We start from the raw sequence: 57,671 nt of genomic DNA, 5'->3' as shown, positions 1-57,671 counted from the left end.
AAGTTGCGGATGACGCGATCACGCAGTTCGAAACGCTGGAGGATGCCATGGCGCAGCCGGGCCTTTCGCGCACCCAGCGCTTCGCAGCGGGCGATAAGTGGTGCCACGGCCCGGCATATCCCGGCGAGTTGACGTGCTCCCAGCAGCTTGCCGCGCTGGCTGAAGGCGAGCTTGAGACGACATGGGACCAGTCGGTGCTGATTGCCGACGTTGCTGACAGTTACCTGCGCGATGAGTGCACACGCGAAGACAGCACCACCGGCTGCAATATCCCGGCCTTGATGGACCTGCTCACCTTGTCGCAAGAGGCATGGCGGGATTATGCCGCCGCCCAGTGCGAAGCCGAAGCGCACAGGGGGCGTGGCGGCTGGGGTGGAACTGCCGACCGCAATTTCTGCAGCGCGCGTCTTGCCGCCGTGCGGGCTGACGAAATTGAGGATATGATGCGCTTCTATCGTGCCCAGTTCGGGCCAGAACTAGACTTGGGGGAGGAAACTCAATGACCAACCAACGCCTCGAAACACTCACTGTCCACGCTGGCTGCGAGCCTGATCCCACCACCAAGGCGCGGATCACGCCGATCTACCAGACGGCCAGTTACGTGTTCGACGATGCCGAGCATGCGGCCAAGCTGTTCTCGCTGCAGGAATTCGGCAATATCTACACCCGCATCATGAACCCCACCAATGCCGCGCTGGAAGGCAAGATCGCGGCGCTGGAAGGCGGCGTGGGCGCGCTGGGTGTGGCATCGGGCCATGCGGCGCAGTTCATCGCCTTTCACACGCTGATGGAACCGGGCTGCAACATCGTCGCGGCGAAGAAGCTGTACGGCGGATCGCTCAACCAGATTGGCAACAGCTTCCAGAAATTCGGCTGGGAGGCGCGCTTTGTCGATGCCGATAATCTGGCAGAAGTGGCGGCGGCCATTGATGAGAATACCCGCGTGGTGTTCGTCGAAAGCCTCGCCAATCCCGGCGGCGTGGTGACGGATATCGCCGCGCTGGCCAAGGTCGCGCATGAAGCAGGCGTGCCGCTGATGGTGGACAACACCATGGCCAGCCCCGCCCTGTGCCGCCCGATTGAACATGGCGCCGATATTGTCGTTCATTCGACCACCAAATTCCTCAACGGCCATGGCAATTCGGTCGGCGGTCTGATCGTGGATTCGGGCAAGTTTGACTGGGCCGCCAGCGACAAGTTCCCCTCGCTCACCGCACCCAATCCGTCATACCACGGCGCGGTGCTGACCGATGCGCTGGCGCCGGTTGGCCCCATCGCCTTCATCATCGGGTGCCGGGTGCTGGGCCTGCGCGATCTGGGCCCGGCAATGGCTCCGCAAAACGCCTTCCTGACGCTGACCGGCATGGAGACGCTGGCGCTGCGGATGGAGCGGCATTGCAGCAATGCGCTGGCGCTGGCCACATGGCTGAAGGCGCATCCCAAGGTTGGCTGGGTGTCCTATGCCGGCCTGCCGGACGATCCCTATCACGCATTGGCGCAGCAATATCTGGGCGGCCTCGGCGGCGCGGTGTTCACCTTCGGGCTGAAGGGCGGATTTGAGGCAGGCGTCAAGCTGGTCGAAGGCGTGGAGCTGTTCAGCCACCTGGCCAATATCGGCGACACCCGCAGCCTGATCATCCACCCCGCCTCCACCACCCACAGCCAGCTTTCGGCAGAGGAACTGGTTGCGGCTGGTGCGGGTCCGGACGTGGTGCGTGTGTCCGTGGGGATTGAGCATATCGACGATATCATTGCCGATCTGGATGCCGGACTGGCGAAGGTTTGATCACACCCATGTTCGCAATCAATTTTCGTCATGCTGAACTCGTTTCAGCATCCATCCGGCAAGCTGCGGCAACGCATCGATTTGCGAAATGGACCCTGAAACAAGTTCAGGGTGACAGGGAAGGCAGGGTCTGATGTTCACCAAAATCCTGATCGCCAATCGCGGCGAAATCGCCTGCCGGGTTATCACCACTGCGCGGCGCATGGGGATTGCCACGGTGGCGGTCTATTCCGATGCCGATGCGCGCGCGCCATTTGTGCGCATGGCGGATGAGGCGGTGCATATCGGTCCTGCTCCGGCGGCGGAGAGTTATCTGCTGGCGGACAAGATCATCGCAGCCTGCAAGGCAACTGGCGCACAGGCGGTGCATCCCGGCTATGGCTTCCTGTCCGAACGGGCCAGTTTCGTGGAAGCGCTGGAGGCCGAGGGCATCGCCTTTATCGGTCCGCCGGTGAACGCCATTGCGGCGATGGGTGACAAGATTGAATCCAAGCGGCTCGCCGCCAGGGCGGGCGTGAATACCGTTCCCGGCTCTGACGGTGAAATCTCCGATACGGCACATGCTTTGAAAGAAGCAAACCGTATCGGTTATCCGGTGATGATGAAGGCCAGCGCGGGCGGCGGCGGCAAGGGCATGCGGCTGGCGTGGAATGATACGGACGTGGAGGACGGCTTCGAGGCCACCCAGCGAGAGGGGCTTCACAGCTTTGGCGATGAGCGCGTGTTCATTGAGAAATTCATCGAACACCCGCGTCATATCGAAATTCAGGTGCTGGGCGACAAGCACGGCAATATCGTCCATCTGAATGAGCGTGAATGCTCGATCCAGCGCCGCCACCAGAAGGTGGTGGAGGAAGCCCCCTCCCCCTTCGTGACCCCCGAAATGCGCGCCAAGATGGGCGCACAGGCCATCGCGCTGGCGGCGGCGGTGGGGTATCACTCGGCAGGCACGGTGGAGCTGATCGTCAGCGGCGCAGACCCCACGGGCGAGAGCTTCTACTTCCTGGAAATGAACACCCGCCTGCAGGTGGAACACCCCGTGACAGAGGCGACCACCGGCATCGACCTGGTCGAACAGATGATCCGCGTTGCCGCAGGTGAGGCGCTGCCGTTCACGCAAGCCGATATCGGCATTGACGGACACGCCATCGAAACGCGCGTCTATGCCGAGGACCCCTATCGCGGCTTCCTGCCCAGCACCGGGCGGCTGGTGCGCTACAGACCACCGGCAAAGCCGTGGAGCGGGGGCTTGCGCGGGGTGGACAATGTCCGCGTGGATGACGGCGTGGCCGAAGGCGGCGAGGTCTCCATCCATTACGACCCGATGATCGCCAAGCTGATCACCTGGGGCGAAACCCGCGATCAGGCGGCGGACCTGCAGATCCGCGCGCTCGACGATTTCGAGATCGAGGGGCCGGGCCATAACACCGATTTCCTCTCCGCCCTGATGCAGCATCCGCGCTTTCGCAGCGGGGACCTTTCCACCGGCTTCATTGCCGAGGAATATCCCGATGGCTTCTCCGGCGCTCCGGCAGATGAGGAGCGGTGCCGGGTGATCGCTGCCTGCGCGGCGGGCATGGAATTCACCCGCACGGCCCGCGCCGGGCGCACCACTGGCAAGATCGACGGAGCGCCGCCGCTGCCCGCCGACTGGGCGGTGTTCAACAATGGCCAGCAGTTCCATGTGACGCTGGGTGACGGCCATGCGATCGTCGATGGCCACCGGATCGATGGCACATGTTCATGGGCACCGGGCATGCGCCTGGCCGAAGCCACGGGCAGGACCGAGCGGCTGGGGCTGCAAGTCAGCCGCCAGCGCCATCGCTGGACGATCACCACCCACGGCCGCAGGCATCACACGCGTGTGCTGCCCGCAAGGCTGGCCCCGCTGACGCAGCACATGCTGGAAAAGACACCGCCCGATACATCCCGCCTGCTGATCTGCCCGATGCCCGGCCTGCTGATGAAGCTGCATGTGGAACAAGGCGATGAGGTAGCTGCCGGTCAGCCACTGGCAACGATAGAGGCGATGAAGATGGAGAACATCCTGCGCGCCACCAAGGCCGGCACGATTGCCACCGTCAACGCTGCCGAAGGGGACAGCCTGGCGACTGATTTCGTGATCCTGGAGCTGGCATGAGCATGGACTATCTCGCCTATATCGACATGTTCCTGACCGGCGATGACGATGCTCTGGTGGAGCGCTTCTTCGCCGAAGACTGCGCCATGCATTCGGGCAGCGGCGTGCGCAGCGGCAAGCAGGGGATGCGCGAATTCCTGGCCTGGGCGCATGACGGCGTGCGCGAATGTCCGCGCATCCAGCATTATGTGCAGGACGAAAACACCATCTTTGCCGACATCGACATGGATTTCCACGCCACCAGGCACCGCCCGGACTTCCCCTTTGGCGAGATGTTTCCCGGTGACAGCATCACGGTGAAATTCCTCGCCCGCTACGATCTGGATGATGCGGGCAGGATCACCCGATTGACCACCGCCGCATGGCCGCCCGAACAGGGCGTGACCAGATTGGCTCCGCTGGGCGGACACCCCAGCCAGCTGGCGGCCTATGACGCATACGCCGCCGCCTTTTCGGCGGGCGATCCGGCCCGCTACACGCGTTTCTACACCGATGACGTGGTGCTGGAACTCAGCAGCCTGCCGCCGATCCGCGGCGCGCAGGCCATTGCCGATTTCTACAGCGAGATGTTCAAATCGGTGCGCGAGACGCTGACCATCCATTCGCTCGATGCCGATGATGAGCGGTTGATCGTCGATTGCACCAGCCGCTTCACCGCCGTGCAGGACGCGCCCGATTTCGTGGTCGGGGCGCTGGCCAAGGGCGATTACATCGATGTGCGGGTGATCGTGACCTATGCCCTGCGCGAAGGCCGCATCTGCCATATCGGCGTGCAGCGCGGCGGGGAGCCGGTGACTACCCGCGCCTGAGCAATATCTGCTCTGCCCGCGCCAGATCGGCGGGCGTATCGATATCGATGAGCATGGCAGGATCAACTTGCACATGCTCAAGGTCGATCAGACTCGTCAAGAAGGCTGCTGCGCCGCGATCACCGCATGACTTTTCAAGCTGCGGCAAATGGCATTTGTGGAACAACGCGGGCACTCCGGCATAGGTCGAACCAGACACGGTAGCGCTGGTGCCGGGCTGACACGCCAACTCGCGCAAATGTGCAGCGGTAATCAGCGGCATGTCCGCAAGAAGCACCAGCAGATCTCGATCCGCCTTCTGCGCATGGTTTGCCGCCAGAGCCAGCGATGTGCCAAGGCCCGCTTCCGCGCTGTGATTGACGATCAGGCTCCAGCCCGAAGCCAGTGCAAATTGCGGCGGGTCCTCTCCCACCACAATCACGCCTGCGGCAAGCCCCGCCCCTGCAACCGCATCCAGCACCCATTGCCCGACAGGCTTGCCAGCGCACAACGCATCCAGCTTGCCGCCGCCAAAGCGCGTTGCCCCGCCCGCTGCCAGCACGGCGACCAGCGGAGCCGGTTCAGCCACCGCGCGGTGCATGGTGCGGGTGGATCGCCTCATATTCACCCACCACGGAGGCGAGGATGGACAGCGCCAGCGCCACGGGTTCACGGCTGTGCTGGACAATGCCGATCGGGCTGGCGATGCGCGCCATCTGGCCGGGCGCAACGCCGCTGGCCAGCAGGCGCTCGGCCCGCTCCTCGCGCGCGGTCTGACCGCCCTGCGCGCCGATGAAGAAGGCCGGTGTTTGGAGCGCCCATTGCAGGATCGCCTGCTCCCATTCGTGATCGTGGAACAGCAGGATCACCGCGCACCATCTGTCGATGGCGATGCCGCTGGGGGACTTGCCCAGCGAAAGATCGGAAGATCGGCCCTCGCTCCCGTCCTTGCTGTGGGTTTCGACTGCCAGCCCTGCCGTCCGCGCGAGAAGGGCCAGCGCATCGAGTTCCGGCCCCTCGCCAAACAGCGCCAGCCGCAGCGCCGGGACATAATGACGCTGTGCCAGTGCTCCCATCGGCAAGGCCAGCATCGCTGCCTCCCGCCGGTCAAGCTTTGCCACCACATCGCGGCAGGCCGCATGATCGGGAGCGGGATCGACCAGTATGTCGAGGCCACTGCCGCATGGCAGGCGAAAATCGATCATCGGGGAGCCGGCGCCAAAGCGCATTACCCGGCGCTCCCCGCCCTTGGCGATCTCTGCCGCAAGCTGGTTTTCAAGGCAGCCATCGGCCAGGCTGCCAACAACGCTGCCATCAGCGCGCACAGCCAGCTGCGCGCCAAGGCGGCGCGAGAAACTGCCTTCGATATGGGTTATCGTGCACAGACCAACGCCCTGCGCGCACGCGGCGCGCAGGGCGTCATGGTCGTTTCCCAGCGCAGCCGCGCTCAGCACATTACTCGGGCCATTCTTCCCGTGGCAGGCCCATGATCAGCTGCGGTTCTTCGCCGCGCAATTCCTGGAAGGCCACCATCAGGTTGATGAGAGCGCGCGACTTGGGGCTGCCGCCATATTCCAGGCCCGGCAGTGTTTCAGTACCCAGGAAGATGGCGAAGCTTGGGTTGGCAGCCAGCCGGTCGAGCGCTTCACGCTCCGTACCGCCCGATTGCACCGTCTGCTCGGCAATCTGCACCAGCGCACGGTTGAAGGTCACGAAGCTGAGGAATTCAGACGACGTGCTGACGCCGCCATGACCCTGAATCCAGTAATCGACGTTGGGAATGGTGTAATAGGCCGCCGTCACCGAAGTCGGCAGTGCCAGCATGGAGCCGCCGGAGCCGGGATCGATCAGCGGAGACATGTGCCAGGCGTAGATATCGCCCGCCATCACCGTGCGCGCGGCGGGGAAGGCCACGAAGGCATCGCCATCGGTATGGCCCGCGCCGAAGTAATACAGGTCAATCTCGTCAGCGCCTTCACCGATCTTCATGTGGCTGGAGAAGCTGCGATCGACGTTGGACGCGCCAAACGGACCGCCCTCGGCCTCCATCCGCTTTTCCGAATTCACGTGTGCGATGACTTCGATGCCGTCACCGCTCAGTTCGTTGTTGGAACCCATGTGATCGGGGTGCGAATGGGTGTTGATGATCATCGCCAGCGGCTTGTCGGTGATCTTGCGAACCTCGGTCATGATCGCTTCACCGCTGTTGGGCAGCTTGGTATCGATCAGCACGACATCATTGGCGCGTTCGAACACCACCGTGTTGCCGCCGGCGCCGGCGATCTTGTAGACCTTGCCGGCCACATGCTCGATGCCTTCGATGCCGGGCAGGCCCTGCGCAGTTACACCCACTGCCGTCAGGCCGCTCACCACAATGGCCCCAAGGACCGCAATCCGCTTCATCATCCCACTCCCGCAAAAAAGACTCTGTCAACAAACCAATAGGCACCAGCCGCCATTACCGCAAGCGAGCCAATTGTCGCGGTGTGTCGCGCCGCTTTTTCGGATCGGCGGCGCAGCAGCAGCATCAGGCCCGCAACCACCGCCACGATAGCCAGCTGGCCGATTTCCACGCCCAGATTGAAGGAAAACAGCGACCAAGCCAGCGATGCATCGGGCAGGCCGAACTCGCGCAGCACATAGGCAAAGCCGAAACCGTGGATCAGCCCGAAGGCGAAGGCCAGACCCGCACGCAGGTCCCGGCCATCGCCGCGCAGCAGGTTATCCGCCCCCACCACCACGATGCTGAGCGCGATCAGCGGTTCGATGATCCCGGCCGGGATCATCACGATATCCAGCGCCGCGAGGGACAAAGTCACCGAATGGCCGATGGTGAAGCTGGTGACGATGATCGCCAGCCGCCGCCAGCTGCCGCCCAGCAGGATCAGGCCGATGATGAAGAGTACGTGATCCGGCCCGATCATGATGTGGTGAATGCCGGACGGGACGAAGGTGCCCATCACCGCCAGCACACCGGCGCTCGTTCCGGTAAAATAGGTCTGCGGGTCGCTCCCCCGATCAAACAGCCACTGCTGGCGCAGATCGCCATCTTCATAAACATTGACGAAGGTCTGGTGCAGCGGATCGCGCGGGAACAGATTGGCGTCCACTTCCAGCGCGCCGGGTGACGGGGCGGGAATGGTGAAGCGCAGCCTTATGGCATCGTCGCCCGGCAAGGGTTCTGCCGATTGCCACTCCGGCGCGGGCAATTCTCCGGCGCCGATCGAGATCATGCCGTCAAGAACTGATCCGATTTGGCTGTATTGGCTGGACAACACACCCTGGTCGAGCAATATCGCCACTTCGTCCATTTCAAGTTCATGTCCGATGTCGATCAGATGCACTGTCAAAGTGCCTTCGATTTGCTGTTCTTGCAGATCGAGATCGAGATAGCTGAACGGGACCGGATGGGCCTGGACAGTAAAAGGGAAGAACAGCAGGCCAAACAACATAAGCCAGCGCATGCAAATGCGTTGCACGGGCAGGACAGGTGCGCAATTAAGTTTCATGAACAACGATATACGGTGGATAACATGCATGATGGCCTGTTACCCTTTGTTACAAGGTTGCAATTGGAGCAAGCACTGATCGGCGATAGGCGGGCAGCAGGGATCAAATAAGTGCCATTCGGGGGAATCTTGGGTTTTCAACCAGACATGAAAATGGGCGTGCTGAGCAGTACAGCCATGGCGATTGCACTGCTATCCAGCGGCTGCACCCATGCAGATGTTGCTCCGCCTGCGGCCAGTTTCGCAATTCCCGATCAGTGGGCGCAAAGCGATCCTGCCCCCATCTCCGTCGACATTACCGATTACTGGCTGCTGCTGGACGATCCGCTGCTGACCCAGCTGGTCGAAGCGTCCATCGCCAATAATCTGGACCTGGCGCAAAGCGCCGCACGGCTGGATCAGTCGCGCGCGCGTCTGGTGCAGGCCCGGTCCAGCTTCCTGCCTTCCGTTTCGGGCAGCGGACGGGTCAGCCGCGACCTGGGTGATCTGTCCACCAACCAGTTCGGCTTTTCGCTGGGCGCGGACGCATCGTGGGAACTGGACCTGTTCGGCCAGATCAGCGGCAATGTGAACGCGGCGGAGGCAGACCTGCTGTCCGCCGGATATTCGCTGGCAGACCTGCAGCGGCTGATCGTGGGCCAGGTGGCGATTTCCGCCATCAACGCCCGCTCGATCGCGCAGCAGCTGGAAATTGCCCGCAGCACGCTGGCCTATCAGGAAGACAACCTGCGGATCGCCCGCTGGCGCAATCAGGCGGGGCTGGTGTCCAGCCTGGATGTGGAACAGGCCCGCACCCAGCGCGCCCAGACCGCCGCCACCATTCCTTCGCTGGAAAGCAGCCTGACTTCCACCGCCAATGCCATTTCCACCCTGATCGGGGAGCCGCCGGGACGCGTGCTGACTGCTTTTCAGGCGGTCAAGCCCATTCCCCAGCCGGCGTTGCTGGCGGGCTTTGCGCCCCCCGCTGATGTGCTGCGCCGCCGCCCCGATGTGCGCGGCGCGGAAGCCAATCTGCTGGCCAGCACCGCGCGGATCGGCGTGGCCCGCGCGCAATTGCTGCCGCTGGTTCGGCTGGGCGGCAATATCGGCACCAATTCGCTGGGCATCAGCAACCTTTTCGATGTGCTGACATCCAGCGTGTTTGCCAGCGTCAGCCAGCTGATCTTCGATGGCGGCCGCACACAGGCGCAGATCGACAGTGCAGAGGCTGGCGCGCGCGGCGCATTGGCGGCATGGGAACAATCGATTCTGGGCGCGCTGGAAGATGTCGAAAGCGCCGCCGTTGACCAGCGCAGCGCCGACACCCGCGTCGGCATCATCAATGAAGCGCTGGATGCAGCCAGCAACTCGGCCATACTGGCGCGCAGCCAGTATCAGGCGGGATTGACCGATTTCCAGACCCTGCTTTCGGCAGAGAACCAATTACTTTCCGCCCGTAACCAGCTCGTCTCCGCTCAGGCTGACAGGGCCAGCGCCTTTGTGCGCCTGACCCAGGCGCTTGGCGGCGGATGGAGCGAGCAGGACTTCCCCTTACCTGCCAGTGACAGGACCGAGTGATGAACGACACGCAAGCGCAGGACATCGATGCCTTTCTGGGCGAAGACGCCACCAAACCATTCTACAAGCGGCGGATTGTCTGGATCCCGGCCCTGCTCATCGTTCTGGCGCTGATTGCCTATGCCATCTTTGGCCGCGGCGATCAGCCGGTCGACTATATCACCGAGGAGGTAGAGGCACGCTCGCTTGATCTGGTGGTCACCGCCACCGGCAATCTGCGCCCCACCAACCAGGTGGAAGTCGGCTCCGAAGTATCCGGCCGGATTGATGACGTGCTGGTTGACGTGAATGACATCGTATCGCGCGGTCAGGTGCTGGCGCGGATCAATACCGATGTGATCGACGATCAGATCCTGCAGAGCCGCGCAAACCTCAACGCCTCGCGCGCATCGGTTGAGCAGGCACGCGCCACGCTGGAAGTCGACACCGCCCAGCTGGAGCGTCTGCGCGAAGTCTATCGCCTGTCCGATGGCCGCGTGCCCTCGCAGGCAGAGATGCAATCGGCCGAAGGATCGGTGCGGCGTGACCGGGCCGCGCTCGCTTCGGCAGAAGCCAATGTGGCATCGGCGCAGGCATCGCTGTCCACCGCCCTGACCAACCGCGACCGCGCGGTGATCCGCTCCCCCGTTTCGGGCGTGGTGCTGGTGCGGCAGGTGGAACCGGGCCAGACCGTGGCTGCCAGTTTCAACACGCCCACGCTGTTCATCCTGGCCGAAGACCTCGCCATCATGCAGCTGCGCGTGGACATTGACGAGGCCGATGTTGGCCAGGTCGAGGCGAACCAGTCCGCCACCTTCACCGTCGATGCCTATCCGGGCCGCCAGTTCCCCGCTCAGGTGGAGCGGGTGGACCTCGCATCGGGCAATATCGCCACTACAGCTGAGACAACAAACAGCAATTCGGTGGTCGAATATGAAGCTCGCCTCACGGTGGACAACGCCAGCGGACTGCTGCGTCCGGGCATGACGGCAACCGCCAATATCGCCACGGAAAGCACCGCCAACCAGCTGGCCGTGCCCAATGGCGCGCTGCGTTTCGAGCCACCCAAGCAAGAGGAAGACGGGGGCGTCCAGCTGGGCGGCGGACCCGGCAATGACTTCGGGCTTGAACGCGAAGAGGTCACGGCCAGCATTGGCGCGGGCAGCCAGCAAAATGTCTATGTACTGGGCGATGATGGCAAGCCGCGCGCGATACTGGTCACCACCGGGCTGAGCGACGGACGCTATACCGTGGTCACGTCTGACGAGCTGGAAGCTGGCATGAAGGTGATCACGGCGATCAGGGCCTCTGATCAGTGAGCTCAGGCCCCATCATCGAACTGGAGGGGATAACCAAGACCTTTGGCACGGGCGCGGCTGCATTCCAGGCGCTCAAGGGCGTGAACATGAGCATCCAGCGCGGCGATTTTGTTGCCGTGATGGGGCCATCGGGCTCGGGCAAATCCACCACCATGAACATTCTGGGCTGCCTGGACGTGCCGACTACGGGCAAGTTCCGCTTCCTGGGCACGGAAGTGCAATCGCTCAACAAGGATCAGCGATCATTGTTGCGGCGCCGTTACCTCGGCTTCGTCTTCCAGGGCTTCAACCTGCTGGCGCGCACCACTGCGGTGGAGAATGTGGAGCTGCCGCTGGTCTATCGCGGGGCAAGCAAGTCCGAACGCCACGCCTCTGCCATGCGCGCGCTGGACCGTGTGGGACTGGCGCCTTGGGCACACCATACTCCGGCGGAACTTTCCGGCGGTCAGCAGCAGCGCGTGGCCATTGCCCGTGCGCTGGTGACCGATCCCGAAGTGCTGCTGGCCGATGAGCCGACGGGCAATCTGGATTCCGAACGCTCGATCGAGATCATGGAGTTTCTGGGTGAACTCAACCGCCAGGGCATCACCATATTGATGGTGACGCATGAGCCGGAAATGGCCGATTTTGCCAAGACCATCGTCCACTTCAAGGATGGGCTGGTGGAACGGGTGGAGAATGGCAACCGCGTCCGCCACGGCAAGCATGAAGGCGTGACCGCCTGATGTTCGGCACCACGCTCCTGCTCGCCATGCGCGAGATCCGCCGCCACCTGATGCGCAGCTTCCTGACCACGCTGGGCATCATCATTGGCGTCGCCGCCGTGATCACCATGGTCACGCTGGGTCGCGGCGTAACTGCCGATATCGAGGAACAGATCAGTTCGCTCGGCTCCAATCTCTACATCGTCTTCCCGGTTCAGGGCGAACGCGGCCAGTTCCGCGCCTTTGACGAGGACGACGTCACCGCCGTGCGCGAACAGATCGCCGGGGTGAAGGCCGTGGCAGGGCAGGTCGACCAGAACGTCACCGCCATCCACAACGGACAGGACTGGGAAACCAAGGTCGAAGGCGTCAGCAACGATTTCATGGATGCGCGCGGAATAGACATGGATGATGGCCGCCGGTTCACTCCGGCAGAGGAACAGGCCGGTTCCAACGTCTGCATCATCGGCCCGACGGTGCTGGAGGAGATTTTCATCCCCGGACAGAGTCCGGTGGGTGAGCGCATGCGCCTCAACAATGTCTCGTGTCAGGTGATCGGCGTATTTGCCACGCGCGGCTCAGTCGGCGGCGGCGGCGATGATGACAATTCGGTGTTCATGCCGCTCACCAATGTCCAGCGCCGCTTCACCGGCAACAACAACATCGGTTACATGGTGATATCCTATGACTCCGCCTATGATGGGGACACCATGACCAATTCGCTGATTGACCTGCTGCGGGAGCGGCGGGTGCTGCTGGCGGGTCAGGCCAATGACTTCGATATCGTCGATACGGCCGCCATCAATGAAACGGTTGCCAGCACGGTGGGCACGCTCACCATCATGGTGGCCGCCATTGCCGCCATCAGCCTGGTTGTGGGCGGTGTGGGCATCATGAACATCATGCTGGTTTCGGTGACGGAGCGCACCCGCGAGATCGGCATCCGCCTGGCCATTGGCGCACTGGCGCGCGAGGTGCGCATGCAGTTCCTGACAGAGGCAGTGGTACTGTGCTGCTTTGGCGGCCTGGTGGGTATATTACTCGGCTTCCTGCTGTCCTTCAGCCTGTCCAGCGCGCTGGGTTTCCCCTTCGTGTTCGACCCCTTCATCAACATACTCAGCTTTGTGATCTCGGCACTGATCGGGATCATGTTCGGCTATTTCCCGGCGCGCAGGGCCAGTATGCTCGACCCGATCGAAGCGCTGCGGCACGAATAGAATTCAAGAAACAGCGCAAGTATTGCTGCCAAAAAAGGAAAGGGCCACGCCTTTGCAAAAAGACGCGGCCCGCCGCCTGACTTTACCCCAAGCAAGGAATCAGGCGGTATCTACCATAACCAATTCGCTATCTTGCACCGCAACAATTTGCAAGGTCGCAAGGTCAGCAATTGCCACCCCATCGCGGGCATTGATCACTTCCCCTTCAATTTCGATCTGTCCGCTGGCGGGAACGAGGTAGGCCTTGCGTCCGCCCAGGTCATATTCGATCGTCTCGCCAGCCCTGACATTTGCGCCCAGTACGCGCGCATCGGCATGGATGCGCAGGGCATCGCCATCACCTTCGCGGCCGCTTGCCAGTACCACAAAGCGCCCTGCGCGATCATCCCGGGGGAACTGCCTAGTTCCCCAGCTTGGGGCGTGCCCCTTGCTGTCTGGCAGTATCCACAACTGGAAGCTGTGCGTTTCCTCGTCCTCAAGGTTGTATTCGGCATGGGTGATGCCGGTGCCGGCGCTCATCACCTGCACGTCGCCCGCTTCGGTACGGCCCTCATTGCCCAGCGAATCCTTGTGCGTGATCGCGCCCTTGCGCACGTAGGTGATGATTTCCATGTCGGAATGCGGATGCGGCGGAAAGCCGGACCTTGGGCCAATGATATCGTCATTCCACACCCGCAACCTGCCCCAGTGCATGCGGCGCTGGTCGAAATATTCGGCGAAGGAGAAATGGAAATTGGCATCGAGCCAACCGTGGTTGGCACCGCCAAGCGTTTCGAAACGGCGAATATCGATCATGCCAGTTCTCCATGCTGCGCCGGTAACGGCGGAAGGCTGTGACGTGCCTGTGCGGGACGCAAGGTCCAGCAGGCCCGACGGCGGTTTAAGGGGTGTTGGAAGCCAAATAGGAAGCTTTCCGGGACTGACAAGATAACCCTGTATCGACACGGTACTTCCACCTGCGTGATCAAGGTTCGACCCGCCTTGGTGGGCTGAACCGGGCCTGACTTGACTTGCCGGTGCTATTTGGCAGTCTGCGCGCTTCCTAACGGGGAGCTTGCGACGATGAGGGACCGGCGCGCACATCGTGAAATCGCTGATTCTCCGCCACAAAGCGAGGATGGCCGGATCGACAAGGCGCGAATCGCCCTCGCGCTGCTTGGCCTTGCCGGCGCGGTGGCGATCCTGGCCATGAACATGCAGGGCTGAACATGCAGGGCCGACCTTGCTGTCCTGACATGGCCATCCGGCCCTAACTGCTAAGCGCAAAGCCCTCATATCCGGCAGCGGCAATTTCATCGCACTTTGCCCGGTACGCGCCCACACCGCCGACATAGGGCATGAACACATCGCGCCCATCGCGGGTGCGGCCCTTGTACCAGCTGTCCGCACGCGGGAAGAGCGTGGTCTGCGCCACTTCGTCCACATGGCGCATCCATTCCTGCTCGGCATCGGCATCGGCTTCGATCACCCGCTTGCCGCTGGCGCGCATATCGCAAAGACAGCGCGCTACCCATTCCACATGCTGTTCGATGGAGACGACCACGTTGGACAGCACAGACGGGCTGCCCGGCCCGGTGATGGCAAACATGTTGGGAAAGCCGGACACGGTCAGGCCCAGGAAGGCGCGCGGCCCATTGGCCCATTCCTCGCCAATCTGCTGGCCGCCCCGGCCCCGGATGTCGATCGCCAGGACGGCGCCGACGCAGGCATCGAAGCCGGTGGCCAGCACGATGGCATCGGCGGCATAGCTGGCCTTGTCCGTGATCACCGCATGGGCGGTGATATCGACCACCTTTTCCTCGCGCACATCGACCAGTTCGACATTGTCCCTGTTGAGCGCATCGTAAAAGCCGATTTCGCTGCACAGCCGCCGCGATCCCAGCGGATAGTCCGGGGTCAGCTTGCGCGCATCATCGGGATCGCGCACCGCATCGGCAATCTTGCCGCGCGCGAATTTCGCCGCCAGTTCGTTCGATGTTTCATCAAACAACAGGTCCTCGAAAGCATTGAGAAGTCCGGTGGTGCCGGCATTCCAGGCCTGTTCCAGCCGTTCCTTCAGCGCGGCGGGTGCAAACGTCTTGGCGCTGCCGGGCATGGGCGGGGCGGCGAAGCCCAGCGGTGAATGGCGCGCCACGTCGCGCTTTTCGCGGTAGGTGGCCTTGGCCGCCTCCTGCTCGCCATCTTCGAGCGGTCGGTTATTGGCCGGAACGGCATAGCTGGGCGTGCGCTGGAATACGGTGAGATGGCCGACATATTCGCTCATCGCCGCCACCGCCTGAATGCCCGAGGAGCCGGTGCCGAAATGGCAGACGGTCTTGCCCTTCAGGTCCACGCTATCGTCCCACTTGGCCGTGTGCAGCACCTTGCCTTCGAACTTCTCCAGACCGGGCAGGTCGGGCATTTTCGGTTCGGAAAGCGCGCCGGTGGCCAGGATCAGGAACTGCACGTCAAAGCTGCCGCCGGTGTCCGTCTCCACCTGCCAGCGCGATGTTGCTTCGTCCCAGTGCGCGGCGGTGACGCGGGTGTCGAATGCGATGTCCCGCCGCAGATCGTAGCGGTCGGCAACATGATCGAGGTAGGAGAGGATTTCCCCCTGCGCGGCATAGCGCTCTGTCCATTCCCACTCCTGCTCCAGCTGCGGATCGAAGGAATAGGAATATTCGAGGCTGGGAATATCGCAGCGCGCGCCGGGATAGCGGTTCCAGAACCACGTCCCGCCCACGCCCGATCCGGCCTCCACCACCTGCGCCGAAAAGCCCTCCTGCCGCAATTTGTGCAGCATGTAGAGGCCCGAAAATCCCGCCCCTACGATCAGCGCATCCAGCTTCGCAGAATCAGGCATGGCTGGCTCCCGAAGTGTGGTTGCGCATGAAGGCACCTGCTGCGTCCAGCGCGGCGCGCCCTTCATCCAGCATGAAGGCGAAGCTTTGCCAGACATGCGGCATGTCCGGCCATATCTCCAACTGCACATGCGTGCCCGCCGCCCCGGCCCGGGACGCCACCATCACCGCATCATCGAGCAATATCTCCGCCGAACCGACCTGCACCAGCAGTGGCGGCAGGCCTGACAGATCGGCGTGGGCGGGTGATGCCAGCGGATCGCCGACGGGCGTTCCGGCAAGATACTGGCCTGCCGCGATATGCAGCCCCTTTTCGGTCAGCGCGGGATCGGCCTGAGCCTTGCTCTGCATGCTGCCTCCGCTGCAGGAAAGATCCGCCCACGGGGAAAGCAGATAGGCGGCCGCAGGCATTTCCAGCCCTTCTTCGCGCAGCTTCACCAGCAGCGACAACGCCAGACCGCCGCCCGCGGAATCGCCCGCGATCACGATCCTGTCCGCCTTCATCCCGCTGCTCAGCAGCGCGCGATAGGCCGTCAGCGCATCATCGATGGCGGCGGGAAAAGGGTGTTCGGGCGCCAGCCGGTAATCCAGCGCATAGGTGGGCAGGCCCGCTGCCTGACCGACATTGGCCGCCAGCCCGCGATACCCCTGCGCGCTGCCCGAAACAAAGGCCCCGCCATGCAGATAGAGTAGCGCACCAGCGCGCGCCGGGCCGGTCTTGCAGTGCAGTGCGGCCACGCCGCCCAGCTGCACGTCATTGAAGGAAAAGCCGGCGTCCACCGGCATGGTGGCCAGCAAGGCCTCGAATTCGTCACGCGCCCTGGACAGATCGCCGGAAAAATCCGGTCCGCCCGCTCGCATGCCTGCAATCAGTTCCTGCAAGGCTTCGCTCGCCATGCCTTATCCTCCCCATGTCGCGGGCCTTGCTGGCCCGTCTGGAGAGGATCATACGCGATTGAGCCTGTGTGGGAAGTCTGCCGCGATGGTGGCCGCGATGGTGTTTGTCAGACGGGCAACCCCACGTAGTTTTCCGCAATGCTGGTCTGCGCTGCCACGCTGGTGGCGATGTAGTCCAGCTCTGCCACCTGCATGGCGCGTTCAAAGGGGCCATCGTCGGGAAAACGGTGCATCAGCTTGGTCAGCGACCAGCTGAACCGTTCGCACTTCCACACCCGCGCCAGCGCCGTGTCCGAATAGGCCGCAATGGCATCGGCATCATTGGCCTTGAAGAAGCTGGTCAGCGCAGCGGCGGCATAATGCACGTCGCTGGCGGCAAGGTTCAGGCCCTTGGCGCCCGTTGGCGGCACGATATGCGCCGCATCGCCGCACAGCATCAGCGAACCATGCCGCATCGGCGCAAACACATAGGATCGCAGCGGGGCGATGCTTTTTTCCAGCGCCGGTCCGCGCGTCATATTGGCCGCCGCTTCGGGGCCAAGGCGGATCGCCAGCTCATCCCACAGCCGGTCATCGCTCCAGTTTTCCACCCGCTCCGTCAGCGGCACGTCGATGTAATAGCGGCTGCGCGTGGGGCTGCGCATGCTGGCCAGGGCAAAGCCGCGCTCATGATTGGCATAGATAAGTTCATGGTTGCACGGCGGCACATCGGCCAGGATGCCCAGCCAGCCAAAGGGATAGACCCGCTCATACTCCTGCCCGGCGGATGCGGGGATGGCCTGGCGGGTGGGGCCATAAAAGCCATCACAGCCCACAATGATGCGGCAATCGATACGCTGGGGCGTGTCGCCCTTGTTGTAGGTGACATAGGGCGCATCGCTTTCCACATCGTGCAGCGCGGTATCAGCGGCTTCATAGATCACCTGCAGATCGCGCGCTTCGGCGGCGTCCATCAGGTCCTGGGTCAGCTCAGTCTGGCCATAAACCACCACCTGCTGGCCGGTCAGGGCCTTGATATCGATGCGGATCAGCCGCTCGCCATCGGCCAGGTTGAAGCCATCGTGCGGCAGGCCCTCCGCCTTCAGCCGGGCGTCCAGCCCAAGCCGTTCCATCAACGATACGGTGATGTTTTCCAGCACGCCTGCGCGGATGCGGCTGAGCACATAGTCTGGCGTTCGCCGTTCCAGGATAACGCAGTCCACGCCCTCTGCCCGCAGCAAATGGCCCAGCAAAAGTCCCGCCGGACCCGCCCCGATGATGCAAACCTGTGTTTTCATGTCCTGCCTGATAGCTGCCTGTTCCAGATTGACTGACGATGTGTCCGCCCGCGGCGCCAATGTCCAGCCCGATGCAGGAGGAGCGCCGATCAACCGCCGCGATTGGAGCGGCGCGGCGAAGTCTGGTAATAATTCACGGTCAGCGTGCTGATTCGAACGGGGGAGACATCTGTGGCCAATAGAACAGCGATAATCCTGATTCACGGTATTGGTGAACAGATCCCGATGGAAACACTTTCCGGCTTTGTCGATACTGTGTGGAGCCGCGACATGTCGCTGATTACACCCAGCCGCGTCGATCCCAGAACTGGCAAGCCACGGCAGGAAAACGCCGCGTGGAGCAAACCTGATGAGCGCAATCGCAGTTTCGAACTGCGACTGATCACCACCGAATCGCGCGGATCGGGCCATTCGCAGCGGCGGTTCGACTTTTTCGAATATTACTGGGCGCATCAGGTTACCGGCACCAGCTTCGAGATGGTCAAGGACTGGCTGTTTGGCCTGATGTGGCGCAATCCGTTCACCAATGTGCCGCGCGGCCTGATCCCGGCGTGGCTGTTAATGTGGGTGATCACGCTGGGCTTCGTGGCGATATCGATCCTGGCCGGCATGGCAATCAGCGATACGCCCATCGACCCGCAAATGACCGGCATTGCGGCAATCGACTGGATATTCCGCCTCGCCGCCGGGGTGCAATCCTGGCCGGGGTGGATGACGGCATTCGTCTGGGCAGTCCTGAGCGGGATTGGCGCCTTCATCATCAAGGTCATGATCAGCCATGTCGGCGATGTGGCGCGCTATGTCCGCGCCCAGCCCCGCAACATCGCCATTCGCCAGGCAATCCGCGAGAATGGCGTGCGCCTGCTGGAAGAACTGATGGGTGTGGGAGAGGATGGATCGGCTGGCAAAAGCCGGTACGACAGGATCATCGTGGTTGGCCATTCGCTGGGCACCATCGTGGGCTACGATATCCTGACCCACGCCTTTGGCCGGCACAATGACCGGATCGATCCCGAAAAGCTGAAAGGCTTCCGCCAGCCCCGCCGCGCGCAGATGGAGGAGATGATCCGCAGCGCGCGGGCAGGTGGCAACTTCGATCTCGATGAATTCCGCAAATTGCAGGCGCTGTGCCGCCGCGAGCTCAACGCCTTGGGCAATCCGTGGATCGTCAGCGATTTCGTGACCATGGGATCACCCCTCACCCACGCCGAATTCCTGATGGAAAAAGACCGCGCGGCGGTTTCAAAGGCCAAGGACAAGCGCGTGCTGCCCGCCTGCCCGCCGGTGATGGAATATGACGGCACCACCAAGAAACTGCATTTCACCTATCGCACCGGCAAGGTGAAGGGCGAAGGTGTTACCCACGATCTGGAAGCCCCGCGCGTGCCGCACCACGCCGCGCTGTTCGCCTTCACCCGCTGGACCAATATCTTCTCTCCCCTGCGCGGCGTGGTGGGCGGCGATATCGTTTCCGGGCCTGTGGCGGATATATTCGGGCTGGACGCGGGCGAGACGGAAAAGCCCGTCAGCGGCATCAGGGATATTGCCGTGCTTCCTACCGCTGGCGGTACGCCGCAAGACCGCAAGAAGCGCTGGTTCACGCATTTGCTCTACTGGAACATGGACGCTGCGAAAACCGGGGATGCGGCACACGTCCCCGCCCATATCCAGGCGCTGAGGGATGCGCTGGCGCTGAAGGAGAACTGATCCGGGAACTGGCGGGGAACTGGCGGGGAACTGGCGCACCTCAGGCCAGCATCGCCTCAATCTCGCCCTGCAATTTGCGGCGGAAAGCGCGCGCCAGACCGGCGAAGGGATTTTCCGCGCTGCACGCCTGCTTCACCTCCAGCATATCCTCCACCACGGTCTGCATCAGTTCAGCGGCGAGTTGCTCATCTTCCATGGCGGAGACGCGGTTGAGCCGGTCGATGATCTTCTTGCGCTTGAGCCGCAGGCCATTGAGCACCGTCACCCGCGCCTCTGTCAGGAAGCGGCGGTTGAGGCCCAGAATCTCGATGGTCGCCTCCGCCCGCGGATCGCCGCCGCGCGGTTTGACGGTGGATATGGAGCGCTCGAACTCCCACTCGAACAGGTCTTCAGGATCGGTATCGCACGGATTGAGCAGCAGCGGATGTTCGCCCGCCATATCGGCCTGGAAATCCAGCACCCAGGCATTGTTTTCAACGGGAAAGCGGTTTTTCTTGCCGGTGGTCCTGAGCTTCTTTTCGCGCAGCTCGCGTTCGATATCGGCTTCGGACAGGCCGGCCTGGTGGATCAGCTGACGGCGAGACTGGTTGCAGTGCTGGCAGCTCAGCAGCAGGTTCTCCCACGCCATCGCCAGCCACCAGTAACCGGGATGCTCCACCCCCGCCTTGTCCGCATCGGTGATGCCCTTCTTGGGCCGGTAATGCTCCACATCGCCGTCAAAGCCGCCGCTCGTCAAAATCTCGCAATAGGCGCATTTTCCGTGATGCATGGCGATCAGCACGTCTTTCACCTGGGCGTGGGCATAGACCTCGAACTTCGGCGATTTGGGAAGCTTTCCCTCGGCCGCCAGATAATCGACGATTGCCTGCCGCTCCCTGGCGGCGGGACTTTCCGCATCGCCAAAGTCGAGCACGGCGGGGGTGGGTTCGCGTTCGATCCTGATCACTGCGCGCGCCCCTAATCCGACAGCAGCCCAGACAGGGCCTGCTTCATCATGCGCTTGCGATCACCGTCCCGTACCGGTGCGAGCGGCAGGGTATCGATCTCGGTCCCTTCGGATATCACCGACAGCGCCGCAGCATTGACCTGCTCCTCCATCGTGGTGCCAACCATCATGCGCTTGTCGATCTGCGCAACCAGTGTCTTGCGCTCATCCTCCTCGGCGGCGGTGCGGCCCACTTTCTTGGCGAGGAAATGATAGCGCTCCACCTTGGCGTCGGTTTCCGGATCGGTGGAGCCCAGGCCGAAGAATTCGGACGTGAGGATCTGTTCGGCGCGCATGCCCTGCACATTGGGCAACTCCTCCAGCGTCTCCACCCGGGCGTTGTCCTCATTGCGCTGGAGCACGAACACCTCACCCTGCTGCATGCCGCGCAGGCACAGCGGATCGTGCGTGGTGAGGATGAACTGCACCTTGGGAAAGGCCTCTCGCAACAGGCCGACGATCTGCATTTTCCAGCGCGGGTGGAGGTGCGTTTCGATCTCATCCACCAGCACCACGCCGTGGGCATCCTCCAGATTATCGTAATGGTGGAACAGCTCACGGATGATATCGACTGACAGGGCGACGATGGATTTGTAACCGACGGACATCTTGGAAAGCGGTGTGCTGCCCTGCGGCGTATCGATCAGGATACGCTCCCCGTCGCGCAAGATCTTGGCGTCATCATCCAGCATCAGCACCACTCGCAGCGCGCGCACGGCGGCATCGAATTTCTTCTCGTCATCCAGTTCCAGCAGCCACTGGATGGGATTGGGGATCACCATCATCGGATCGAACAGCGATCGCACCCGCCATGCTGGCGCGCGGTATCGGCGGGAGGTCCTCTTCACGAAGAACCGGCGCGGCCCATAGGCGAGCAATATCTTGGACGGGGCCAGGCTGCCGCCGAAATGGCACTGCTTGCCGCCGCCCTCCAGATAGGCGCCCTGCTCCTGCCCCAGGAAGGAGACGGACACCTGCAACGGGTCCGTGGCCAGCACATCCCAGTTATCGAAATCGGGCCGGTGCTGGAATTCGGACGGGGTGATCGTCTCATCGTCCAGCAGCTTGTCCAGCTCAGCCACTTCGCCCGTGCCCAGCAGCGCCATGGCAATCGCTTCCAGGACGGAGCTTTTGCCCGTGGCGTTCTCGCCCAGGATCAGCATGCACGGAACGCGGCGCAAATCCTGCGTCTGGCTGGGCAGTTCGAATTCGATCCCCGCCAGCGCCTTGAAATTGCTGATGGTGACCTTCTCCAGCGGCAGTTCCGCGGCGGGCAGGTCCTGCTTGCGGACGGTGCGCGAGGGCTTTCTGGGGCGCTTGGCCGGTGCGGGCGGCGGCGGAGCGGTTGAGCCTGTCTGCGCCTCATCTTCAAGGAACGGGCGGAGCAGGTCGTAACGTTCGGACCCCTCCAGCTTTTCCAGCAGCCCCAGCATCACCGGCAGGGTAGAGTTGCCCGGAAGCCATTCGTTCGCCTGCCGCATCAACGCCAGCGTCACCGCCCCGCGATGCGGCAGGATCAGCGAATTGTCGAAGCCGATGAGATAAGAAGCCCAGCCGTGTTCAGCGCCCGTGGGAATGGCTTCGACATGCTCCAGATCCTTGAGCAGGATCGATGCCATGAAGCGCATGGCCTGCTTGCGCGCGGAGACAAGGTCCGCGCGGTTGAGGCCCAGCATTTCAATCGTGGCTGCACCGCGCTTGCCCGCCGCAAAGGCCGTTCCACCGGGAAGGAATTGCAGCTCGTCCGCTATGCCATCGAAGGTAGGGTCCAGCAGCAGGGCATGCTCCATCCGCACCGGGTCCCCGACCATTGATGAGGTGAGCGATCTGCTGTTTTCACCATCGCCGCGCAATTCACGGATCGACGCCCGCAGCCGTCCCCGCTCGCCCATAACCCAGAAACGATTGCCCTTGTGGCGATTACAGGCAGCGCAAACGGGCAGCAGGTTCTCCCACTCATAGGCCAGCCACACATAATGCAGCTGGCTGGTCGCCCCGCTCTCATCGGCGGCCCCGCCCAGCGGGCGGTGATGACCCACGCCCAGGCCCGATGTGCTGGCGGGCGTTTCACAATAGGCGCATATCTCGCCGAAGCCCTCAAACACCGCGCCGGTGATATCGGGATGGTTCAGAAGATCGGTATCGATCCGCATGCGCCGCTGACTGATCATCTTCTGATCTTCCAGCCCGAGATAGCTCATGACCTCATCCAGCGCCGCCCGCACCCGAGTAGAATCGAGCATCTTGGGCCGTTCCATCTGACTGCGGTCGAAAAAGCGCATGGGTGATCCTGCCTCTGGCGTGAATTGCGGTCACCGTGCAGGTTACGCCTCAATCGCGAGGCTGCAAGTTTGAAGTATAGCGCCAGGGCGATTTGTGACGGTTAAGTAAAACCGCGCATTATTTGATTGCCGGGGTGAGAAACGGGCTTTCGCTGCCGACTTCAATCCTTGCCCGTGCTGGTCATCAGCGCGTAGCCCGCTTCGATCACCGCGCCCTCGATTATGCCATCGGCCAGCCGGTAATGCGGCGGGGCGAACACGACTATGGTGGAGCCATGTTCGAACCAGCCCATCTCCTGCCCGCGTGAAAAGGCGAATGCGCCTTGCCACACGCCCGCCACGCTATCGCGCACATTGCGGATGGGATCGAGGAAGGGCAGGCGGATGCTCGCCACCAGTATCGCCGCCACCGGCACCAGCAGCAGCCGGTCGCCAGCGGCAAGGGGGCCAGCCAGCCGCCCGGCCAGCCGCACGCTGATCGGCGCGCGTTCATTGCGGCAATAAAGCCGCTCCACCCGTTTGAGCGCCACCGGGTTCACATTCCACGTATCGCCGGAGATATAACGCACCTGCTCCACCACCAGATCGGCGGGCGCGTGGAAGCGGTGATACATGCCCGCTGTCAGCCGCAGGGTGACGAACTGCCCGCCCTCAAACTCGCTTGCCAGCGCCGCATCGCCCAGCAATTCGGCCAGTTCATAATCGAAGCCCTTGATCTGGTGCGCCTGCCCCGCCGTGACCGTTCCAGTTGCGCCGACGATGGCATCGCACGGGGACGCCAGCACGGCGGGATCGTCCACAAACGCCCGCGCGCCGGGCTTCAGCCTGCGGGTGAAAGCATCGTGCAGGCTGGAAAATCGCGCTTTCTCCGCGTGTGTCAGATCGACGTCACAAAACAATTGCCAAAGGGCGATCGAGGGCAGCCGCACCAGCGGATGTTCGCGCTTGCTGAACCAGCCCATGAAGCGGGTCGCGGCATGGCGCGGGATGCAGTTGGTGAGGAGGAAGTTGAGATCCTCCTGCGCGGTCAGGCGCTTGATGGCGGATCGCAGACTCATGGCGGGCTTCCCGGGCTGAATGTGAAGGAGCATTTGTGAAGATATCTTCGATTGGCTGGGCCTTGCTGGGCAGTGCGGCGGCGCTGGTGACATTGCGCCCCGCCCGCCGCCGCCTCCAGCTCTCCGCCGCCAAGCACAAGGGGCTGGTCGGCCATGTCCGCATGGCCAAGCGCGCGGCGCGGCTGATCCCGCACTATGCCTTTGACGAGGGCAATTTTGCCAACGCCGATGATGCGCCTGCCGATGTGGCGGCACAGCGGCAGGAAGCATTTGCCGCGCTGGCGGACACCTATCGCGCTCGCTTCCCAAAATCTGCCGAGATGAGCGCACAGGCGGCGCACAGCATCCCCGATGTGGACTTCACCAGCACTTACCGCGTGCCATTCCAGTTCAGCGCGCTGGTGCGGCGGCATCTGTCTTCCGGATCGTTCTATCAGGCATCGTCCGGCGTGAAGCTGACCGATCTGGACGGCAATGCGTTTTACGACCTGACCGGCTCCTATGGCGTCAATCTGCTGGGCGTGGATGCGTACCGCGATCTGGTGGCGCAGGGGATTGCCAGCACCGCCGATCTTGGCCCGACCCTGTCCGGCCTGCACCCGCTGGTGCTGGATAATGTGGCGCGGCTGAAGGAAATTTCCGGGCTGGATGCGGTGTCCTTCCACATGTCCGGCACCGAAGCGGTGATGCAGGCGGTGCGGCTGGCACGCTATCACACCGGCCGTGCCCGCGTGGTGCGCTTTGCCGGGGCCTATCACGGGTGGTGGGGCGATGTGCAGCCGGGCATCGGCAATCCCGTTCCGGCAGACAACACGCTGACGCTGGCAGACATGAGCGAGGCGGCGCTTAAGGTGCTGGCAACGCGCCGGGATATCGCCTGCGTGCTGGTCAATCCGTTGCAGGCAATGCATCCCAACAGCAATGCGCCGGGCGATTCCACGCTGGTGACAGGCCGCAAGCAGGCCAGCGTATCGCGCGCCGATTACGCCGCATGGCTCGCCCGCCTGCAACACACCTGCAACAAGGCCGGGATCGTGCTGATCATGGATGAGGTGTTCACCGGCTTCCGCCTGGCGCAGCGCGGGGCATGCGAATATTTCGGCGTCACGCCCGACATGGTCACCTATGGCAAGACGCTGGGCGGCGGACTGCCGGTGGGCGTGGTGTGCGGGCGTGCCGCCCTGATGAAGCGTTACCGCGAGGACAAGCCCGCCGACATCTGCTTTGCCCGCGGCACGTTCAATTCCCACCCCTATGTGATGGGCGCGATGGACGCCTTCCTGCGGTACATGGAAACGCCCACGGGCATGGCGCTGTATGACGGGCTGGACGCGCGCTGGAATGACCGCGCCGACAGCCTCAACGCGCAGCTGGAGGCTGGCGGATACCCGGTTCGGATCAACAATCTGGGCACCATATGGATGGTCTGTTTCACGCAGGCGGGCCGTTATCACTGGATGCTGCAATTCTATCTGCGCGCGCAGGGACTGGCGCTGAGCTGGGTGGGATCGGGCCGCTTCATCTTCAGCCTGGCCTATACCGATGATGACTTCGCCGAGGTCGAGCGCCGCTTCCTCGCCGCTGTGCAGCAGATGCAGAGCGGCGGCTGGTGGTGGCGCGCCAGCGAAGGCGAGGCGGGCGACAAGGCGATCCGTCGCCGGCTGAGGAACGAAATGATCGGCCACGTGCTGGGCCGCTCCGCCTAAACCAAATTCGGCTGAGCCGGGATCAACTGGCCTTGCCGGGCCGCCATGCTGCCGCGCGCCGCGCCAGCTGGCCCGGTGCACGGCAATAGAGGCGAAAATCGTTGAACGGGTCGGTCAGGATCTTGGTCGCCCAGACCAGACCCGTCTCCACATCGCGGATGAAGAACAATTGCACCGTGCGGAACACCAGTCCGCCCACGCCCAGCGCCAGCCACATCATGCCAAGGTTCTCCAGGAAACTCATCAGTCCGGCATGCGGCGTAACCAGTCCGAACAGCGATGGATTGGCCAGCAGCAGCACCGGGCTGAACGCCCACAACCCCATCAGCACCACCTTGCGCGCAAGGTTGTAACCGACCTTGATCTCTTCCTTGTATTCATGGCTGCAATCATTGACCTGATCATAGTCATGCGGCTCGAAAAAGAAGTGGCCCGCCTGGCGGCTGGTCATCGAAATGCCCCAGCCCAGCAGCGCCGCCAGCCACGGATCGCGCCACACGATCACATAGGCGACCAGAAAGGTTATCGCGCTGACGAAGTGCAGGCTCTGGTTGACCAGATTGTGATGGTAATAGCGGTGATCGTCCCACCGCTGTTCGCGCAAATGGTCCCGAAAATGCGCCAGTCTGCTGTCTTCACGAATGTGCATGAGATGTCTCAACCTTCGATCTTTTCGTAACGGAGGAGCGAAAAATGGCCGAGCGGAGGCAGATCGCGCCGCTCGATCAGGCGCACGCCGGAATTGCGCGCCGCCCATTCCTGATATCGCTTCCAGGGAAATTCGGTGCGCCAGCCCAGCTTGCTGGTGACCGGCATCAGCGCCTTTTCGATGCTGCCGCGCAGGCCATGCCCGGCGCCTATGCGGGTGGTGATGATGATCTGGCCGCCGGGTTTCACCACACGCAGGAATTCGTCGAGAGCGGCCTCCGGGTCAGGCACGGAGGTGACGACATATTGCGCCACCACCACATCGAATTCATCGTCGGCGAATTGCATGCGCTCGGCATCCATCGCCGCCAGCCTGTCAATGTTGCAAAGGCCCAGCCGGGCGGCGCGCTTTTCGGCCTTGGCGAGCATGGATTGGGAGATATCGACCCCGGTCAGCCGGCTGTCGGCACGGTAATGCGGCAGGGATATGCCGGTGCCGATCCCCACCTCAAGGATGCGCTGGCCAACCTGCTCGGCCGCAACCACAGCCTCGCGCCTGCCAGTGGCGAAGACTCCGCCGAAAACCAGATCGTAAATCGGTGCCCAGCGATCATATGCTGCCGCCACACCTGCCGTTTGCATTGTCATAAGTGCAAATTGCTCCCTCTTCATCAGGGCAGATGCGTTGCGAATATTGCATGCCTGCTACAGACCCGGGACAGAGATGTGTCCGCAAGGGCGCGCGGCGGCGTTCTCAGCTGCGGATTTCTTCGCAAAATCGGGCGATAAGCGCCATCGCCTCGCCGCGCGGGCGGTCACGTTCGCGCAACAATTCATGGCCCGCACCGAAAATTTCATGACGGCTGAGGCGCGGAAGACAGGCGGCCAGCCGATTGATCGCGCGATTGTCCACCACCAGGTCACTTCTGGCGCACAGCATCATGCACGGCAGCACCATCGGCCTTCGCCGCAATTGCCGCTCACACGCTTCCAGCGATGCGACAGCTCCCGCCAGCCAGCCCCACGTAGGGCCGCCGCGCGCCAGTTCCGGCTGCTTCGCCTTCCACCATAATTTGTCTGCATGACGATCGGGGCAGGTGGTGATGTGCTGGCGCGGAGTGGGCGTTTTCTTGCCCCACACCGGCTTGCTGCTCAGCATGGGAACCCGGCCCAGCTGCCCCGCCAGGCCGATGGTGCGCTGGCCAAGCGGTCCGGCCCTGATCCCCAGCATGGGCGAAGACAGGATGATGCCATCGGGCTGGATTCGCCTCTCTGCCACTGCGCGCAGCACCACATGTGCGCCCATTGAATGGCCGATCACGACATGCGGGCCGCTGGATCGTTCCATCCACTGCGCGGCAAAGCCTTCAAGGTCGGACAGGAAAAGGCCGAAATCGGGCATGTGGCAACAGCCGTCCGCGTGGGTTTGCCCGGACCCGCCCTGCCCGCGCCAGTCAAAGCCGGACACCTGCCAGCCTGCCGCGCTCCACGTCTGCACCGGCTCCAGATATTTCTCGAAGAAATCGGCCCGCCCGCCCAGAAACAAGATGTTTCCTTTTGGCAAGGGTGCCTGCGCGGGCAGCGAAAAACTGCGCAAACTCCACCCGTCATCAGCCAGCCATGGCGTAACCGACATGGCTTCTGGAAGTATCCGGCGCGGGAATACTGTGTGGCGGGGCATTATGTTCGCCACTTATCTCCCAAAACGCGCCAGATGCAAAGAGCGGTTTGCGGCTATCGTCAGATGGTCACAATTGTCGCATTAATCATGGACGCTGCCGTCTTGCTGGATAAAGCGCAGGGTGACCTTCACGCCCAGCGGGATAATTGGCGAGGAGCCATCAGCCGCATCTGCATCAAGGCCGACAGCCTGCCTCACCAGATCCTCACGGGCAGGAATGTCGAGCAGTCTGGTCGCTCCGATATCAGGAAAATTTCCCGCATCGCGGGTCGCCAGCGAGGCGCTTCCCCGGCGCGGCATGGCATAGCCCGGCTGCGCGATGTCGCTGCTGATGAACTGGTCGCGTCCCTCCGGGTAGCCGGGAATGGCAGCACCTTCCCCGGCAATCGCCAGTCCGATGAAGGCGCTGTCCTGCCCCTCGATCGATAGGCAGTTCAAATCGCCAAATATGGTCGAGCGGGTGAGGTGCAGTCTGGCCATGCCGTCCACGGCATTGCGCTGCCGGTAGCCGTCCACCACACTGTCCGTCATGTACACAAGCGATTGGCCATGCGTGACGATTGGCCCGATGGCGCAGGACTGAAGGCTGAGGGCGCACCTGTCAGCGCCATCGTACCAGCAGCGGATTGCCGGAGCCATCGTATCCCTGCTGCGCATGCGGGCAATCGGCGCGACAATGCAGGATTCGAGCGCGGCGGAGACCTTGCCGGTAATCTCGATCGATCCATCCAGCGTGAGGCCCCTGAGTGCGACCGCAAGGCCTCTGTGCGCGGCGGTGAAGCGCAGAACTCCGGCGATAACAGGCGTTTCGCCTGAACGCGCCTCTATGGTGATGTGCCGCGCGCGGTTGGGATCGGGCGGACAATTGCCGGTCTTGTCCGCCAGCCCCGCTTCTCCAAGTTCCTGCCGCGTGGAATCGAGCAGGCGGATATGGATATCAGCCGAAACTCCCGCCGCGATGTCGAGCGCCTCTCGCAGGCTGCGGAAATACTGCACCCCGCCGCGCGATCCTGGCGGGGCCGAACGGTGGACATGCGCCACCCAGCAGCCGCTGGCCGCCGGTTCCAGTTCTGAGCGCCTGTCACACGGGAGTATCTCGCTGATCGTGCAATCGACGAGAATATCGGCCATCTCGAAAGGACCCCGGCCCAGCAGCATCCGCCCCGTTTGCGGATCGACAATCGCCTCACGCTCGCCGATGTCCCGGCAATACCAGCCGGACAGTTCGCCCATCCGCAGGGAGAGCCGCTGCCAGCTTCCATCATCCTTGCGCACGCTGACGCAGACATGGGCGGCGAGCACATCGTCCCCCAGCTCCCGTTCCAGCGCGGGACCAGTGGCAAGATCGGTGCCTCCATCGCCCCCCGGCCGCTGGTAGAGCGGAGCATCGAACCCCAGCGGATGCAGGCGGAAGCAGCGGCCATGCGGGCCTTCGCGCCGTGCATGGACGGGCGTGGAGCCGCGCAGATGGCGCAACCTTGCTTGCCAGACAGTGATCGCTGCCCCTCCTGCGGCGTCGTCTGTCCTCACGCTGACAGGCCACCCGCTCAATTGGGAGAGGTAGCGCTGCGCTGCTGAAGCGGTGCCGCGGGTCTGGTTGAGTTGCGCCGCGCTGGCCACCATTGCCCGCGCATCATACGCGCCTTCCGGCGGTCCCTGCCACCCGGCCAGCTGCGCCAGATCGCCAAGCACCCCCGGGGCGCAGGTTTCCACAAACCAGTCCGCATAGAGCGCCTGGATATCGCGCTCCACATCGCCGCGGGCGCTGTCCAGCAGCCCTGTCAGCGCCTGCAACTGGCCATTGCCCGCCAGCCTATCCGCCCGCCGGTAAAGCTCTGGCAACAGATCGAAGAATGATGGGGCTGCGCGCATCATGTCAGGCTCACCCGTGCATCACAGCTGGCCGCCAGCACGGGCATCTGGGCGGCATAGTGGTGATCGCCGGCGGTAATGTCAGAAGGGCGCGGCTCGAGCCGGTCCAGCGCGGCATCCTCGCCCGCGATCCTGATCGTGCAGGGACCGACGCTGGCGACGCCGGGCACACGCCTGGCCACCATTTCGACATGCTGCCTGTCCAGCGGTTGGCCGATCGTCCACGCCCCGGGGCCAAAGGCATCGTAGAGTGCCTGTGCCACCAGTCCCGGAAGCAGATCGCCATTGGCCTGCGGTGTCGGCGTGACCTGCACCTCAAGCGAGAACAGTAGCGGCCAGGCGCTGGACACGGCCAGATCGAGCGCATCGGCCCTGCACTGCGCGATGGCCGTTTCAAGTGCTTGCGTGCGGTCAGATCGCTCCTGATCGCCCAACTCTGCATCCCACAGCACACTGATCGCCACCTTGGTGCCCTTCTCCAGCACTTGCGCGCGGGCGGATACCACTCCGGCAAAATCCTCGGCAAAGGCGACATAGTCACGCAGCGTCACGATCCGCTGATTGATGCACCTGTGTGACGCCGCCCTGCGGCAAAGCGAGGCGATTGGCTGGCTGTCCCTGCCCCCGCTGGCCGGCAGGGGATTGGTACACTTGCTGACCCCGGAAGATCGCCGGCGCAGGACCCGCAGGCTGTTGGCCCGTACATTGCCCGCTGCGCCGCCTCCGGTGCGGTATGTGGCCGCAACATTGCTGGTTCCGCCGGGCAGGGCGGCGCCGTTGCGCCCGTCGCCAAAGCGAAGCCGCGACTTGCCGTGCGGCCCGTTTTCAATCTCGAACACCCGGTCATCGGGTCCGGCACAGGCGATGCTGGCCGTCGGATACCAGCGCTGTCCCTGCTTCAGCAGCTGTGCGTCCTGGCGGGTTATGGCGCCAGCGGGTGGATCGACATAGACCTCAAGATCAGGCCACGCCGCACCGCTCGCATCGGGGCCGGACCATGCCAGCGGGGAAGTGCTCAGCTGAAGGGCCCTGCCCTGCCTGCCGCCTGGCCCGTTGCCCTTCCCATCACCCAGCACCTCCACTGCGATGGTCTGCGTCTGCTGTCCCGTGACAACATTGGCAGAGACGCGGCAGTTCGCCCGGTCGAAGGGGACTGTGACCGGAGCGATCAGGCCGACTTTGCCGCCTGCCAGCAAGCTGTCGCCAGTCACATCTTGTGCGACCTTGACCGATTGCGCCACGGATTGCTGCCAGGAGGCGGGGGATTGCCAGACGCAATCATGCAGCGGCGGCAGGGGAAAGGCCGCTCCGTCCTCGCCGGCCACCTGGCATGACTTCTCGCCCTCACCCGCCATAACCAGTTCGAGCAAGGGGAGCGGCTGGCACCAGACGTCTTCTAAAGGCGCTATCAGGTGCCAGCCCCGGTCCCCATCGCGGATCAGCCATTGCTGGCCCGGAACATGGGCGAGGCAGCTTGCACTGCGTGACAATGCCAGGCCCGCAGCAGCAAGCAGGGGGCGCGCGGCAGTGCCGATCACGCCCTGATCAAGCTCCGGCATCACGCTGTTGCGTTTTACTCCGGGCAACAAGCGCACCGTGGCTGAAATCGCATCGTCCAGTTCGCCTTCCAGCAGAGCCAGAAGGTCTGGCACCGCGAAAAGCGCGCGGCGCGGCCCGGACAGGATCAGCTTGCGATGCATGCCCAACCCCGCTGCCGGTGATCCCAGATCCAGTATTGAACCCTGCAGTGGAGCTTCGGGAGGCGGGGTAGCCAGCGGCGTGGCCATGCCGGTGCTGAAGAACAGGCGAGCGGTGCGCAGGTCCATCAGCGTGACCGCCGGGGACGGTTCAGCCAGCGTTACCGATGTGACATTGGCGGCCTTGCCAAATGCGCGGTGCAACCGGGTGGATGCACTCTCGACCCTGTAGGCATCAGGATCGACAATGGCCGGATCGGGCAGGCCGGGTGTCTGTGCCTTCGACCCGGCAGCGGCCATCAGGAAGCGGGCACCCGCCTTGAGCCCGTCGACCTTGCGGTCCAGCACCAGCTCGTCAGCCGCATTGGCGAAATCGGGCCACTGCCTGTCAACCGGATCGCCCCGCTGCGTGGCGGCCAGCAATGTCTGGCCACAGGCGGAAAGCCCGTTCACACCGGGCAGAGCGACAATTTTCGCCACACGCACAACGGTGCCGCGCTGGACCAGCAGATAGCGATCCAACTTGTGATGGTCCGTCTGCTCGGCCTTGGCGAGCGGGTTCTTGAGCATCCATGCAAAATCAGCGCCATGCGGTGGATCGACCCGTTCCCAGCTGGCGGCTTGCGACACGGCAATTCCTGCAAGCGCAAAGCGGGCGATCAGATCGCTGCCCGACGTCCCGCGCTGCACCAGTTCCTTTACCATCGAGCCATCGGCGCTGAACAGCACAAGCACTTCATCCGAAAGGCTGTGCCAGTGGATGGAGTCGTGGTGTGTGCGGATGATGCCGGTGGCGCTGGCAGCAAACAGGTCCGTGCCGTGCAACGCCAGCGATGTGATCGCGGGCGCGGGATCGGACAGGCCCCTGTTGCATTCCCGCCAGCGGCCTAGGTTGGGCGTGGCGACCATTCCGGCTCCAGTTCCCACGAACAGGGTCTTGCCGCCATGCGCCATGCACAGGCTGGTGCAGGCGACATCGGGATTGCCCGGCAGGCTGGCCTTGTACCATGAGAACAACGGCGCCGGTTTGCCCTTTGCGCCCGTTTTCTTTCCCGCCTTGCTGACGGGATAGACGAGCAGGCCATGCTGGCTTGCCGCCACGATCGAGCCTTTGAACAGCGCCAGCGCGTTGACCGCCACCCCGCTCAGGCCGGGATCAAAAGTTCCGGCCCTGGGCAGCTTGGTGGTCACTTCCCATTTGGCGGTGGCAAAGTTGAACAGCTGCAACCCCAGGTTGGTGGCCGCCACAATCCGATCCGGCCCCGTTCCGCTGCCGGGGATGACCAGCAGATCATTGATGGGGGCACCGTGCGCCTTGGCCGATGGGCCGACCTGCGCCCAGCTTGCCCCGCGATCATCGGAACTCAGCAACAAGCCAGCAGCGGTTCCGGCATACAGCAGACCGTCGCGCTTCTGCCCGCGATCGAGGTGCAACAGGTGCAAAAGCCAACGCACGATGCTGAACTTTTCAAGCTGGCGGACAAGCCAGCAGCTGCTGGGCTGGTCATGCACGATCACCGGCAGATCCGTGATGGCGCGAATATCGTGCCGCCCGGCCGGGAGCCTTGCCGCCTTCCACTCACCATGTTTCTCGCGAACGTACAGGCCGCCGCCGGTGCCAGCCAGAATTGTGCCGTCGGCAAGCTGGTGGACACAGCTGACATCGCCCGGCGGCAATCCCTTGCTGGCGTTCTGCCAGCGCTGTCCCAGCTTGGCGTTCAGCTGGACCAGACCACCCGGAACAGTGCCAGACTTGCGCTGCTGGTCGGCGGGAAGCTCGCTCCACGCGCGCGCAGTCCGGCCGAACAGGCCCGCGCGGTTACGGAATGTCTCCACCGTCTGGACAGCGTAAGGCTGATGATATGGCTTGCACTGCGGCTCTGGTGAATACAGCTGCGGGAACGGAGTGGACCAGCTGGCCAGCGTCACGCCCGCCAGACTGTCATGTTCGACAGCGTCCACGATGACGAAGACAGAGCGTGCCTGCTTGGGCGGCGGATCGGCGCCCGGATCGTCCGCCAGGGTGATCAGCAGGCCGTCGCCCTTGTGCAGATCCACCGATCCTGCCGGAAAGGCCATGCTCAGCGCGCCGGGCCTGATAACCGCCGCGCTGGCCACCGATGGCCTGCCCAATGTCATCGCATTCCAGCGCAGCTTCAGGTCGATGATATCGGTGCTTTCGAAGATCACCGGAGCTTCGCCCGCAGGCGGAATGTTCTGCACTGCAAGTGCGCCGCGCTGCGCCAGTGAAACCTCGCGCGGCTGGCCCGCCGCATCGGCCAGGGTCACGCTCAGCAGCGTGCTGGCCACCTGTGGCGGCTGGCGCTTCAGTCCGGCCATGCGGGCGAGCCACAGGATCGATGCGTCTTCCTGCGCGCTGGCAAGATAGGCCTCGTCGGCAATGCGATCGCGGTAGAAGCCGAGAATATCGCAGGCGGTTGCCCATGCTCCCAGCAGGGCCCGGCTGACATCGCCGGGCATGTCCGAAACCAGCCCCGCCAGCGTGGGCGTGCGCCCTGCTCCGGCCAGCAGGCGCCTCAGCACCGCAGCCGATGCCGGTGATGGGGGCGCTTCGGCGTGGCTTTCAACCGGGGGGACTGTCTCGCTCATCCCGCGTCCCCGATGTGCACCACATCACCCAGCAGGCAGGCAGGCGCTATCAGATCGAGCAGCGCGCGCCTGAAGTCCGCATCCACGCTGCGGCCCGCACCGCGCCGGACGGATATGTCGATACGGCGCAAACCGTTGGCGAATGTGGGCGCGCCACTTGCGCCAGCCACATCTTCATGGCGGGCAACCAGCGCTGCATAGTCGGCAGGGGTGACGCAGCGGCCCGGCGCGGCACCCTCGCACCGGGACAGGATCGTGCGGCGTGCAGTGACCAAAGGCTCGGCATCGCATCCGCCAGATGCTGGCAACGGGTTGCTCACCTGGCGAATGCGCTGGTCGGCATCGACGAGATGGACCAGGGTGTTGGCGGCGATATTGCCGCGCGCGCCCTTGCCGGACCGGTATGTGGCATAGGCGGGCACATCGCCTGGAACCGGATGGGCCGGATCATCGGCAAAGCGCAGCCGCAGCAGATCATCCCCGATCACCTCGGGCACAAAGGCGCGGGTGCCGGGTGCAATGGACAGCAGATCACGGCGGGCGCTCCAGCGCGCAAAGGGCCATGCTGCGTGCTGGCGATCCCATTGCTCATCCAGCCACATCACCGGCTCGGCCATGTCTGGATCGCACGCCAGCTGCGGCGCCAGTGGCAGGCCTTTGGCCCGGTCGCTATCGAATGGCATGGCGAAAGCTGGCGCGGGCGCGCGCACCAGTGCCGCTGTACCGCAGCGATCCAGCACCACCGGCTCTGCAAGCTCAACCGCCGTGCCTTCCTCAGCCACGGCGATATTGCCCAGCACCTGCCAATGACCGGATGTGGGAATGGCAGGGGCCAGCGCATCGGCGGGCAGCCATTCCACGCGCGTCTCATCGCCTTCCACGTGCACGCTGCTGAGCCTGACACCTTGCGCCCAGCCGCTTTCCACGTGCCGGAACAACAGGATATCACCCCTGCCCAGCCCTTTTGCGCGCGCATCCAGCATGGCATGGCAGGCCCCCGCAAGGAGAGTGGGGCAAGCGTCCGACAGGCTGAATCTGGCATTCTCCCGGCGCACGGTCAGTGGATGCAGGGTGGAAAATCCGGTTGCAGCATGTGCCACATCGCCAGCCGCATCTGCCGCGCCCACATGCACCGCATCATGCCCGGCCAAGCGGCTGAGTGCCTGCGTCCCTGCGGGCAGTTCCACAGCGTCTGCGCCGGTATCAAATTGCAGCAGCGTGCGGGCACAGCACCCCTCATTCAGCCGTTTTCCCAGCAACACGGCGTGGCGGGCGGCTGACAGGCGTTGCCGGCAGGTCTGAAGATAGGCCTCCGTCGCGGCCGCATCCTGGGCATAGGACAGATAGTCGCCGATATAGGCCATAGCCTCGATCAGCGTCATTTCGATGCTGGCCACCGGCAGATCCGCCGCACCGGGCACCGCCGCTTCCAGCTCGGCAATCAGCAGACGCCGCATGCTGGCATAATCGCGCGCCAGATAGGTGCTTGCCGCCGCCGTCACGCGGTCTCTCCATAATATGGCAGGACGATACGGTGCGCGGTGCGGGTGCGGGCATCGCAGTAGGTCACGTGCACTTCCGCCCGCTCGCCAGCAGGCTTTATGTCCACCGCCAGCACATCGATCGTCGTGCCCCCCCACTGGCGGATCGCGCTTTGCACCAGCGCGGCGAAGGCTGCGGTAACGGCTTCCGAAGAAGGATCGAACACCAGATCATGCAGGGGGCTGCCAAAGTCGGGGCGGTTCACGCGCTCGCCGGGCCTGACCAGCACAATCTGCGCCAGCATCTGCGCCAGGACATCGTCAACCTCGGCCAGCCGGGTCGGGCCGGCAGGCAACAGGCCATAGGGAAAGGCGGCTCTGGTGGTCACAGGATCGGCGCCCCGTCGATCTCGCCGCCGCCTTCGATGGCAAGCCCGCCCTCGATGGTGACCGCACCGGCCACATTGGCCTCCAGCTCCACCGTCAGCGCGCCTGCCACGTTATTGTCGCCCTCAATCGTGACCAGAGGCATCATGTTGACTTCGCCGTCCACGCTCACCTCTGGTGCCTCAACCTCGATCGCTTCCCCGCTCAGCTCGATCGAGGAAGCGGGCACGGCCAGCGACAGCACTTCGGGCGTCATGTTCAGCGTGCTCTCGGGCACCGTCATCGATATGCGCGCCGCGGTTACCGAAACCCGCGCTTCGGGGACGGTCTGGGTGATGCTTTCGGGCGTCATCTGGAAGTTGGCTTCGGGACAGGTGAGCTTGATGCCTTCGGAATTGAACACCATCGACAGCGGCACATCCACGGCGGGGGTGTTGCAATGGACGCTGTAGCCGCCAACCTCGTCCAGATCGTTGATGATGATGGTGGTGTGCGCGGTCTTGAACACCTTGAGTTCGGGAACCACCGGTTCGGGCGCGTGGATGATATCCTCCGGCCCCCAGAAGCAGCCCGCCCAGACCGGATAATCCGGGTCACCGCCTTCAAATTCGATCCACACATTGGCGCCCACGGGCGGAATGGCATAGAACCCCACATCCTTGCCCGCATAAGGCACGCAAGGCAGCGCCCAGTTCAGCAGCGATCCGGAAATGGATGGCACCCTGGCAATGATCCGGCCCTGGAACAGCGGGTCCTTGTTCTCCATCACCTTGCCGCGATACTTGCCCCAGAAGCGCTCCTCGCCAGCTTTTTTCCTGCGCAGCCACTTCATGCCGCCACCTGCGAAATAGTGCTGCCAGTACCCTCACGGGCAAGCGTGAAGGACTGGGTATAGCTGCCAATGCCGAGGTTATGCGTCACCTGCTCGACCCGGTAACGCCCGTCATAATGCGTGCCCACACCGCGCAGGTCGATCAGGCCCGGCACATCCAGCACGCCGCCATAGCGCAGCGTATCCAGCTCGCCCGTAACCTTCAGCACCCCTTGCGAGGTGGTATCGGTGCGGACCTGCGCATCGTGCATCGCCTGCAGATAGCCATGGCGCGGATCGGTATAGAGTTCGCGCCGTTGCATCAGGCCCAGCGCATCAAGCGCGGGATTTGTGGCCAGATGCGGAATGCGCGTGCTGCCCACCGTTACCAGTGGCGCATCGATTTGCGTATCATTGTCCTGCACCATGCCCAGCACCTGCACCGGCGCGGCAGCATCGAGCTGGAAGTTGATCTTCGAGACATTGGTCGCCCCGCCAAGGTCGACCGAAAGCGGTGTTTGCACGCTACCGATATTCTCCGGTGGTCCCCATGAAGCGATATTGGTCTGCGGTGCTGGCCCCGGCCTGACGGCAAAGCGATAGCCATTGCGTGCGGCAATCCGGGACAGGAAGGCTCGGTCCGTATCGTTCTGCTGCGATGTGCGCTCTATCTCCAGCGGGACCAGATCGAACGGCGTTGGGGTGACTTCGGGCACGATCCCCACCAGCGAATATTTCGCTAGCACCAGCGCGGCGATGGCCGCATCGCCCATCTCCGGATATTCCAGCGACAGTTGCAGCCGGTCCATCACGATGGACACATCCTCGCCCGACACGACCAGTTGCGAGGCACCGCTGTCCCCGTCATGCGACAAGGCCTGCGCGGTGGCGAAACCATCGATCAGCGTGGTGCGCTGCGATCCCAGCCGGACCATCACCAGCACCCGGCTCCACGGCTTGACCATGCCGCCGGTCAGCAATGCGAAGTCGGCCCTGGAGCCGGTTTCCCGGTCGAGCCGGAAGGTCAGCTGGAAAGTCCCCGGAGCCTGGCAATTGCGCGTGACCTGGGCACCGCGCAGCAGCGCCGTGACCTGCGCCGGTGCCGGACGGGCAACCATGTCGCCCAGCCACAGTTCGAGCTGGATGGACCCGGGCGCGCTCATTCATCCACCTGCGCGCAATCATGGTCCAGAGAGGGTATCTTCAAGGTCGTGCCCGGTTCAACCAGCGCGAACGGATCGAGCGTGGGATTGGCATCCGCGATGCGCCAGAAAGCCAGCGGGTCGCCCAGTTCACGCGCGGCGATCGTGTCCAGTCTCTCATCGGCGCCAACGGTCACTTCATGGCTGGCGGGCACAGCGGCATCGTCGCGGATCAGGCGGCGCGCCTTGTACACATATTCGCGCCCGTCGCTCCTGCGGTGGAGCCTGTTGGGCAGGCCGTGATAGCGGCTGGAGGGGTCGAACATCTGTGCGCCCTCCCCTTAATACGATCCGGCGTTGATGCCGGTGCCCGTGGCCTGGCCAGAACCGCCAGCCGAACTGGCCAGTTCGACCAGATTCTGCTGATAGGTCATGAAGTCGAAACTGGCGCGACTGGAGGCGTCCAGATCGGTGTAGCTGAGCACGCGCATGGTGACCGAAACCGTCACCTGCACCGGGTTGAGCCGGTTATCGAACAGCTCCTCCGATATCTGGTAACCCGTCAGGCTGACCGGCAGCACGCGCTTGGCACCCCAGACAAACAGCGTGCGCGGCGCTGTCTTGGCGGCAATTTCCATCACGCCCGATGCCAGCTGCGCCTGTGCCTGTTTGACGGCGGCAAGCTGCGGATAGACCAGCAGTTCAAGCTGGGCGAGCTGCGGCAGGCTGCCCGATGCCAGCGCGGCGGCATTGCCGCTGCACATGCCGTCTGCCGCATCCAGTTCAATATCGATGCTGATGGTCTGCACCGGCGGACCGGTAAAGCGCACCGCTTGCGAGCGCGCCTGCGGCTCCCCGCCGACCAACTGTGGCTGCAGACTGCGCTTCAATGTGGCGGGATTATACTGGAAGGCGACCGTGCTGGGCGATCCGCCTGACACCGGAATGGTGACGAAAGCGCCCTTCAAAACCTTGGGACCGCGCGCCTGATAAGTCATGGCTGCACGCTCCTGCTGCTGGTGGGCGCGTCAATGTTCACCGGACACCACGCTTTCTTCATCCTCGTCGCGAAACCCCAGGGGCTGGGCGGTGAGCGGGAACTGCCGCTGTTGCGTTCCGGTGACCAGGCCAATTCCCTGTTCCACCAGTCCGGGTGCAGGCTGGCGCTGCTGCTGGCGGCGAAGCGCCGCATTATAGGCCCCGGCAGCCATCACGCCGCCAGTGCCAAACTGGCCCGGGTATTGCTGGCCCAGTGACTGAACCGCATGCGAAACCACCAGATCACCGGCATCCTTCTGGAAACCGGGTGTACCGCCGACGTCTGAATGGACCGCATTGGGCACGATATGCGTCTGCACCGCAGTTGAGGAGGATGCCTGGATCGGCAGATCGCGAAAACGCAGGCGCTCCTCACCCCCGGCCACGTAATTATTCACCCGCAAGACATTGGGCGGAATCGCGGCATCCTTGTGTTCATAGGGCACGTTGCGACGCCCCTCTGCTGTCTCCACGGTCATATGGCCTTTGCCCATTTCGGGCACCGTATCGGCCAGGTTGAGGCTGTGGACCGTCACGCCGGGCGGCCTTACCTGTTCACCCGTGTCGGGACAGATCAGGCCCCGGTGATGCAGGATCTGGGCCGCCAGAATCTGGTTCGCCGCACCTCGGCTGTGGCCCGACAGGTGAATCTCGTCATCCCCGCGGCGGTGGGCTGCAACCAATTCCCGCATGGTCTCGTCAATCCGCGACTGCTGGCCTCTTTCCGTCTGGACACCGCCAAATGCTGGCCACTCACGCCAGTCATGATGCCCTTTGCCCGGTCCGGCGATGGTCACGGTGTCACCGTGATAATCATCGCCAACACGGGTGACGCTGGAGGTTTGATCCGCGGGCCTGCCACTGCCCTGCGCGGCGATATGCAGCTCGCGGCGGATCACCTGGTTCGGCAGGCTCATGGTGCGAAACAGGCTGGAGGCGGGACCGGACGATCGTGATGAGCGCGGCGAAAGCGTCGAGAATGAATGGCGAGGAACCGCAGCCGCTGCCCCCATCGACCGGCTCAGCGCAGCTGCCGCGCCAGGCGCTTTCCTGATCACGGTCTTCACCGCTTGCGGACCGTAACGACTAGCCACAAAGCGCCTCCCCGCATGGGCGGCTTGTGCCGGGCACAGGAGGGTGGACGAGGCCTGTCATCAGAAATGACCCCGCTGCATGCTCATCGATGCCATTGTCGCAGCGGCTTCCTCATCTTCGTCTTGATCCTTCTCCTCATCCATCTGCATGGGCTGGATCGATCCGTCATCGTGAGGGCCTTCGAGCGCGCGAATGTGCTGTTTCAGCCTTTCCGCCTGCGCTTCGTGATATTCATATTCTTCGCGCGACATCTCCGGTCGATGCGGTTCGACCTGCTGATGAAAAATGGGTTGGTCGCCCATGGCTTCGTGATAATAGACCTGATGGATCGCCACCGCCTGGTGGGTTCCCTTTTTCTTCTGGAAATAGCTGCCGACGCGGATCCTGGGATTGCCGGAAATCGCCTTGTCGTAGGGGATCATCTGCGAATTGGCACCTTGCGATGCAGACGCAAGATTGACGATCTGCTGGCTCACCTTGCCAACTTCACCGACGCCGTGAGCATGGAGAATCTCATAATCGGTCCCAGGTACATAATCTCCTGAGGCCTGCTGATAGCGGGTGGCGCTGGCTTCGCCGGTTGCCCGCCTGAATTCCTTCCTGTGAGCGTTCTTGTCCCGGTGTCCAACGCTGGCTTTGACCGGTGACGGGTCCAGTCCGCTGTATTCGGTCGGCCCCTCGTAATACCGTCCCAGCCGGGCGCTCGCCATATAGGCAACATCGGAGAGCTGGTTCAGCGCCTCTTCCGGAACGGCATGGTGCGTGCGCAGGCTCTTCATCGAGCCGCCATGGCCGCCCTTATGCTCATCGGGCATTTGCAGAAGTTGCTGCTCTCGCTCCGTATAATGCCCGTATCCGGTATCTTCCAAAGGGGTTCTTGGGCCGCGTCCCTGCCATTCGGCGATCTCGTTCTCATGATCAAAATTCCAGCCGCGCTGATCCTTGCGCGCCAGCGGTTTGACCCTCCGCACCTGCGACTTGGTCCTCACCCTGGAAGTCGTTCGGTCGGCCTTGCCAATCTTCTTGCCGGGCCCCTTTTGGGCCGCCTTCGCCTTTCCGTTGCCCGGGGTCTTGCCCATCACCAGCCTCCCAGTTCTTCATCGCCAGGGGCGCGGCCGAGCTTTTCATATTCGAGCCGCGCGGACTGCTCGATGTGGGACATGGTGATGGCGCAGCCCTGGTGCGCGGCGAGGAAAGCGGCGTTCAGGGCAATATTGCGAATGCTGCCGCCGGCCAGATGCAGCTTTGCCAGCCTGTCAAAATCCACGCCGTCCAGCGGGGTTTGTGCCGGGAAAGCTGCGCGCCAGATGGCTTTTCGGGCGGGACCATCCGGGAAGGGAAAGTCGATAATGAAGCGCAGGCGGCGCAGGAACGCCTCGTCCAGATTGTCCTTCAGATTGCTGGTCAGAATCGCCAGCCCGCCATAGCTTTCCATCCGTTGGAGCAGATAGCTGACTTCCATGTTGGCGTGCCGGTCCTGGCTGTCCTTCACTTCGCTGCGCTTGCCGAACAGCGCATCAGCTTCATCGAACAGCAAGATGGCGCCGCCCTTCTCTGCCGCATCGAACAGCGCGCGAAGGTTCTCCTCGGTCTCGCCAATGTATTTTGAGACGACCATGCTCAGATCGATGCGGTACAGATCAAGCTGAAGTTCATTCGCCAGCACTTCTGCGGCCAGCGTCTTGCCGGTGCCGCTTGGCCCCGCAAACAGCGCGGAAATACCGATCCCGCCAGCGCCCGATGCGCCCATTCCCCATGTTCCGTGAACCGCCGCACGCGCGGCAACCTGCTGTGCGATGGTGCGCAGCAGGTCCCGCTCGCGCGCTGGCAGCATCAGGCTGTTCCAGTCTGCCCGGGGTTCCTGCCGGCGAACCGATGGCGGCATGCTTGAACGCGCCTGATCGCGGCAGGCGCGCCACAGCGCCTTGTCCAGCGGCTCGTCACTGCCGGTCTGCGCCCGCGCTTCCATGATCGCCGCGCGCATGGCGGCAACGGACAGATCGAACTGGAAGCCCAGCTGCGCCATCGCCCGTTCGGCAACCACACCGGGCGGCAGCAGCTGGCGCCACAGCTCCAGCCTTTCAGCAGGAGGGACCGCCGGGACACCGAAACCCGCCAGACGCTGTTCGCCATCGGGAGCCTCTCCGCACGAAACAGTGACCGGCAGCGTGGCATGGGCAAGAACCAGATCGAGCCGCTCGCGAGCCTCTCCCTCGATCGCGCCATTGCCGGCAGCAAGCATGATCCAGCTTGAACTGATCAGCGCCTCGCGCTCAACCTGACGGATCAGCACGGCCAGCTCGTGCCTGTCCGCTGGCAGATCGCGCAGGCGGATTTCGTGCACGCAATAGCCAAGCTTTGCCGCCGCAGCGGCAATGATTGCACGCTTGAGAACGGGATCGCCGCCGCGCAACATGATCGATGGCGGCGCCTCGGCCGCTTGCGTCGCTTCGCGCCAGCTGCTCGCGATATTCAGCGCCAGTTGCCGGTGACCGGGGGTGAGTTCGAGATCGGCCTCCACCAGTTTCATCTGGCTTTCGGTGCCCGGATCACGGCTGGACAGGCCCACCAGATAATGCAGTATCCGTTCATCGATGCGCAGCGTGGCGGTGGTGATCGGCATGTCTTTCTCGACATGCAGCAGGCGCCAGGACCGCAGGGGAGCATCGGGCAGCAGCGCGCTCCAGTGCGCACCCGGGAATGCCGCCAGCGCGAGCGAGAAAGTGGGCGTGGCGCCATCCTGCAGGCGCACAACCTGATGCGCGCATTCGGCATCCAGTTCCATCGCCGCACACAACAGCAGGATGTCGGCTTCAAATTCAGTCAGGCCGAAAATCTGCATCAGCCATGCCAGCGGGGTGGGACTGCTGGCCCCATCCAGCGTGGAAAAGCGCAACGGCGGCTCGCCCTGCCGCACAGCGTCCACATCGCCACCGGCATAGGCCGCGAGCATCTGCCTGATGCGTCGCAGATCTTCGACCAGAGCCTTCTTGGCGATATTCTCCAAAGGCGCGTTCATCGGCCCGCCCCGGCACGGTAAGCCGCTGTTTCATCCTGCGCTTCGGGCAGGGCTTCGGGCAGGGATTCGGCCTGTTCGGCATCGATCATCAGCGGATGAACGACATACATCAGCGTGCGGCGATGGCGGACCTGGAAGAACGATGACCACAGCTTCGAAATCTCGTCAAAATCGAGATAGCTCGGGGTGATGCAGATCGTGTCATGCTGGCCCGAAAGGTCTGCCCCAAGCAGATCGACCGCGCCCTTTGGTGTGTAATGCTCCGTGGTCGCCAGATTCTCCAGCCGGGCGCGGCTGATCTGCGGCATGCCGTGGAACCTGCCCACGACCTTGCCCATCATCAGTTCCGGCTCCAGCCCGTCGCCCGAAAAGCTGATCAGGTAATGCAGGTTGATGGCGGCCTGCGGCTTGCGCCACAGTTTCCCGTCCGCCCCCCAGCGCGGGAGATCGTGATTGCGCAGTTCGGCGTTGGTGGTTACCTGGTAAAGGTAGAGATTGACCTCCGACTTGCCATCGTGATCCTTTGCATCGGGCGGGCCAACATGCACGCGCGCCCGGTCCAGCACCTCGTTCACCGCTGTCTGGATAATGCGCTGCAAGGCGGAAGTTACCATGGCGATGCTGCGATAATCGCTCATCCCAGATCCCGCCTGATCTGATCCGGGCTCATCCGATCGGTCCTGCCTGATGCTGCCATCCGCTGCCGACGCGAGGGCGTGGACCGGCGCGCGGCGGACAGGGCCTCGTCATGATCCTCTGGCCGCGGCGTGATCGCGCCGGGAATTTGCAGCGCAGCGGGGCGCGAATGGCCCTGTACGGGCATCGGCAGGTCGGACGGGCGGATACTGCCAGCCGCAAAGCGCACCGGCATGCCATCGCCGCGCAGCTTGCGCGGTTCGATCACCGGCAGCGGCAAGGGGATGGGCTGGCTGCGCTTGGCCTCGCTCTGGTGACGGGCAGAGAAGTCTATCGTCCGGGCGCCATAGTCCGCCGCCGGGCTGACTTGCGGTCTGTCTCCCTGAATAGCGCGCACTAACCAATCGGAACTGGACATGGCATCACTCCAGCGCTTCGAGATAGAGCTGACGCCGCGATGCGCCCATTTCCAGGATATCGTTCTCGCGCCAGCCATAGCCCCGCGCCAGCGCGATCACATCGTCCAGCGTGGTCCGGGCCAGGCGTTCGATCTCGGTCCAGAAGAAGGCGGCGATATCGAGCGGAGCCTGCCACACATGTTCGCACGCAGCGCAGCCCAGCGCCACGCCGGGGCGAGACAGCGGATCGCGGGCAGCAACTTCGCGCGCGATGGCCGCACGCATGCTGTCGCTCAGCGCCGCCGATGGCAGTGTTTCGCCCGCATGTTCGGCCTTCAGCAAGGCGCGATCGACCAGCGCCTCGGCAATTTCTTCCTCGAAAAAGAGATCCGCAGTGTGCGCAATATCGGTGCTGTCATGCAGCCGGCAATGGAGGGTGTAGCCATCGATGGCGAAGCTGAACTCGCGCTGCGGCGCGGCGGCGTTGCCATCCAGCAATTCGTCTATCGACTGTTCGAATTCCAGCGGCTCGCTGCATTGCGGACATTTGACGAAGGCGCGCATGATCGGGCCGATAGTGGCCTTGCGCAGCGCGAACAGGCGGGCATTGCGCTCGCCCAGCGTCAGCGTGCGCAGGTGCTCCGCGTCGCCGCATTCCTCGCCCGCGGCCACGATTTCGAGCGCGCGCTGCCAATCCGGTTGCGGCTTGCCGCGTTCCCAGATCGCCACCATCTGTGCTGGCGAGATCGCAGGCACGGCTTAGCTCGCTGGCAGTGTGTAGCTGGGCTCGGCCGGTTCGGCGACGGAGGTATCCTTCTCCCAGCCTTCGTTCTCAAGCTTGAGCATCGAAATGGCCACGGCATTGCCATTGGCATCAAGCTCTGGAAGCGCGACGAATTCCGACGGCCAGCAGCGATAGATATTATACGCCAGCACCTTCTGGCCCGCCTCGTTATAGACCTCCAGGATAATGTCCTTGCGGAAATCCTTGAGCGATACGTCCTGATTGCCGGTGCCGCCCTGCTGATCATCGGTGATGTGATTGTGATAATCCCACACCTTGTTGGCCCATTGCTCGAAGGCCGGATCGTGGGTGACGCCGCGCTCCAGCGTGATCGCCGCATATTCGCTCTGTCCGGGCATCCGCCGCGGGACCGACGGATCACCGCCCGATCGATGGGTGACGACCTGCGTAGATCGCGAAAGCGCGCTGACTTTCGAGACGCCCGCCACATATTTGCCATCCCACTTGAGACGGAATTTGTGGCTGCGATACGGATCGTAGCGGTAAGTCGCCTTGGGAAATTCGGTGTTGGTTGACATGGTTCTATCTCAATCCTTGGCGAGGCTGTTTCAGATCACGCGCTTGCAGGCGCGGTTTGCTGAATTTGCAGGATGACGAACTCCGCCGGATCTACCGGCGCGATCCCGACGGTGACGGTCACGATTCCCCGGGCAATGCGGTCAGCCGTGTTGTTCTTGGCATCGCATTGCACCGTGTAATCATACAGCGCGCCCTGGCGTGCGAGGCCTGCCAGGAAGGAACCCACTTCCAGCCGCAGGGATGACCACAGCGCTTCGTTATTGGGTTCAAACACCGCCCATTGCGTGCTGCGGTAGAGGGATTCCTCCACGAACAGCGTGAAGCGGCGGACCGGGATGTATTTGTAGGCGTCCTCGAATGCATCGGCGCCGCGCAATGTGCGTGAACCCCACACCACCGGACCCACGATCGGGAAGCTGCGCAGGCAGTTGATGCCCTTGGGATTGAGCTCACCGTTCTCTGCGTCGGTCAGCTTGACGTCCAGCTTGCTGACGCCTGCCAGACCCGCTGCCTGCCCGGCGGGTGCTTTCCACACGCCGCGCCCGACATCGGTTGCGGCCATGACACCGGCAATCGCACCGCAAGGCGGGAACAACGCCTGACGCCCCTTCATCTTGAGGTCTTCTTTCCAGATGCGCGGGAAGTAGACGGCGCAATTGCGCGCATATTCCTGGCCCCCGGCATTGGCGCCGGTGATCCCGACCTGCGAGGGATCAAGCTGCGAGAGCAGGCCCTGCCTTGCCTTGTCCGCCCAGTTTGCAGGCGGATCGACAATGAAGAAGGCGCGCTTGTTGGTGCAATATTCCGCTGCCGCACCGCGTACCAGCACGTCCAGATCCTGCATCGATTCGGCCACTTCGGGCAGGAAACGGCGGTCTGGCGGAATGCACAGCAGATTGAACAGATCGGTCTTTTCAAGCAGGTAGATACCTGTCTTGCGGTCCTGATTGCCGAGGTAGGTCGTCGGCGTCAGATAGGTGCCGTTATTGCCACCCACACCTTGTGCCACCTGGCCATCGCCGGGCGGCATGCCGGAAATCTGGTCCACCCGGGCAAGCGCGGATTCGCTGGCCAGCACCTTGTCCACCCGGTTGGGGTAATATTGCTTCTCCCCTTCCTTCGATACCGACAGGTTGAGGTAACGTTCGCTGGCAATCGCCTGACCTTTGGCATTGTAGAGCGTCAGCGTCAGGTTAAACAGGTCGTCCGCGGTAATCTGATATTCGCTCTGGAACTGCTTGGCGGTTTCCGCAGAAATGCCGTTCTTGTCCGTCTTGGCGGTCAGCAGATTGCCCCACTTGCCCGGATTGGCAGCCTTGAGCTGGAGCGTCGGGAAGAAGGTGATACCGGTCTTGGTAAAGTCGGCCTCGGCCTTGGGCAGGAAATAGATCGTGTTCTGATCGATGTGGCGCACGCTGTAGAAGGTATCGTCACCTTCGACCTGGAATGTGTCGCCAATATCCACCGTGCCCAGTTCCGGCGGGGTTATCGTGATCGATATATCGCCGGACTTGGCCAGTTTCTTGATCGTGGCGTTTTCAGGCGGCGCGCGGTTGAAGATCGGCGCGCAGCAGAGGCAGAACTGCGTAGACGAAAAAGTCCCGCCGCCCAGAATGGTGACCGTAATCGTGGCGTCCGCCTTGGCCGTCGCCGCGGTATATGTGCCCACCACATAGGTGTTGGGATCATTGGCAACGGTGAACTGATCGCCGGGCAGTGGCGCGTTGGTGCCATTGATGATGGAGAGCGTGGCGATGGTCTTGGCGCTGTTCAGCGCGGTCTGCTCGATCTCCCAGCCCAGCGGCATCGGCAGGGCGACAGGCGATGAGAAGATCACCGCGCCGTCGGCCGCCGTGGGCTTGCCGGACAGGGTCAGCTTGAGCGTCAGATTGTTCGGGTCGGTCCCGGTCACCTGCGGGCTGGCGATGATCGCATAGGATGCGCCGGTGGTGTCATTGGCGAACTGGATCAGGTCGCCAAGTTCGGGAATGCCGCTGCCACCCGCCAGGGTGATCTGGTTGTTGCCCCCTGCAAAACCTGTCCAGCCTGACGGACTTGGCCCGGCCTGAAACACCATCTTGGTGCATTTGCGGAAGTCCCTTGCCAGGACCGGGGCAATCGTGACGCTTGCCAATGTCTTCTTGGTCTTATTGGCCGGGGTGAAGCCGGTTACGGTATATTGAGTGCCGGGATCGCCTTCCAGCGCGAAGGTCATGCCGGCAACGGGTGCAGCCTCCGACTCGGCATCTGGCGGAGCTACGGTGAGGCTGGTTGCCCCGGCCGTCGCATTGGCATCGATCAGCCAGCCATCGGGCGCTGCAGGGGGTGCGGGCGGGAAGCGCATCCGCGCCGCGCCATCGCCCAAAGTCGGCTCGAACAGCCGCGCGATAACCGCCTGCGATCCGCCATTGTTGAAGAAATCCTGGACCGCATAGCTCATCGGATAATCGAACTGCAGCCCGCCAAACAGGTTCTGGAAATCTCCATAGCTGTTGATCGTGATCGGCTCGTCGGTCGATCCGAACAGCGCCCTTCCCACGAAGGCCGCAATATTGGTGGCAACCGGCGTGACCGTTTTCTGGCCGCTGGGCAATTCCTCGATATAGACACCGGGATAGCTGACTTCGACGCTCATGGGGCTTCCTCTGTTCTATTGGATCAGGCGGATTCAGGATCGCCGGCTGAAAGCCGGGATCACTGATCGCGAATGGATTCGACGCTCTGCCAGAAGGTCTGTTCGGCGGTTGCTGTGGTCAGCAGTTTGGCCACCACTGTGTTTTCGGTGGCACCGATGTAGGTGACATAGGCGGTCATCATCGTGCCCGCCGCAGATGCCAGGGCCGAACCGGCAGCTTCGACAGCCGAGACATAGGCCTGAACAGCAGTGGCGATGTCTGTCTTGAGAGTGGCGATCAGGAAATCACACCGACTGCTGCTGTCGTCGTTGAACTTGGCTCCGATCGCATTCATCGCCGTTGTTTGCGCGTGATCGACATCGACCTTCGCGGCCGAAACAGCATCATTGTAAACTGCCACAGCGGTATTCCAGGCGTTTACTGCGGATTTATAGGCCGTGTTTGCGGCCACCTGATCCTTGCGATCAGCATATTTGGCATCCGCGATGCTGGTATCATAGGTGTTGCACGGAGTTGTTATGTCCGAAGGTAGGTTGCCGCACTCGTCGCCAGGCGAAGTTTCCTGCCCTTCGTAGATACCCAAAGCAACGTCGAGAGCTCTGCCAAGTTGCTCAGATATAGCTTGCGGCTCGGTATTCAGCATCTTCACATCAGCAATATTCTGAAGTGCGGATGTCAGGTTTGTTTCCACATCTAGCTGCGATATCGACGCAATAAGCGCCGAAATCGCCAAATAGTCGTCTGAATTTGAGCGGCGCTCCGCCACCGGCTGCTCAGATACTTTGGATCGCTTCTTGGAGTTCGCCATCAATTTGCTCCCGAGTAAATTCATCTCGGATGCAGATCGATATTATACTGCTTTAGAGTCAATCGACGCAAAAATTGCCACCCAATTTGGGACAGATTCCTTAATTATGAACTATTTCATAGTATTTTTCCTACACAGTAGAATATATATTGAAATATTCAAAAACTCATACTTATCTTACCAATATATACTTAGTTGAGTGGGAAACTATCTGCGTGATTTTATAATTATGTATGCTTATGACTGTTTCTCAGAGCATTATATTGTCAATCTATTGCTCATTTATATACTGAGTACATAACATTATCATATTTTATAATATCCAAGTTTCTTCTATAATTAATTCAATTTATATGTTTAAATATTAATATTCCCTTTTTGGAATTTTTATTAAAGGCACGCGATTTTATCTGTTTTTTGTTGAGATTGAGCCATTTTTATAGCCCCCTGATTGACAGGGATGACGCAGAAGCCTTCTTTCGGCTGTACGCGATAGCCACCAGCGCGGGTTCACCATGCGCTCGCAGGCGACCAAAGACGCGTTTCAATTGTCGGCTTTTGACGTCCGGATCGCTGCCGAAGCAGCGTTTCAATCCAGCAGCAGCACGTCGATCAGGTCATCGGCCAGCTGCCGTGCCGCAGCATCTGCAGCTTGCGGATCGGCGCTGTCGGACACCTCGTAGGTGTATGCGGGAATGTCGTAGGCCTCGTGGAACCAGTTCTTCGAAGTGCCCGATCCCGGGTTGGCATTGCGGCGCTCTATGGTGAATGGATATCCGGCAAACTCCTGTTCCCGCCCCTCCAGCCAGCGAGACAGGAACTGGCGCTGCGGAGCGCTTGCCTCGTCGCCCTGAACATAGAACAGATTATTCTGGGTGGAATGGAAATCCAGCATCACCACCGGCCTGGCGGTTTGCGGCATGGCATCCAGCCAGCGTCCCACGGCGGCAGTTTCCGGCTGGGTGAACAGCCCCCAGTCACGGTTGAGGTCCTTGCCGCCCAGATTGGCGCGCCAGTGTCCGCGCGCCACGCCATCGGGGTTGAGCAGCGGCACGGCCAGCAACTGGAAGCGCCCGTGCGCCGCCGGATCGCTGGCGAGCCGGGCCAGCACCTGTTCCAGAAAGGGCTCCATCGCATAGGCGCCGGTCACTTCGGGCGGATGCTGACGGCCCAGCAGCACGATCAGTTCGGGCGCGGAGCTGTCGCCATAATGCAGCGCCTCTATCGGCAGGCCGGTGTGGGAATATCCCAGCGTAAGGCGTTCCACCCCGTCCAGCGCGGAAAGCTGGCCCAGCTGGCGATCATAATCCTGCTGCACGATCAGTGGCTGCGCGCTGACGGTGCCGCTGCCCGGCGGAAGCGTGAGCACGGCGCTTCCGCTATTATCGACGCTCTGCGCGGAAATCTCGCTGGTGCCCTCCGCAGTGGTCAGCTTGGGCGTGTAGCGATGGGCCGCACCCAGATAATCGATCCGCACGCTGATCGGCGCATTGCCGCGCGCTTCATAGCGAAAGGCATACCACGGGCTGGGATTGATCGGCGGGGCGTGTTCGGGGGTGATGACAATGGCGAACTGCCGCTCCCCCTCAATCACGCAGGCGGACTGCGGTGCTCCATCGAAATCGAACGAAATGGCCGCCTGCTGCGTGTGGCAGCCGGTTGCAGCTGATGCCGAAACGCCAACTGGCGGGGTCAAGGTGGTGCACCCTGCCCCCGCCAGGAGGATTGCCGAGGCTAACAGCCATCTGGCGTCAAATGCAGCCAATCAGGTCACCAGCGCTTGCGGATTTCGAAGGTGTACTGGCGGCCGCGTCCATCGTGCAGATCGCTGAAATAGCCATAGGATTCGTCGGCCAGCGGCGGCGCCTTGTTGGTCAGGTTGTTGATGCCGAAACGGAAGCGCGTGCCATCCAGCGGGCCATCATTGTCGATCGAATAGCTGATCGACGCATTCATGACGAACCAGTCATCCACCCGGTAGAAGGAGCCGGGATCGGGATTGGGATCGCCATTGATATCGGTGGCATCCTGGGTGACGCTGTCATCAAACACACCGCCTACATAGCGCCCAAACCAGCTGATGCGGAAGGGGCCATTGTTCCAGTTGACCTGCGCGGTCCAGCGCCATTTGGGCCGGCCGTTCAGCTCACGAAGCTCGCCGATGTCGCTGATGACGATGCTGTCAGGCAATGTGCCATCGGCCACGGCATCGAGAAGTTCCTGCCCATCCGCGCCGGGCGACTGGAAGAAACTGTCGAGATAGGCGGCATTGAGCGCGACATCGAAATCGCCAAGGCCGAAATCGGGCACCGCATATTGCAGGCCGAAATCCCAGCCCTTGACCGTGCGGCTGTCAAGGTTGCGATAGGGATCGAGCACCTGCCGAACGTCACCCACGGCGTCCAGACCCGTGCCTTCGAACAGCGCAATCTGGTCTGCATCGGGATCATCGCGCAGCACGTTTTCATTGAATCCGCCGTCCAGGCGGCGCAGCAGATCGAGGGCGATGGCATTGTCATCACCGAACACGCCGACGATGCCATCCTGCTGGACACGCCAGTAATCGGCCGTGATCACCAGTCCCGGAATGAAGCCGGGTGTCAGCACCAGGCCCAGGTTGATGCTTTCGGTATCCTCGGGCTTCAGCACATTGGTGCCGGTGCGCAGGGATACGGTGCCCTCGCCCGAACAATCATCGAATGTGTCGATATCGTCCTTCAGGATCTGCGCATAGCACTGCACGTAATCATCGCGCGTGTTGACGCGGGTGGTGCCCACATCGTTCACCTGCACCAGGTTGGGCGCACGGAAGCCGCGTGACCATGCGCCGCGGGCCATCAGGCCATCGAACAATGTCCACGATGCAGCGATACGCGGGACCACGGTGGTTTCCTTGATATCGGTGAAATGTTCGAACCGGCCAGCCAGCTGGACCACGAAATCCTGCACCAGCGGGATGTCCATTTCGGGCGAGACGACCGGCACGAACAGCTCGGCAAAGCCCGAATAAACTTCTCGGTTGCCGCTGGTATCGGGTGACGGGCTGGAGCCCAGCACATCGCTGCCGAAGAAATCTCCGGTTACTGAATCGGTGAAGGTGAACGTGCCATCAAGGCGCGGATCGCGATCATCGATAAAGGTCTCGCGGCGGAATTCCACACCGGCTGCCACACCCACATCGCCGCCGGGAATGGTGAAGATATCGTCGCGCGAAACCTTGAAATCGGCCAGCGCCAGAGTGGTTTCACCCTTGCGGAACACATCGATGCGGATGGGGTCGAGCGCGGCATCGCTGTTAGGTGTGCAATCGCCATTGGCAGGCGCAATCCGGCCATCATCGTAATAGCAGCCGCCATTGAACGGATTATAGGCGCTGGGATCGCTGAGGTTGATCTGGTCCTGGAAAGCGGTGGTCGATATGCGGCCCCGCGTCAGATCGGTCTTGTTTGCCTGATGATAGACGAAGCCGGTATCGAAATCCCATTCTCCAAAATCACCGCGCAGGCCGAAGACGAGGCGGAACTCATTCTTGTCCACCGTGCCCAGACGCGGCCCGGCATCGATCACGCGGTAGCGTTCCATGATCAGGTCACGTCCGCTGCTCGATACGCCGTCAATGCCATCGGTCAGGCGGTTGGGATTGGGCGAACCATCGGGGAAGGTAACGGGGCCAAACGGGTTCCAGTACGCATTGCGGGAAATGCCGATGGGAACCGCTGTCAGATTGGCGCTTGATTCACGCAGCCGCTCGGACTTGGTGCGATAGAAGCTGCCTTCGAAATAGAACTCCAGCGCCTCTGTCAGTTCATGGTTGAACAGCACAGACGCATTATAGCGGTCTTTGTCAGAATAGAGCGTGCGGTCGGCATCAAGGTCATAGCGCAGGTCAACGTCCACCGAAGTGCCATTGTCGGCGCAAATGCCATTGCCCAGATCGAGCAGGCAACCGGAGAAGCTGTCTGGCTGGATCTGGAAATCATCGTCGCCAATATCGGTCGCCGAACTGGCGCGCGATCCCTGAATGTCGAACTGGCCCCACGGGGTGAGCGTGGAAGTGCCGCGGAAATCGCTATCACCCTCCCACGGCGTGCCGACAAGGCGCGGGTCGTAGCGGCGATCGCTGCTTTGCGAATAGAAGCGCTCGCTGGCGGGAATGCCGTTCTCATGGAAATAGCCGGCATAGACGGTGATATTGCTGCGGCCATCGTTGAAATCGAAACCCAGGCCGCCGCGCAGGCTGCCGTTCCACAAGTCGGTTCCGTCAGAGAAGCGGTAATTGCCCTCGATGAAACCGCCCTCGCGGTTGCTGCGCAGCACGGTGTTGACCACGCCTGCCACCGCATCGGCGCCGTAAATGGCAGAGGCGCCATCGCGCAGCACTTCCACGCGGCGCACGCTGCCCGGCATGATGGAATTGGTGTCGGGAGAGACGACAGGCACCAGCAGTTCCGTCTGGAAACCGGGATCGAGAACCATGCGGCGGCCATTGAGCAGCAGCAGCGTATTGCCCGTGCCGAGCGAGCGCAGGTTGATCGAGGCGATATCGCCGCGCGCGCTGTTCACACCGCCGGTGGTGTTCTGCTCGTTAAAGGCCACGGCACCGGCCTGCGGAATGGCGCGGAACAGCTCATCGCCCGAAGACGGGTTGATCGCCTCGATCGATGTCTCGTCAAGCACGGTGACCGGCAGCACATCGTCGATCTTTGCGCCCTTGATCTGCGTGCCGGTGACGACGATCACGTCATTGTCACGCGTGCGCGACTGGCCCTGCTCGCTGGCCGCGGGCTGCGCGTCCTGCGCATTGGCGGAAATGGTGGTGGCGACAAGGCTGGTGCTGCACAGCAGGGCCAGCTTGCCGATGGTGGTAATGCTCATGGCGATATTCCCCTTTATCGAAGTCATTCGAATGTTCTCTTGCCGATCCAGTTTTCGAAAATGTCCGGCCATTGACTCAGGATCTGGTTGTCGGTGCCAAGGCCCCAGCCGTGGCCACCGTCCTCGAAGATATGCAGTTCCGCCGGTGCGCCCCTGGCGCGCAGGGCCTGGAACAGGCTGATCCCGTGTCCCGGCGGCGTGATGGTGTCATCCGCTGCCGAAATGATCAGCGTGGGCGGCGATGATCCGCTGGCGTGCGTGTCCAGCGACCAGGCATCCTCCGCCGCGCGATTGGCATCATCGCCAATGATCTCGCGCCGCGTGCGCGTGGTATCGAATGGCGCGCGCATGGACACGACCGGGAACAGCAGCGCCGAAAAATCGGGCCGTGCTGACTGCGCCTCATGGCTGTCACCGCCGGCATACAGCTGCTGATCGGGCAGCAGCGCGGTATATCCGGCCAGATGTCCCCCGGCGGAAAATCCCATGATGCCGATGCGGTCCGGCCTGATGCCGAAGTCTGCGGCGCGGGAGCGGATGATCTTCATCGCCCGCTGCGCATCCATGAACGGCGCGCTGGCATCCCACCCATCATTGGGCAGGCGGTAGATCAGCTCGAACACCGTGTAGCCCTTCAGCGCCAGCAGACTGGCAATGGGCGTGCTTTCCTTCCACAGCTGGATACGGAAATAGCCGCCGCCACCGCACACCAGCACGGCCTTGCCGTTGGCCACATTGGGCCGATAGACGCGCATGCGCGGGGTGGAGATATTGGACACCGCGCCATAGCCGGTGCCCGGTCCGCCAACCTCCTCCGGCCCCCGCACGCGGCCATTGCCCGGCGGATCGCCCGGCCACAGCATGATCTCTTCCAGATCGTGCGCGAGAGCAGGCTGGACCCGCGCCACGGCCGCAGCGCCCGCCAGACCGGCAGTGCTGCGCAGAATGTTGCGCCGGGAAATCATCGCGGACCCTCCAATGCTTCGGCCATCTGTTCGGCCAGCGCCTCGCTATGCGGGCCGCTGCGTTCGTGGCGTTCGATATCTTCCTCGGGCAGCAGCATGGGAGTGCCCGCCATCGCGGCGCGCAGTCTGTCTGTGTCGAGCGCATTTTCCCACTTGGCCACAACCACGGTGGCCACGGCATTGCCGATGAAATTGGTCAGCGCGCGGCACTCGCTCATGAAGCGGTCGATGCCCAGGATCAGCGCCATGCCGGCAACAGGCACGGTGGGGACGACGGAAAGCGTGGCCGCCAGGATCACGAAGCCTGCGCCGGTTACGCCTGCGGCGCCCTTGGAACTGATCATCGCCACCAGCACCAGCGCCAGCTGTTCACCCAGCGACAGATCGATGCCCACCGCCTGCGCAATGAACAGCGCGGCCAGCGTCATATAGATATTGGTGCCGTCCAGATTGAAGGAATAGCCGGTGGGCACCACCAGCCCGACCACGGTCTTGCGGCAACCGGCGATCTCCATCTTTTCCATCAGGCTGGGCAGCGCCGCTTCGGACGAGGATGTGCCCAGCACCAGCAGCAATTCCTCACGCAGATACTTGATCAGCTTGAAGATGGAGAAGCCCGCCAAACGCGCGGTGATGCCCAGCACCACGATCACGAACAGCAGGGATGTGAGGTAGAACGTGCCGACCAGCGCCGCCAGGCTGGCAAGCGAGCCAATGCCGAATTCGCCAATGGTGAAGGCAATCGCGCCGAAGGCTCCGATCGGGGCGAACTTCATCAGCATGTGCACCAGCTTGAAGATCGCCTCACCCAGCGAAGTCAGCACGTCGAGTACCAGGTCGGAATGCGGGCGGGTGGCGGACAGCGCGATGCCGGACAGGATCGATACCAGCAGCACCTGCAGGATCTTGCCGTCGGTCATGGCGCTGAACAATGTGGTGGGGATGATGTCGAGCACAAAGCCCGACAGCGTCTGCTCCTCCGCCGTCTGCGCGTAATTGGCCACCGCGCCCACATCAAGCGAGGCGGGATCGATATTGAGGCCGGACCCCGGCTGGATGATATTGCCCACCGCCAGGCCGACGATCAGCGCCAGCGTGGAAAAGAACAGGAAATAGGCGAGCGCCTTGCCCGCCACGCTGCCCACCTGGCTCATGTCCTTCATCCCGGCAATGCCGGTGGCCACGGTCAGGAAGATCACCGGCGCGATGATCATCTTCACCAGCTTGATGAAGCCATCACCCAGCGGTTTGAGCGAGGATCCCAGTTCGGGGAAGAAATGGCCCAGCACAGCGCCCGCGACAATCGCGGTCAGCACCTGGATATAGAGCATGCGGTAGAGCGGCTTGCGCGGTGCAGCTACAGTTGATCCGTCTGCGGAAATGCTCGCCGCCATTGTGTCTCCCGATCCTCTATTGCCCTTTGCGGGCGTTTGTTGGCGCAGTGTAGCCAGAGGTGTGGCGGCTCAACAAGTGTTGGCCGGAGAACCATACAAACGCCGTATTACAATATGTTAGAGAAACTTCGCGGATAAATTGTGCGGAAAAATATACAGATATTTTGACACCTGTGCGATTTTCCGCACAGTGTTCCTGTCATGAGCGCTATCTCGCTATCCTCCTCCCGCATCCGATCGGGCCTCGCCACGCTGGCGCTGGCGGTGCTGGCGGGCCTGCTATTGTGGGGCATTGACCGGTTGATGCGCACGCAGGCGATTGCCGAAGCGGGATCGCTGGCGCGCAATGATGCCGCGATCCTTTCCTCCGGCCTGCAAAGCGAACTGGACAAGTTCATCCTGGTGCCGCTGGTGCTGGCGCAGGACCCCCAGGTGCAATCCTTCCTGTCCGGTGAGATCGGCCAGCGCGCGATGATGAACGAGCGGCTGGAAGCGCTGGCCATGCAGACCAGTGCCGCAGCAATCTATCTGATGACCGATGAGGGCGAGACGCTGGCGGCCAGCAACTGGCGCCTGCCGACCAGCTTCGTGGGATCGAACTACCGCTTCCGCCGCTATTTCCGCACCGCGATGGAGCAAGGCTCCGCCACGCAGTTCGCGCTTGGCACGGTCAGCCGCCGCCCCGGCCTCTATGTCGCCCAGCGCATCGGGCCGGCATCGGACCCCATCGGCATTGTCGCGGTGAAAGTGGAGTTCGATACGCTGGAGGCCAGCTGGCGCGCGGCGACGGAGGGCGTCTATGTCACGGACAGGGACGGCGTGGTGCTGCTCGCCAGCAATCCGGACTGGCGCTTCCGGGCCGCCACACCCGCTGCGCTGGAAGGCCGGGATGTGGAAGCCGACCGCCAGCAGTTCGGCATTGAAGCGCTTCAGCCGCTCGAAATTCGCCGGGCGGATACGCTGGACCGGGTGCTGACCGCTCCGCTGCTCGACGCGCAGCAGCCAATCGCGCTTGACGGGTGGGAACTGCACCTGCTTGTCGACCCCTCACCGCAGGTGGAGGCCGCGATTGCCAATGGCAGGCTGCTGCTGCTGTTCGCGCTGGCCATTCTCGGGCTGGCGGTGTGGGGCTGGCTGTATCTGCGCCGCCAGCGCCTTGTCACCGTGGAAGCCGCGGCGGCAGAACGCACCCGCACCTTGCGAGAGCAGCTGACCCAGGCAAACCGGCTGGCCACGCTGGGCCAGATTTCCGCCGGTGTGGGCCATGAAATCGCCCAGCCCACCGCCGCCGCGCGTGTCTTTGCCGAAAACGGCACGCGCATGCTCGCGGCGGGCAACAGTCAGGGCGCGGCCCAGAATTTCACCCGCATCGTTGAATTGACCGAGAGGATCGGCCGCATCAC

At 62.8% G+C, this 57,671-nt stretch carries 48 protein-coding genes (2 of these 48 running past the window's edge); 13 read left to right on the top strand and 35 right to left on the bottom strand.

Annotated features, from left to right (window positions below; all coding sequences use genetic code 11):
- The 4 genes from ABDZ98_RS07045 to ABDZ98_RS07030 form a co-directional block, all read left to right on the top strand.
- On the top strand, positions 1–503 hold the 3' portion of the coding sequence (locus ABDZ98_RS07045; RefSeq protein WP_160589957.1) for a lysozyme inhibitor LprI family protein. Its footprint begins 70 nt before the window's first position; only the last 503 of its 573 coding nucleotides appear in the window; its start codon lies off the left edge, out of view; the stop codon is at positions 501–503.
- Positions 500–1,786 carry an O-acetylhomoserine aminocarboxypropyltransferase gene (locus ABDZ98_RS07040; protein ID WP_160589958.1) on the top strand — a complete coding sequence of 429 codons (1,287 nt, stop codon included), beginning with the start codon at positions 500–502 and terminating at the stop codon, positions 1,784–1,786. The genes ABDZ98_RS07045 and ABDZ98_RS07040 overlap by 4 nt, the downstream gene beginning before the upstream one ends.
- Before the next feature lie 133 nt (positions 1,787–1,919).
- Entirely contained in the window at positions 1,920–3,926 is a 2,007-nt protein-coding gene (locus tag ABDZ98_RS07035; RefSeq protein ID WP_160589959.1) for an acetyl-CoA carboxylase biotin carboxylase subunit, read from the top strand.
- Positions 3,923–4,735: a nuclear transport factor 2 family protein gene (locus tag ABDZ98_RS07030; RefSeq protein ID WP_160589960.1), complete on the top strand. Its 813-nt coding sequence runs from the start codon at positions 3,923–3,925 to the stop codon at positions 4,733–4,735. Before ABDZ98_RS07035 ends, ABDZ98_RS07030 begins: the two co-directional genes overlap by 4 nt.
- Here the strand turns inward: ABDZ98_RS07030 and ABDZ98_RS07025 are convergent.
- Genes ABDZ98_RS07025 through ABDZ98_RS07010 form a run of 4 tightly spaced genes read right to left on the bottom strand, consistent with a single transcriptional unit; the run spans position 4,722 to position 8,178 of the window.
- A complete protein-coding gene (locus tag ABDZ98_RS07025; RefSeq protein ID WP_160589961.1) occupies positions 4,722–5,336 on the bottom strand; it encodes a nucleotidyltransferase family protein in 615 nt (204 codons plus the stop codon). The two genes, ABDZ98_RS07030 and ABDZ98_RS07025, sit on opposite strands and share 14 nt — an antisense overlap.
- Positions 5,296–6,168: an XdhC family protein gene (locus ABDZ98_RS07020; RefSeq protein ID WP_160589962.1), complete on the bottom strand. Its 873-nt coding sequence runs from the start codon at positions 6,166–6,168 to the stop codon at positions 5,296–5,298. Before ABDZ98_RS07020 ends, ABDZ98_RS07025 begins: the two co-directional genes overlap by 41 nt.
- 1 nt (position 6,169) lies before the next feature.
- Positions 6,170–7,117, bottom strand: coding sequence for an MBL fold metallo-hydrolase (locus ABDZ98_RS07015; RefSeq protein WP_160589963.1), 948 nt, complete (start codon positions 7,115–7,117; stop codon positions 6,170–6,172).
- Positions 7,117–8,178, bottom strand: a complete 1,062-nt coding sequence (locus ABDZ98_RS07010; RefSeq protein WP_160589964.1) for a HupE/UreJ family protein — start codon at positions 8,176–8,178, stop codon at positions 7,117–7,119. Before ABDZ98_RS07010 ends, ABDZ98_RS07015 begins: the two co-directional genes overlap by 1 nt.
- 222 nt (positions 8,179–8,400) lie before the next feature.
- On the opposite strand from ABDZ98_RS07010, the gene ABDZ98_RS07005 reads away from it, so the two are divergent.
- Genes ABDZ98_RS07005 through ABDZ98_RS06990 form a run of 4 tightly spaced genes read left to right on the top strand, consistent with a single transcriptional unit; the run spans position 8,401 to position 12,999 of the window.
- Positions 8,401–9,780: an efflux transporter outer membrane subunit gene (locus tag ABDZ98_RS07005; RefSeq protein WP_237437399.1), complete on the top strand. Its 1,380-nt coding sequence runs from the start codon at positions 8,401–8,403 to the stop codon at positions 9,778–9,780.
- The gene (locus ABDZ98_RS07000; RefSeq protein WP_160589966.1) at positions 9,780–11,078 is read left to right on the top strand and encodes an efflux RND transporter periplasmic adaptor subunit; all 1,299 of its coding nucleotides are present in this window, start codon (positions 9,780–9,782) and stop codon (positions 11,076–11,078) included. Before ABDZ98_RS07005 ends, ABDZ98_RS07000 begins: the two co-directional genes overlap by 1 nt.
- The gene (locus tag ABDZ98_RS06995; RefSeq protein ID WP_160589967.1) at positions 11,075–11,803 is read left to right on the top strand and encodes an ATP-binding cassette domain-containing protein; all 729 of its coding nucleotides are present in this window, start codon (positions 11,075–11,077) and stop codon (positions 11,801–11,803) included. Before ABDZ98_RS07000 ends, ABDZ98_RS06995 begins: the two co-directional genes overlap by 4 nt.
- Positions 11,803–12,999, top strand: a complete 1,197-nt coding sequence (locus ABDZ98_RS06990) for an ABC transporter permease (RefSeq protein WP_160589968.1) — start codon at positions 11,803–11,805, stop codon at positions 12,997–12,999. The genes ABDZ98_RS06995 and ABDZ98_RS06990 overlap by 1 nt, the downstream gene beginning before the upstream one ends.
- 99 nt (positions 13,000–13,098) lie before the next feature.
- Here the strand turns inward: ABDZ98_RS06990 and ABDZ98_RS06985 are convergent, their stop codons facing one another.
- Positions 13,099–13,794 carry a pirin family protein gene (locus ABDZ98_RS06985; protein WP_160589969.1) on the bottom strand — a complete coding sequence of 232 codons (696 nt, stop codon included), beginning with the start codon at positions 13,792–13,794 and terminating at the stop codon, positions 13,099–13,101.
- 267 nt (positions 13,795–14,061) lie between these two features.
- Here ABDZ98_RS06985 and ABDZ98_RS06980 point away from each other — a divergent pair, with 267 nt between their 5' ends.
- A complete protein-coding gene (locus tag ABDZ98_RS06980; protein ID WP_160589970.1) occupies positions 14,062–14,205 on the top strand; it encodes a hypothetical protein in 144 nt (47 codons plus the stop codon).
- A 43-nt stretch (positions 14,206–14,248) separates the two neighbouring features.
- On the opposite strand, the gene ABDZ98_RS06975 is transcribed toward ABDZ98_RS06980, so the two are convergent.
- The 3 genes from ABDZ98_RS06975 to pobA form a co-directional block, all read right to left on the bottom strand.
- Complete coding sequence (locus tag ABDZ98_RS06975; protein ID WP_160589971.1) at positions 14,249–15,841, bottom strand: flavin-containing monooxygenase; 1,593 nt, start codon at positions 15,839–15,841, stop codon at positions 14,249–14,251.
- Positions 15,834–16,736 carry an alpha/beta hydrolase gene (locus tag ABDZ98_RS06970; protein WP_160589972.1) on the bottom strand — a complete coding sequence of 301 codons (903 nt, stop codon included), beginning with the start codon at positions 16,734–16,736 and terminating at the stop codon, positions 15,834–15,836. The genes ABDZ98_RS06975 and ABDZ98_RS06970 overlap by 8 nt, the downstream gene beginning before the upstream one ends.
- Positions 16,737–16,843: 107 nt before the next feature.
- On the bottom strand, positions 16,844–18,013 hold the full coding sequence (gene pobA, locus ABDZ98_RS06965) for a 4-hydroxybenzoate 3-monooxygenase (RefSeq protein ID WP_160589973.1): 1,170 nt from the start codon (positions 18,011–18,013) through the stop codon (positions 16,844–16,846).
- A gap of 171 nt (positions 18,014–18,184) precedes the next feature.
- On the opposite strand from pobA, the gene ABDZ98_RS06960 reads away from it, so the two are divergent.
- On the top strand, positions 18,185–19,720 hold the full coding sequence (locus ABDZ98_RS06960; RefSeq protein ID WP_160589974.1) for an alpha/beta hydrolase family protein: 1,536 nt from the start codon (positions 18,185–18,187) through the stop codon (positions 19,718–19,720).
- Positions 19,721–19,760: 40 nt separating this feature from the next.
- Here ABDZ98_RS06960 and ABDZ98_RS06955 read toward each other — a convergent pair whose 3' ends face one another.
- The 3 genes from ABDZ98_RS06955 to asd all read right to left on the bottom strand — a co-directional run bounded on the left by ABDZ98_RS06955 (position 19,761) and on the right by asd (position 24,045).
- Positions 19,761–20,666, bottom strand: a complete 906-nt coding sequence (locus tag ABDZ98_RS06955; protein WP_160589975.1) for an HNH endonuclease family protein — start codon at positions 20,664–20,666, stop codon at positions 19,761–19,763.
- Between the two features lie 11 nt (positions 20,667–20,677).
- Complete coding sequence (locus tag ABDZ98_RS06950) at positions 20,678–22,987, bottom strand: AAA family ATPase (RefSeq protein ID WP_160589976.1); 2,310 nt, start codon at positions 22,985–22,987, stop codon at positions 20,678–20,680.
- A gap of 161 nt (positions 22,988–23,148) precedes the next feature.
- A complete protein-coding gene (asd, locus tag ABDZ98_RS06945) occupies positions 23,149–24,045 on the bottom strand; it encodes an archaetidylserine decarboxylase (RefSeq protein ID WP_160589977.1) in 897 nt (298 codons plus the stop codon).
- A gap of 35 nt (positions 24,046–24,080) precedes the next feature.
- On the opposite strand from asd, the gene ABDZ98_RS06940 reads away from it, so the two are divergent.
- Complete coding sequence (locus ABDZ98_RS06940; protein ID WP_337190154.1) at positions 24,081–25,751, top strand: aminotransferase class III-fold pyridoxal phosphate-dependent enzyme; 1,671 nt, start codon at positions 24,081–24,083, stop codon at positions 25,749–25,751.
- A gap of 22 nt (positions 25,752–25,773) precedes the next feature.
- Here ABDZ98_RS06940 and ABDZ98_RS06935 read toward each other — a convergent pair whose 3' ends face one another.
- The 12 genes from ABDZ98_RS06935 to ABDZ98_RS06880 form a co-directional block, all read right to left on the bottom strand.
- Positions 25,774–26,400, bottom strand: a complete 627-nt coding sequence (locus tag ABDZ98_RS06935; RefSeq protein WP_237437376.1) for a DUF962 domain-containing protein — start codon at positions 26,398–26,400, stop codon at positions 25,774–25,776.
- An 8-nt stretch (positions 26,401–26,408) separates the two neighbouring features.
- Entirely contained in the window at positions 26,409–27,041 is a 633-nt protein-coding gene (locus ABDZ98_RS06930) for a class I SAM-dependent methyltransferase (RefSeq protein WP_237437377.1), read from the bottom strand.
- A 112-nt stretch (positions 27,042–27,153) separates the two neighbouring features.
- Positions 27,154–28,080: an alpha/beta fold hydrolase gene (locus ABDZ98_RS06925; RefSeq protein WP_237437378.1), complete on the bottom strand. Its 927-nt coding sequence runs from the start codon at positions 28,078–28,080 to the stop codon at positions 27,154–27,156.
- 81 nt (positions 28,081–28,161) lie between these two features.
- On the bottom strand, positions 28,162–29,955 hold the full coding sequence (locus ABDZ98_RS06920) for a hypothetical protein (RefSeq protein ID WP_160589982.1): 1,794 nt from the start codon (positions 29,953–29,955) through the stop codon (positions 28,162–28,164).
- The gene (locus ABDZ98_RS06915; RefSeq protein ID WP_160589984.1) at positions 29,952–34,259 is read right to left on the bottom strand and encodes a baseplate J/gp47 family protein; all 4,308 of its coding nucleotides are present in this window, start codon (positions 34,257–34,259) and stop codon (positions 29,952–29,954) included. The genes ABDZ98_RS06920 and ABDZ98_RS06915 overlap by 4 nt, the downstream gene beginning before the upstream one ends.
- On the bottom strand, positions 34,256–35,761 hold the full coding sequence (locus ABDZ98_RS06910) for a baseplate J/gp47 family protein (protein WP_160589985.1): 1,506 nt from the start codon (positions 35,759–35,761) through the stop codon (positions 34,256–34,258). Before ABDZ98_RS06910 ends, ABDZ98_RS06915 begins: the two co-directional genes overlap by 4 nt.
- The gene (locus ABDZ98_RS06905) at positions 35,758–36,129 is read right to left on the bottom strand and encodes a GPW/gp25 family protein (protein WP_160589987.1); all 372 of its coding nucleotides are present in this window, start codon (positions 36,127–36,129) and stop codon (positions 35,758–35,760) included. The genes ABDZ98_RS06910 and ABDZ98_RS06905 overlap by 4 nt, the downstream gene beginning before the upstream one ends.
- On the bottom strand, positions 36,126–36,959 hold the full coding sequence (locus ABDZ98_RS06900) for a phage baseplate assembly protein V (protein ID WP_202385933.1): 834 nt from the start codon (positions 36,957–36,959) through the stop codon (positions 36,126–36,128). The genes ABDZ98_RS06905 and ABDZ98_RS06900 overlap by 4 nt, the downstream gene beginning before the upstream one ends.
- The gene (locus ABDZ98_RS06895) at positions 36,956–38,101 is read right to left on the bottom strand and encodes a hypothetical protein (RefSeq protein ID WP_160589988.1); all 1,146 of its coding nucleotides are present in this window, start codon (positions 38,099–38,101) and stop codon (positions 36,956–36,958) included. The genes ABDZ98_RS06900 and ABDZ98_RS06895 overlap by 4 nt, the downstream gene beginning before the upstream one ends.
- Entirely contained in the window at positions 38,098–38,406 is a 309-nt protein-coding gene (locus ABDZ98_RS06890; protein WP_160589990.1) for a LysM peptidoglycan-binding domain-containing protein, read from the bottom strand. Before ABDZ98_RS06890 ends, ABDZ98_RS06895 begins: the two co-directional genes overlap by 4 nt.
- A gap of 15 nt (positions 38,407–38,421) precedes the next feature.
- The gene (locus tag ABDZ98_RS06885; RefSeq protein WP_160589991.1) at positions 38,422–39,078 is read right to left on the bottom strand and encodes a hypothetical protein; all 657 of its coding nucleotides are present in this window, start codon (positions 39,076–39,078) and stop codon (positions 38,422–38,424) included.
- A 30-nt stretch (positions 39,079–39,108) separates the two neighbouring features.
- A complete protein-coding gene (locus tag ABDZ98_RS06880) occupies positions 39,109–40,035 on the bottom strand; it encodes a hypothetical protein (protein WP_160589993.1) in 927 nt (308 codons plus the stop codon).
- On the opposite strand from ABDZ98_RS06880, the gene ABDZ98_RS06875 reads away from it, so the two are divergent.
- The gene (locus ABDZ98_RS06875) at positions 40,034–40,201 is read left to right on the top strand and encodes a hypothetical protein (RefSeq protein ID WP_160589994.1); all 168 of its coding nucleotides are present in this window, start codon (positions 40,034–40,036) and stop codon (positions 40,199–40,201) included. The genes ABDZ98_RS06880 and ABDZ98_RS06875 overlap by 2 nt on opposite strands.
- Positions 40,202–40,272: 71 nt before the next feature.
- On the opposite strand, the gene ABDZ98_RS06870 is transcribed toward ABDZ98_RS06875, so the two are convergent.
- From ABDZ98_RS06870 to ABDZ98_RS06815, 12 genes are all read right to left on the bottom strand, one after another.
- A complete protein-coding gene (locus ABDZ98_RS06870) occupies positions 40,273–41,292 on the bottom strand; it encodes a hypothetical protein (protein ID WP_160589996.1) in 1,020 nt (339 codons plus the stop codon).
- Positions 41,292–43,232, bottom strand: coding sequence for an ATP-binding protein (locus ABDZ98_RS06865; RefSeq protein WP_160589997.1), 1,941 nt, complete (start codon positions 43,230–43,232; stop codon positions 41,292–41,294). Before ABDZ98_RS06865 ends, ABDZ98_RS06870 begins: the two co-directional genes overlap by 1 nt.
- Positions 43,229–43,870, bottom strand: coding sequence for a Pvc16 family protein (locus ABDZ98_RS06860; protein ID WP_160589999.1), 642 nt, complete (start codon positions 43,868–43,870; stop codon positions 43,229–43,231). Before ABDZ98_RS06860 ends, ABDZ98_RS06865 begins: the two co-directional genes overlap by 4 nt.
- A complete protein-coding gene (locus ABDZ98_RS06855) occupies positions 43,867–44,286 on the bottom strand; it encodes a hypothetical protein (protein WP_160590001.1) in 420 nt (139 codons plus the stop codon). The genes ABDZ98_RS06860 and ABDZ98_RS06855 overlap by 4 nt, the downstream gene beginning before the upstream one ends.
- Before the next feature lie 4 nt (positions 44,287–44,290).
- Entirely contained in the window at positions 44,291–45,022 is a 732-nt protein-coding gene (locus ABDZ98_RS06850; protein ID WP_160590004.1) for a hypothetical protein, read from the bottom strand.
- Positions 45,023–45,025: 3 nt separating this feature from the next.
- Positions 45,026–45,589, bottom strand: a complete 564-nt coding sequence (locus ABDZ98_RS06845; RefSeq protein ID WP_160590006.1) for a phage tail protein — start codon at positions 45,587–45,589, stop codon at positions 45,026–45,028.
- A gap of 35 nt (positions 45,590–45,624) precedes the next feature.
- Positions 45,625–48,225, bottom strand: a complete 2,601-nt coding sequence (locus tag ABDZ98_RS06840) for a phage tail sheath family protein (protein ID WP_160590008.1) — start codon at positions 48,223–48,225, stop codon at positions 45,625–45,627.
- A 59-nt stretch (positions 48,226–48,284) separates the two neighbouring features.
- Positions 48,285–49,034 carry a hypothetical protein gene (locus ABDZ98_RS06835; protein ID WP_160590010.1) on the bottom strand — a complete coding sequence of 250 codons (750 nt, stop codon included), beginning with the start codon at positions 49,032–49,034 and terminating at the stop codon, positions 48,285–48,287.
- A gap of 589 nt (positions 49,035–49,623) precedes the next feature.
- Entirely contained in the window at positions 49,624–50,730 is a 1,107-nt protein-coding gene (locus ABDZ98_RS06830) for a M14 family metallopeptidase (protein WP_160590011.1), read from the bottom strand.
- Between the two features lie 74 nt (positions 50,731–50,804).
- Entirely contained in the window at positions 50,805–53,909 is a 3,105-nt protein-coding gene (locus tag ABDZ98_RS06825) for a TonB-dependent receptor domain-containing protein (protein WP_160590013.1), read from the bottom strand.
- A 23-nt stretch (positions 53,910–53,932) separates the two neighbouring features.
- A complete protein-coding gene (locus tag ABDZ98_RS06820; RefSeq protein ID WP_160590014.1) occupies positions 53,933–54,874 on the bottom strand; it encodes an alpha/beta hydrolase in 942 nt (313 codons plus the stop codon).
- Positions 54,871–56,268, bottom strand: a complete 1,398-nt coding sequence (locus ABDZ98_RS06815) for a dicarboxylate/amino acid:cation symporter (protein WP_160590016.1) — start codon at positions 56,266–56,268, stop codon at positions 54,871–54,873. The genes ABDZ98_RS06820 and ABDZ98_RS06815 overlap by 4 nt, the downstream gene beginning before the upstream one ends.
- A 201-nt stretch (positions 56,269–56,469) precedes the next feature.
- Here ABDZ98_RS06815 and ABDZ98_RS06810 point away from each other — a divergent pair, with 201 nt between their 5' ends.
- A protein-coding gene (locus ABDZ98_RS06810) for a sensor histidine kinase (protein ID WP_160590017.1) crosses the window boundary here: on the top strand, positions 56,470–57,671 show its 5' portion. The gene runs 481 nt beyond the window's last position; the window shows 1,202 of its 1,683 coding nt (coding positions 1–1,202); it begins with the start codon at positions 56,470–56,472; its stop codon lies beyond the right edge, outside the window.

The organism is Alteraurantiacibacter aestuarii, from assembly GCF_039523595.1.
GTDB classification, from domain to species: Bacteria; Pseudomonadota; Alphaproteobacteria; order Sphingomonadales; family Sphingomonadaceae; genus Alteraurantiacibacter; species Alteraurantiacibacter aestuarii.
The sequence above is the reverse complement of the archived record's forward strand: the minus strand, read 5'-3'. Positions and strand labels throughout refer to the sequence as shown.

Coding starts and splice junctions, on each gene's coding strand:
- ABDZ98_RS06855 (WP_160590001.1), bottom strand. CDS start 44,286: ATGTCCAGTTCCGATTGGTTAGTGCGCGCTATTCAGGGAGACAGACCG.
- ABDZ98_RS07025 (WP_160589961.1), bottom strand. CDS start 5,336: ATGAGGCGATCCACCCGCACCATGCACCGCGCGGTGGCTGAACCGGCT.
- ABDZ98_RS06820 (WP_160590014.1), bottom strand. CDS start 54,874: ATGATTTCCCGGCGCAACATTCTGCGCAGCACTGCCGGTCTGGCGGGC.
- ABDZ98_RS06890 (WP_160589990.1), bottom strand. CDS start 38,406: ATGTTCGACCCCTCCAGCCGCTATCACGGCCTGCCCAACAGGCTCCAC.
- asd (WP_160589977.1), bottom strand. CDS start 24,045: ATGAGTCTGCGATCCGCCATCAAGCGCCTGACCGCGCAGGAGGATCTC.
- ABDZ98_RS06925 (WP_237437378.1), bottom strand. CDS start 28,080: ATGCCCCGCCACACAGTATTCCCGCGCCGGATACTTCCAGAAGCCATG.
- ABDZ98_RS07040 (WP_160589958.1), top strand. CDS start 500: ATGACCAACCAACGCCTCGAAACACTCACTGTCCACGCTGGCTGCGAG.
- ABDZ98_RS06860 (WP_160589999.1), bottom strand. CDS start 43,870: ATGAGCGATTATCGCAGCATCGCCATGGTAACTTCCGCCTTGCAGCGC.
- ABDZ98_RS07015 (WP_160589963.1), bottom strand. CDS start 7,117: ATGAAGCGGATTGCGGTCCTTGGGGCCATTGTGGTGAGCGGCCTGACG.
- ABDZ98_RS06825 (WP_160590013.1), bottom strand. CDS start 53,909: ATGAGCATTACCACCATCGGCAAGCTGGCCCTGCTGTGCAGCACCAGC.
- ABDZ98_RS06845 (WP_160590006.1), bottom strand. CDS start 45,589: ATGTCAACCAACACCGAATTTCCCAAGGCGACTTACCGCTACGATCCG.
- ABDZ98_RS06880 (WP_160589993.1), bottom strand. CDS start 40,035: ATGAGCCTGCCGAACCAGGTGATCCGCCGCGAGCTGCATATCGCCGCG.
- ABDZ98_RS06915 (WP_160589984.1), bottom strand. CDS start 34,259: ATGAGCGAGACAGTCCCCCCGGTTGAAAGCCACGCCGAAGCGCCCCCA.
- ABDZ98_RS06840 (WP_160590008.1), bottom strand. CDS start 48,225: ATGAGCGTCGAAGTCAGCTATCCCGGTGTCTATATCGAGGAATTGCCC.
- ABDZ98_RS07010 (WP_160589964.1), bottom strand. CDS start 8,178: ATGCGCTGGCTTATGTTGTTTGGCCTGCTGTTCTTCCCTTTTACTGTC.
- ABDZ98_RS06935 (WP_237437376.1), bottom strand. CDS start 26,400: ATGCACATTCGTGAAGACAGCAGACTGGCGCATTTTCGGGACCATTTG.
- ABDZ98_RS06900 (WP_202385933.1), bottom strand. CDS start 36,959: ATGAAGTGGCTGCGCAGGAAAAAAGCTGGCGAGGAGCGCTTCTGGGGC.
- ABDZ98_RS06815 (WP_160590016.1), bottom strand. CDS start 56,268: ATGGCGGCGAGCATTTCCGCAGACGGATCAACTGTAGCTGCACCGCGC.
- ABDZ98_RS06865 (WP_160589997.1), bottom strand. CDS start 43,232: ATGAACGCGCCTTTGGAGAATATCGCCAAGAAGGCTCTGGTCGAAGAT.
- ABDZ98_RS06920 (WP_160589982.1), bottom strand. CDS start 29,955: ATGATGCGCGCAGCCCCATCATTCTTCGATCTGTTGCCAGAGCTTTAC.
- ABDZ98_RS07000 (WP_160589966.1), top strand. CDS start 9,780: ATGAACGACACGCAAGCGCAGGACATCGATGCCTTTCTGGGCGAAGAC.
- ABDZ98_RS06990 (WP_160589968.1), top strand. CDS start 11,803: ATGTTCGGCACCACGCTCCTGCTCGCCATGCGCGAGATCCGCCGCCAC.
- ABDZ98_RS07005 (WP_237437399.1), top strand. CDS start 8,401: ATGGCGATTGCACTGCTATCCAGCGGCTGCACCCATGCAGATGTTGCT.
- ABDZ98_RS06875 (WP_160589994.1), top strand. CDS start 40,034: ATGGTGCGAAACAGGCTGGAGGCGGGACCGGACGATCGTGATGAGCGC.
- ABDZ98_RS06870 (WP_160589996.1), bottom strand. CDS start 41,292: ATGGGCAAGACCCCGGGCAACGGAAAGGCGAAGGCGGCCCAAAAGGGG.
- ABDZ98_RS06985 (WP_160589969.1), bottom strand. CDS start 13,794: ATGATCGATATTCGCCGTTTCGAAACGCTTGGCGGTGCCAACCACGGT.
- ABDZ98_RS06950 (WP_160589976.1), bottom strand. CDS start 22,987: ATGCGCTTTTTCGACCGCAGTCAGATGGAACGGCCCAAGATGCTCGAT.
- ABDZ98_RS07030 (WP_160589960.1), top strand. CDS start 3,923: ATGAGCATGGACTATCTCGCCTATATCGACATGTTCCTGACCGGCGAT.
- ABDZ98_RS06980 (WP_160589970.1), top strand. CDS start 14,062: ATGAGGGACCGGCGCGCACATCGTGAAATCGCTGATTCTCCGCCACAA.
- ABDZ98_RS06835 (WP_160590010.1), bottom strand. CDS start 49,034: ATGGCGAACTCCAAGAAGCGATCCAAAGTATCTGAGCAGCCGGTGGCG.
- ABDZ98_RS06895 (WP_160589988.1), bottom strand. CDS start 38,101: ATGAGCGCGCCCGGGTCCATCCAGCTCGAACTGTGGCTGGGCGACATG.
- ABDZ98_RS06885 (WP_160589991.1), bottom strand. CDS start 39,078: ATGACTTATCAGGCGCGCGGTCCCAAGGTTTTGAAGGGCGCTTTCGTC.
- ABDZ98_RS06930 (WP_237437377.1), bottom strand. CDS start 27,041: ATGCAAACGGCAGGTGTGGCGGCAGCATATGATCGCTGGGCACCGATT.
- pobA (WP_160589973.1), bottom strand. CDS start 18,013: ATGAAAACACAGGTTTGCATCATCGGGGCGGGTCCGGCGGGACTTTTG.
- ABDZ98_RS07035 (WP_160589959.1), top strand. CDS start 1,920: ATGTTCACCAAAATCCTGATCGCCAATCGCGGCGAAATCGCCTGCCGG.
- ABDZ98_RS06970 (WP_160589972.1), bottom strand. CDS start 16,736: ATGGCGAGCGAAGCCTTGCAGGAACTGATTGCAGGCATGCGAGCGGGC.
- ABDZ98_RS06975 (WP_160589971.1), bottom strand. CDS start 15,841: ATGCCTGATTCTGCGAAGCTGGATGCGCTGATCGTAGGGGCGGGATTT.